We start from the raw sequence: 47,191 nt of genomic DNA, 5'->3' as shown, positions 1-47,191 counted from the left end.
TATGATGTCGGGAACATCGTAGACCATGTGATCACGACATTCGGACATCCTGTCCAGCACCTGCCGCAGGCAATTGGAACCACTTCGGGCTGAACGCGGCAAAGATGCTGAATATTGATATCTGCTAGAAAGCTAGTTATGTTATTGATTATCAATGACTGGCTAAGTCTGTTTATTCGATTTAACGAGCAGTGCCTGACCTTTAAGAAAGGTCAAAGTCGTGGCGCTTCGCCCACACCAGAGCCAAGGGGCAAAGCGCTTGCGCCCCTTGGCAATCCCTCAGCGCCCCGGCGAAATTTAAAAAGCCAAATTTCCAACGGGGGAAATTGCTGTCTGCAAATTTGGCTACTTAAATGTGAATTCTGATGTTCACTGATGTGGAGGTTTATTTAATTTAAAAGCTTTTATTGGTAATTCTAATGCTGAGAGTTTGCGCTTTTATAACCCAGTGTAGATACAGCTGAGGCCATCGAAAACAGGGACGTTTTCGTTGAGCCCACAAGGCCAATTATGTTCCAGACATAATTTGGCATTCCCTCCGTCCTTGGAGGTCAGACGTTTTCGTTGATCCCACAGGGACCCTTTCTTTTATAAAGAGTTGCGGCGAGCCTCAGCCGCGCCTGCACATAAGGTCGTTCATTCACATCTGACCCATAGGGATATGGGAAATGTCGTTATGATGTCGGGAACATCGTAGACCATGTGATCACGACATTCGGACATCCTGTCCAGCACCTGCCGCAGGCAATTGGAACCACTTCGGGCTGAACGCGGCAAAGATGCTGAGTATTGATATCTGCTAGAAAGCTAGTTATGTTATTGATTATCAATGACTGGCTAAGTCTGTTCAACAAGGGTTTTCAAGTCGGACAAATTACAGCTGGCTGTTGTTCGTACCTCACATATTTTAGCCAACTGCAATTTGCCGCTTATAACGGCCTTATATTTTTTGGAAGTTTATGCATAAAACTCTAGTTTTATTAATGCTATTCACGGCTAATAGCTTTGCATTTGAAAATAACTTATCAATGCTTAATGGTAAGTGGGATTGTTCGCCTGAAGCAAATGGTGAGCTGAAACTAGTTAATATAGTGGAATATAGAACTCAAGATATGAGTTTTATTCACCATGGTAAAGTCACATTTGTCCAGAAAGATGGCGTAGAGTCGATCCTAGAATCAGAAACAATCGGCACATTTAAGTTTGAATCCATTATGGTTGAAGAGCAGATTGATACGATTGAAATCGTAATAGTTAAAGATGAAACTGGCTTCCTTACTGGTGCGGAAGAAAGCCTAAGAAAAGCAATATTAGCTGAATCAGCACCATTGATTACTAAGTCTCTAAATGAGAAAAACTGGGTACGAATCAACAGTACAACAAATGAAATTACCCACTGTAAAAAAATATAACAAACTGCTGAATTCAGCCTCACCAAGGCTGTCATGCCATTTGCTGTGCAAATCGCCCGCCAGCGCATGGTTCACTTATTATTGCGGCGTTATGCCGAAGAGAATCTAATTAGATGCCTGAACCAGATCCATCGAGAATCATGACATTTGCAACACCGAAAGATCTCGGCGAGTGGCTAAAGGTGAATCACGCAACTGAAAGTGAGTTGTGGGTAAAAATATTTAAGATAAATACTGGGATTCAAAGTGTCACTTGGAATGATGTAGTGATAGAAATTTTGTGCTGGGGTTGGATTGACGGTGTGAAAAAGTCAATTGATGATCAAGCCTATCTTCAACGCATAACTCCCAGAACAGCACGAAGCAACTGGTCTAAAAGAAACACAGAGCATGTTGATCGTTTGATTAACGAAGACCGAATGAAGGTATCTGGGCTTGTGCATGTTCGTGCAGCGAAAGCAGACGGTCGTTGGGAAAACGCCTATGTGGTAAGCGAAATGGAAGTGCCCGCAGATTTCATAGCTGCACTAGAAAATCAGCCGATCGTAAAACAGTTTTTTGAAACTCTTAATAAATCGAGCCGTTATGTTATCGCTTACGGCTTAATTAGTGCAAAGAAACCCGAAACTAGACAAAGACGATTTACAAAATACATGTCAATGCTTGCTCATGAGGAAAAACCTAAATAAGTGGCATTTGGCATAACAAGTCACTCAAAAGGACAAATAACAGTTGGTTTTTGCTCCTTCGTCGCTTGTTTTAGCCAACAATTTGTTGCCCATTATTAGGGCGTTATCGAGCATATGCTTGTCATACTTATCCTCATAAAAACCTCTGAACTGGAATCTAAGCACTTGTTGATAACCTGTCTAACCAAGCTCGACACGCAGACTGGCAAATCTACTCCATTCCTATGCCCAAATGTTTAAGCTTGCTCAAGTAGCTCCTCAACGCCAGTAATGCCAAAGTATTGCACTGAGTGTTTGATGGCGACCTTTTTCGCGATGAGATCACCGTCTTTATAGATCTTAACGACCTTTTTGCCGCCTCTATCGTTGGTGCTGTATTCGTATTCATCGTTAAGGCGAAGTTCGTCGAACTGAGATTTCATGATTAGATGCATAGTCACTCCTATCTCTAAAAGCTTATTGATTAGGTTAGATGGAAGATTAGCCTATTAATTAGACTCAGCGAGCTATCCAATAGTTGCGCATATTATTCAATATAGACAATTTTTTTCAGTGTTGTCATTGGATTTATGACATCAAAGCGGTTTATCAATCGATCTAAAAACCGCTGCAGACTTATCAAGATTGGCGATGAGATCGCTTATATTGCTTTAGAGACTATATTTTACGACCACGGCCATTTCAGCCATCAGTTTCAGTACTCATTTAGTAAGAGTTGTTTTTCTTTTGGCAACAGCAGTGTGCTAATTAACCTATTGGAATGGTTCACTTAATGAGAGAGCAAATCCAGTAACGCTCGGCCTTTAATGCAAATGATTGAACATATTTGAATACCTGCATGAAACTTTAGTTGTAAAAATGTAGTTTTATGGTTAAGAATTTGTCCCTTAGTTGTTTTTTTTGGCTTAGAATAACTGTTGATAAGAAAAAATAATTAATACCTTTTTTCGATTTGGACCGTATTGGTGTTAGAGCGTTAAGGACATAAAAAGGGCGGAATGGATGAAACTACCTAAGCTAGCGCTATTATGCGCATTAATCCCCAGCTTTTTTGCCTATTCAGGCCAGGAGTATTATGAGGCCCGTAGCGACGCAATGGGCGGCGCTGGTGTTGCCTCGTCTAATAATGAGGGTGCTGCTTTTGTTAACCCTGCACTGCTCGGTTTAAATGCACACAAAGATAATTCAGCTGTTTTATTGATGCCGGTGCTCGGTGTTGATATGGCCGACAGCGACAATATGATTGATAAATTCGACTCGCTCATCGATTCATATGATGGCTTAGCCACAGCAATCGGCGCAGGTAACAGTGTCGATATTGATGTTTACCGAGATGATTTGGTCCTCGATTTAGAATCGCTTAAAGGCACATCAGCCTATGCCAGTGCCGGCCTTGGTTTTAGCGTGGCAATTCCGCATCAAAGAATGCCGATGGCTATATTTTACAAAAGTTACGTGAACGCCGTGGGTGTCGCTAACATTGCCCAATCTGATATCGATGCACTTACAGACTTAGATGTAAATAATCCGCCGGCAGTGACCGACTTAGCCTCAAGTGGCCAAGTGATTGGAGGGGCTGTTTCTGATTTAGGAATAGCGTTAAGTTTCCCGCTTTCGATCGTTAATATGCCTATCTCGGTCGGTATATCGCCTAAGTTCCAACGCATCGATACCTACAACTATGTTGCGAGCGCGAATAATTTTGACGCCAGTGACTTTGATGATGTTGAATATCGTAATGATGAAACCAGTTTTAACCTTGATGTCGGTATCGCTATTGAGCCCATCAATGGCTTGGTGTTTGGTTTGTCAGGTCGAAACCTTATTAGCCAAGATGTCGATACCATTGAAGTTGAAGGGCAAAAGTTTACCTATCGTATTGAGCCGTTGGTGACTGCAGGTGTTGCCTATGACTGGAGTATCTTAACGGTGACTACCGATGTTGATCTCATTGAAAACAAGAAGTTTAAAGAGCTTGATGGCACGCAGTATTGGCGCCTCGGTGGTGAAGTGCGAGCATTTGACTGGATGTCATTGCGTGTTGGCTACCGCCATGACATGAAAGATTCAACGGCTAACATCTATTCGATTGGGTCTGGCTTTACCTTTGGTGAGTCATTTTTCTTAGACTTTACTGGGATGATTGGCAGCGACGAAGCAATCGGTGGCGTACTGCAAACCTCATATCATTTCTAAACATGGTTTGATTGGCGTTAGGTTAACTGAGCTCGATAACCGACTTAATCGTTAAGATAACTGCACTGAAACTACATAAAACCAGAGTGAAAACTCTGGTTTTTTGTTTGAACTCAAATGATCTTAAGATGCTGAATCCTGCATTTTGAAGTCGTTTTGGCATAAAGAGTACTCTGTATTGAATTCGCAATTAGACATTACCAGCCTGATTAGCTAGCCGCTTAACCTGCATCGATAATCCATTTAATCTAGTCCCCTCTATTAGGTCAGTAAAACTAAGCGTTTGCAGCAAGGTGTTGGTAGGTTTTGAAAACGAAGATAAAACCTGGATCACAAAATGTATCTTTAAGGTTGGCTTTATATTCCATAGGTAATGCATTTGACTTACAATTAAACTGTTAGCAACAAAAAATAAACAATAATAACAATAATATAAGAGCTTTGTCGATTAAGGCCGCACTGGTGTTAAAGCGTGAAGCTCATTAAAAGGTTGAATGAATGAAACTACATAAATTGGCGCTATTATGCACATTAGTCCCCAGCTTTTTTGCCTATTCAGGCCAAGAATATTATGAGGCCCGTAGCGACGCAATGGGAGGCGCTGGTGTTGCTTCGTCTAATAACGAAGGAGCGGCATTCGTCAACCCGGCTCTGCTAGGTCTCAATGCCCATAAAGATAATTCAGCTGTTTTATTGATGCCGGTGCTCGGTGTTGATATGGCTGACAGCGACAATATGATTGATAAATTCGATTCGCTCATTGATTCATATGATGGCTTAGCTGCTGCAATCGACGCGGGTAACAGTACTGATATTGATGTTTACCGAGATGATTTGATCCTCGACTTAGAATCGCTTAAAGCTACGTCTGCGTACGCCAGTGCCGGTCTTGGTTTTAGTGTGGCGATCCCGTACCAAAGAATGCCTATGGCCATTTTCTATAAAAGTTACGTTAACGCCGTTGGTATCGCCAATATAACCCAATCAGATATCGATACATTGGCTAATTTGGATATTAATAACCCACCAGCAGTAAGCGATTTAGCCTCAAGTGGCCAAATTATTGGTGGTGCAGTGTCTGATTTAGGCATAGCGTTTAGTCTCCCACTCTCTGTGGTTAATATTCCAATCTCTATTGGTATCTCGCCTAAATTCCAGCGTATCGATACATACAACTATATTGCCAGTGCAAATAATTTTGACGCCAGTGATTTTGACGACGCTAAATACCGTAATGATAAAACAAATTTTAATATCGATGTCGGTGTGGCAATAGAGCCTATTGATGGCTTGGTGTTTGGTTTGTCAGGTCGGAACCTGATTAGTCAAGATCTTGAAACGGTTGAAGTGCAGGGTGAAAGCTATACCTACAGCGTTGAACCGTTAGTGACCGCGGGTGTTGCCTATGACTGGCGAATGCTCACGGTGACGACTGATGTTGATTTGATTGAAAACAAGAAGTTTAAAGAGCTTGATGGCACGCAGTATTGGCGCCTAGGTGGTGAAGTGCGGGCATTTGATTGGATGTCGTTGCGTGTTGGCTACCGCCATGACATGAAAGATTCAACGGCTAACATCTATTCGATTGGGTCTGGCTTTACCTTTGGTGAGTCATTTTTCTTAGACTTTACTGGGATGTTTGGCAGTGACGAAGCAATCGGTGGCGTAGTGCAAACCTCATATCATTTCTAAACATGGTCTGATTTGCGTTAGGTTAACTGAGTTCGATAACCGACTTAATCGTTAAGATAACTGCACTGAAACTACATAAAACCAGAGTGAAAACTCTGGTTTTTTGTTTATCGACCCTGCCGACCAATCTGCCAGCAACAACATAGCCCAGTATTACTGCGGGCAATAGTATTATCGATGCCCACAAATGCTCCAGTTTCAACAGCCCTGCAAACCCTAAAATAATCAATGCAATCATTGAACTGAATATAAAGAAGGCTGACAAAGCAGCTCTAAATTGGCCAGCATCTTTACCCGCGAGCAATATCGCCAGCGGTGGTCCACCTATGGCGGCAATGTTGCCAAAAATGCCAGAGAGGACCCCTGCAATAAACAGACTTAAACGGTTAACCGGAATATTAAACTTCAGCAGGCTAAAGCCCACGGCGAGTGCCACGACAAAGGCTATTGCCAGGCCGAGAATAGGCTGAGGGGCTATAAAGATAAGCGTAGCCCCTAAGATACCGCCCGGAATACGTCCCAGTAGCGCATATTGCAACCCATTGAACTCAAGCTGACCACGCTCTCTAAAAAGCGTTAAAACGGCTGTAGAGAACCCCATCATAATGACTGATGCTGGCACTAGGGAGGGCTCGATAATATATAATAGCGGGCTAGCGATGATCGCTAAACCAAAGCCAATTAGACTCTGAGTGAGTGCACCACAAAATATAATGATTGAGGCGAGAATGAGCGTGCTTGGGTCTAACATTTTACTACCTAGTGCTAATGATGGTTATTTTTCCCGAGCTAAAGCAAACAAGGACCACTATAGCGGTCCTTGTTTACATATACTTAGCCTGTCTACTCGAGCTCTTCCCACTCAATGCCCATCTCATCCATCAAGCGTTTAACTTCCGCTGGCATGCTATCAGGCTTATCTTTTGAAAGATCACCGTCATTTGGCAGCGGTTGTCCTGTGTAAGCGTGTAGAAACGCCTCACAGAGTAATTCGCTATTGGTGGCATGACGTAAGTTATTCACTTGGCGGCGTGTACGCTCATCGGTAAGCACCTTGAGTACTTTCAAAGGAATAGAAACAGTAATTTTTTTTACTTGCTCATTCTTTTTTCCGTGTTCAGCATATGGGCTGATATAATCGCCGTTCCACTCAGTCATTGACTCACCTGTAATTTTTAAATGCGGGGCAGATTTTAACCCGTTATACAGCACAGTCAAATTATTGCCTCTATTTTATGACAAATGCAAATAGATTTCTAAATGTTCGGACGTCTAAACGGCCAAAAGTGATTGACTAGGGTGAATTGCTTAGGTACATTTAGACGTCCAGACATCCTAAATAAGAAAAACAAGCAAGAGGAGTAGTACATGACCGAGCGTAAACTAGCCACTGTAGCGGTGCGCCAAGGCATTGAGTCCGATACCCAGCACGGTGCGGTTGTACCTCCGATCTATCTTTCTACAAATTATTCTTTTGATGGTCACAAAAATCCAAGAGATTTCGATTATAGCCGCTCAGGCAACCCCACTCGTTCAATCTTAGGCTCAGCTATTGCTGAGCTAGAAAAAGGCTGCACTGGGATAGTGACTTGTACTGGAATGGCTGCAATAACTTTAGTGACGAGTTTACTGGGTCCCGATGACCTGTTGGTGGTACCTCATGATTGTTATGGCGGTAGTTATCGTTTATTTGTCAATCTGGCGAAAAAAGGTCAATTCAAACTTGAGGTAGTCGATCAAACCGATACCGCAGCATTGGCGATAGCCATTGCTAGAAAGCCTAAAATGGTGTGGTTAGAAACGCCGTCAAACCCATTGTTAAGGGTTGTGGATATTGAAGCGATAAGTGCAGCCAGCCACGAAGTGGGTGCGCTTGTTGTCGCTGATAACACTTTCCTATCGCCAATGTTGCAACAACCTTTACTGCTTGGCGCCGATATCGTGATCCATTCGACCACAAAATATATCAATGGCCACAGTGATGTTGTCGGTGGTGCTGTGGTGGCGAAAGAGGCTGAACTGGGCGAGCTGTTGCATTGGTGGTCAAATACCTTAGGTCTGACGGGCGGTGCATTCGATAGTTATCTTACATTGCGCGGAATTCGAACACTTGCGGTGAGAATTCGCCAACATCAGGCGAATGCGCAGCGGATCCTTGATACTCTTAGCCGTCATAGCGCGGTTGATAAAATTTATTACCCAGGGCTTAAAGATCACCCCGGTCATAAAATTGCAGTCAAGCAGCAAAAAGGCTTTGGGGCGATGCTCAGCTTTGAATTAAAAGGTGGTGAAGAGCAATTAGTCGCTTTCTTAAAAAATCTTAATTATTTCTCTGTTGCAGAAAGCCTCGGAGGGGTAGAAAGTCTAGTGGCTGTGCCTGCAACCATGACGCATCGAGCGATGGATCCTCAGGCACGTGCTCAAGCAGGGATTAAAGACACCCTTATTCGTCTTTCTGTTGGTATTGAAGATGCTGATGATCTTGTTGCCGACATAGAAGCTGCGCTCAATGCAGCTGTCGCTTGTTAATTAAAGGGGTTTAAGATGGCACGTTGTCACTTACATAAATTTGGTGGCTCCAGTTTAGCTGACGCAGACTGCTATCGTCGCGTTGCACATATTCTCCTGACTCATGGTCACAGTGACGATCTTGTGGTGGTTTCTGCGGCAGGAAAAAGCACAAACTTTTTATATCGATTGCTGGAACTGAGCACCACTAAACAGTTGTGGCAAGAAGAGTTACAAACGCTGATTAGTTTTCAGCAAAGACTGATAGAGCAGTTACTGTCGAATGAGCAAGCTCGTTCGCTAAGAGAGCGCCTTTCAAACGATAAAGCGCAACTGATCAGCTTGTTATCATTAGTACCTATCAACGATTACCAAAGCAGCCAGGTGGTTAGTTTTGGCGAGCGTTGGTCATCTCGTTTACTGGCAGCTTTATTGCGAGAGTCAGGTGTGGCAGCGTCTGATGTCGATGCGCGTACCCTGCTGATTGCCGATGAAGGCGCAGTGCCGCAGATCCGCTTGCAAGACTCTCGTCAAAGAGTACAAGCCCTCATTGAAGCCCATCCCAATGAACGGCTCATTATCACCGGCTTTATCTGCGCCAATGACAAGGGTGACACTTTATTATTGGGCCGTAATGGCTCCGACTTTAGCGCCACGCTAATCGCCAGCTTAGCGGATATTGAGCGGGTAACGATTTGGACTGATGTTGAAGGTGTATTTAACGCCGATCCTAATAAAATAAATGATGCCAAACTATTGAGTAGCTTATCGTTAGACGAGGCTAACCGGCTGGCACATTTAGGCTCGCCGGTATTGCACAACCGTACCCTACAGCCGCTGTTTGATACTGAAGTCAGCCTTGCTGTGCGCTCAAGTTATGCATCACATACTGACTTTACCTTAATCGCCCCTAAAAGCTCTTCTGCTAGCGCGCCCGTGGTGACTAATCTCAACAGCGTGTCACTGTTTAATATTCAGTTGGACGGGGCTTTCTCTGCATTGCTCAATTTGTTAACTGATTCGGGATTATACCCTCTAGCGCATTGGTCCCTTGGAAAAAAGCGGGTTGAACTCACCGTTACTGTTGAAAATCAAAAGCAAGTACAAGCGCTGCTCGATGCTAATGGCGAAGCGTTAGGTATTACCGATATTCAAATTAGAGACGATTATGGTCTTGTTGCGTTAGTCAGTGCCGATGCCGATCTTTATCGCCGCGGTTTTGCCAGGTTACTCAGCCGTAATGCCCGTCCGCTGTTTAATGACGGTATGAGCTTGGTGACGTTAGTGCCGCAATCGCAAGTCAACTTATTAACTCAAAAAGTACATCGTCGCTGTGCAGGCCCACGCAAGCGCATTGGCGTATTGCTCTTGGGTGTAGGCAACATTGGTGAAGCTTGGATAGAGCTATTTAACGGCGCCAGAGCGGCTTTAAATAAAGAGCTTGAGGCCAGTGTCGATCTTGTCGGACTCGTTAGCTCTCGCAAAGCGTTAATTAGCGATAGGGGGATTGCACTGGATTCTTGGAAGGCGGTATTTGAGCGAGATGCATCGCCTTGGCAGTATGGTCACTTGTTTGATGAGCTACAAGAGCTTGAGTGTGATGAAGTTGTCGCGCTTGATATTAGTGCCAGTGCAGATCTAACTTTGCAATACCCAGAATTTTTTGCCCGCGGTATTCATGTTGTGAGTGCCAATAAGCTTGCAGGCTCTGGGCCACTGCCTTTTTATCGTGAGTTAAAGCTACAGCTGGGTAATCGTCGCTTGTTTTGGCGTTATAATGCCAGTTGTGGAGCAGGTCTGCCGGTACAGCACGCCATCAATGATCTGCATAACAGCGGTGACAGTATTGAAGCCGTTGGCGGCATTTTTTCAGGTACCTTATGTTGGTTATTTGAAAACTATGATGCAGCTAGACCCTTTTCAGAGCTAGTGGTTGAAGCGCGAGGGCTAGGGATCACAGAGCCAGATCCCCGTGATGATCTATCGGGTCGAGATATGCAGCGTAAATTGCTCATTTTGGCCCGTGAGATTGGCTTAGAGATCGAACTTGACGACATCGAGCTCAAGTCATTGGTGCCTAAGCATCTTGCTGAGCTGCCGTTAGCGCAATTTTTATCGCGTATCGATGAGCTAGATGAAGATATGTTGCAGCAGTATTTAGCCGCAGTCGAGCAAGATAAAGTGCTTAGATACGTCGCTGCGCTAGATAGAGTCGACGGCAAATTAAAGGCCGAAGTGAGTCTGCAATGGGTTGATAACAATCATCCTTATGCCAACTTAACCCCTGGCGATAATGTGTTTGTTATTCGCAGCAAGTTCTACCAAGACAATCCACTGATCATTCGTGGACCAGGAGCTGGAAGACAGGTGACGGCCGCCGCGGTGCAATCTGATCTTGCTCATATCTGCCGAGACCTACTACAGGAGTAGGCGGTAAAGTTGCTTAAAACAGCTTAAATAATAGATGCATGTCAGTTACGCTGGCATGCATTTTTTTGATCTAAGGCCTAGGCATTCGGTTTATATCGATACATTTTACTGTCTCAAGAAAAAAACTCACTTGCCTGCTTTTTACACTTGACTTCAATCTCAGTTTCTCTAGTATATGGACATATAGACGTCCAAACGTCTATATCGAAAATTGTGAGACTAACGAGTTGAAGTAGAGGAAATAGAAATGGGCTTTCATCATGCACAACATGCGACATCATTGAACCAGAGCTTATCTGAGCTTAAAGATGATATTAACGTTTCTTTTGAATTCTTTCCGCCTTCAACTCCTGAGATGGAAAAACTGTTGTGGAACTCTATTCGCCGCCTTGAGCCACTGAACCCTAAATTTGTGTCTGTTACTTACGGTGCAAACTCGGGAGTTCGAGATCGTACCCATGGGGTGATTGAACGGATTCAAAAAGAGACGGATTTGCTGGCTGCGCCGCACTTAACGTTGGTTGATGCCAGTGATGAAGAGCTAAAAGAGCTGGCTAAACACTATTGGAATAGCGGCATTCGTGACATCGTTGCACTGCGCGGCGATCTGCCAGAGGGCAGCGCGAAGCCTACGCGTTTCGCTAATGATCTCGTGCGTCTTTTACGCTCTGTGGCAGACTTTGATATTTCTGTTGCGGCTTACCCAGAAGTGCACCCTGATGCTACTAATGCTCAGGCGGATCTCATCCACCTTAAAAAGAAGATCGACGCCGGTGCTAACCGTGCCATCACTCAGTTCTTCTTTGATGTTGAATCCTATCTGCGTTTCCGTGACCGCTGCGCTGCGGCAGGAATCGATGCTGAGATTGTTCCAGGTATCCTACCAGTGACTAACTTTAACCAAACCAAGCGTTTTGCGGCCATGACCAACGTATCCATTCCAAGTTGGTTACACCGCCAATTTGAAGGCCTAGAAGATGATGCGACAACACGTCAGATGGTCGGGGCTAACGTGGCGATCGATATGGTAAAAGTACTGTCGCGTGAAGGGGTTAAAGATTTCCATTTCTATACGCTAAACCGTGCAGAGCTGACCTATGCGATTTGCCACACTTTAGGTGTTCGCCCTGGTAAGTAATCAGCTGTAGATCAAGCGCTAACGTTGCAGATATTGGACATGGTTAAAGTCTTATCGAGGGAAGGGGTTAAAGATTTCCATTTCTATACGCTAAACCGTGCCGAACTGACCTATGCGATTTGCCACACTTTAGGGGTTCGTCCAAGTAAGTAAGTCACAAGTAATGAGCCAACGTTTCGAATATCGGACATGGTTAAAGTCTTATCTCGGGAAGGGGTTAAAGATTTTCATTTCTATACGCTAAACCGTGCCGAACTGACTTATGCGATTTGCCATACATTGGGTGTTCGACCTGGTAAGTAAGTTGTAGATCAAGCGCTAACGTTGCAGATATCGGACATGGTTAAAGTCTTATCGAGGGAAGGGGTTAAAGATTTTCATTTCTATACGCTAAACCGTGCCGAACTTGCCTATGCGATTTGCCACACTTTAGGCGTTCGTCCAAGTAAGTAATCAGCTGTAGATCTAGCGCTAACGTTGCAGATATTGGATATGGTTAAAGTTTTATCTCGTGAAGGGGTTAAAGATTTCCATTTCTATACGCTAAACCGCGCCGAACTGACCTATGCCATTTGCCACACCTTAGGGGTTCGTCCTGGTAAGTAATCACTTTTAGTTTAGCGTGAATAAACCAATAGCCTACTAGCTAGTCTATTGGTTTTTTGGTAAATGGGCTTCGTTAATACGAGCCCTTTTTGTTACATTAATAGTTCGCTGAGATAAAAGGGGATTTTATGACACAAACACATAGCGCTAGCTGTCATTGTGGTGCGGTTAGGCTATCTCTTAATCTACCTGATGGCGTTACCGATCTGCGCCGCTGTGATTGCTCTATGTGCCGGCGCCGCGGCACTATAGTGACCTCTGCCGATCTTAAAGGTCTAGAAGTAGTTGCGGGTAAAGATAAATTATCGTTCTATCAATTCAATACTCTGACGGCTAAGCACTATTTTTGCAGTATCTGCGGAATATATACTCATCATCAAAGGCGCTCTAATCCGAACCAATTTGGCGTGAATGTTGGCTGTATCGAAGGCGTTAACCCCTATGAATTAACCCAGGTTACTATGGTCGACGGGGTAAACCATCCAGCGGACCGATGAGGAAAACATAATATGATGAAAGCCGATCCTTCCATTTGTCCGCGGTGCCAGTCTCAAAATGGCTGTTCAGTATTGCAGGGTAAGAGCATTGAGCAGTGTTGGTGTAGTACCCAAGCATTCCCATCGAAGACGGTACTTGCTAGTGCCATGGGTACTGAGCGAGTAAATCAGTTATTGGATGCTAAGTCTTGTTTGTGTCAGGCATGTATCAAAGCCTTGAAGCTGGAAGAGGAAAATCGACAGTATAAGAGGGTTGATTAAAGCGGGTTACAGCTTGGTATAACAGGATGTTGCTACAAATAATTTACTGAAAATTAGATAACAAAAAAGGAGCCATGGGCTCCTTTTTATGTCTGGAACATTTATGTCAATTTTCCACGGATGGATAAAAATTGACTTTATGTCTGGAACATTTATGTCAATTTACCACGGATGGATAAAAATTGACGTTATGCCCACAACAGTTATGTCAATTTCTAATTCATAGAAACTGACATCATTCCGTTATCTTTTGCGAAATTACTCGCCTGCTGGACCTTTACGGTGCGGCTTTCTGTCGCCGGCAGGTTTGCGAGGACGACGTGCAGGACGGCTATCGCCACCTGAAGTGTTCTCAAACGTCTCGCCTGCAGCTTCGCGAATATTCAATGGACGGCCACATACACGTACTTTTCTAAGGTGCTCAAGTACATCTTTTGGCATTCCGTCAGGAAGATCAATGGCAGTGACGTGGTCAAACAATTGGATTTGACCAATGTAACGGCTGTCGATGTTTGCTTCGTTAGCGACTGCACCAACAATGTTACCAACACCAACACCATTCTCACGACCTACATCGATGATATAGCGACACATCTTAACATCTGGATTGTCCTTCAATGAATCAGCTAAACCGATACTTGACGGTGTAGGACGAGATTCACGACGTGGACGGTCACCACGCTCACGAGGAGCACGGTCATTACGATCACGAGAGTTACGGTCATTACGATCACGAGAGTTACGGTCATCGCGGCTATCGCGCTGACGCTCATGAATTGATGGTAACTGAAGTGGACGATCTTTCTGTACTTGCTGCAGAAGTGCTGCTGCAAGAATGTCAGTATCGACCTCTAGCTCTTGACATAGTTTTGCTACAGCACCTTTCATGAAGTCTAAAGAGTCTTTAGCTATCACTTCAGAAATTTGCTCACCTAAGCGAGAAAGACGACGCTCGGTCACTGTCTCTGGGCTAGGTACATCCATTGGCGAGATACGGCTGTTCGTTGCACGTTCGATAGTGCGCAACATACGCATCTCTCTGTGTGTAACGAAAAGAATCGCCATACCAGTACGACCAGCACGACCAGTACGGCCGATACGGTGAACATAAGCTTCAGTATCATATGGGATATCGTAGTTTACTACGTGTCCAATACGCTCAACGTCAAGACCACGAGCCGCAACGTCAGTGGCGATGATGATATCTAACTTGCCACGCTTAAGCTGATCAACAGCACGTTCACGTGCTTGTTGGTTCATATCACCATGTAGAGGTGATGAAGCATAACCGCGGGCTTCTAACTTTTCAGCTAGCTCAACACAGCTGTTACGAGTACGAACGAAGATGATAATACCTTCGGTCTTCTCAACTTCTAGAACACGTACTAGTGCTTCTAGTTTGTTGTGCTGTGACACTTGCACAAAACGCTGCTCAATTGTTTCAACAGTAGTGGTTGTTGTTGCAATTTTAACGTGTACAGGGTCAGTCAAATATTTGTTAGCAACACGCTTAATTTGCTCAGGCATAGTTGCCGAGAATAGCGCTAGTTGGCGTTGCTTAGGAGTATGCTCTAGGATCCATTCGATATCATCGATGAAGCCCATTTTTAGCATCTCATCGGCTTCATCAAGCACCATCGCTTTAAGCGAATCTAGCTTAAGAGTGCCACGACGCATGTGGTCCATAACACGGCCAGGAGTACCGACAATGATTTGTGGTCCACGACGTAGTGCTGTTAATTGCTGTTGTATGCTTTGTCCGCCGTAAATAGGCAGAACGTGCAAACCAGGGGTGAATTTTGCGTAACTTGCGAAAGCTTCAGCAACTTGAACGGCAAGTTCACGTGTTGGTGCAAGTACCAAAATTTGTGGAGCATGAATCTTTGGGTCAACGTTGTTTAGTAGAGGCAGCGCGAATGCACCTGTTTTACCCGTACCTGTTTGAGCTTGACCTAAAATATCTTTACCCGCCATGAGAGGATCGATACTCGCAGCTTGGATTGGTGTTGGTTTTTCGTAACCGAGCTCGTCAAGAGCACGCAACAAAGGCTCGGATAGACCGAGTTCGCGGAAAGTTTTTTCATTGGATGACATGGGTTGTAGCCTTGTGGAATAGCAAGCGCAATAATTACGCTTGGGTTTATAGACAGAAAATCAACCCCGTGTCGACTTCCCGCACCGAAACATTTATCAGTAAGCCGATTATTATAGCAGGGTGCAATTGGTATTACCATTTAATGCTGCTATTTTTCTTAATAACTAAGCAATATGTAGGCCAATTAGTAGTTTAGCTAGGAGTAAAAACAAATAAAAATGGCTTTTAAGGGCTATATTGAAGCAGAAAACTATCAATTATCAGTAGTTGGTAAGCAGATTCGGCCACAACAGCAACAAAACTAATATCTATTTTATCTGTTGTATCACTGGGTTGATGATAATCTTTATGTGTTGGCACTCCAAAGTAAAGCCAAGGGATCCCCGCCTTGTGCATAGGGTAATGATCTGACGCCCTCAAAAAATCAACGCTGATGACACTGCCATCGAATGCTCTAGGGTGTCGGGTTTTAACGCAAAGTTGGTTTGACTGCGTCATAGATTGTTGCATCAGTTCATATGAGTCAAAGCGCCTTGCTCCTTCAATATAGATAGCCTTGCGTCTATCGGGACGACCTATCATATCCAAATTAATCACCAGCTCTATTTGAGATGTCTGCGGCAGAATGTTCTTTTTTGCAAACGTATCGACGAGGGCATAACCGCCATGCAAGCCTGGTTCTTCTGCATCAGTGGCCACAAAGAGTAGGTTGACATCAGTTGCTTGAGTGGCTGCGTGCTGAGCTATTTGCAGTAAACCTGATACCCCAGAGGCGTTATCATCAGCGCCATAATAAATACGTGACCCTTTGCTGCCGAGGTGGTCATAATGGGCCAGCACAACCCGCCATTGGCTTGTCGGTTTATGGGCTAATACGACTCCAGCAATATTTATCCCCAGTTGGTCAGAAAACGATGCTGAATAACTGAATGGATGCTGGTAGTCGCCTTGCCACGGCTCAAGACCTATCTGCTGAAAGCGACTGATTAGATAGTGTCTGGTTAAGGCTGCTCCCTCGGATCCTGTATCTCGTCCAGTAAATTCATCAGAGGCAAGTTGGCTAATATCAGCACTGATCTGTGTTTGCTCAGCCCAAGTAGAGCGTGGCTGTTTATTACAGTGAGGAGCACTGCTACAAGCAATAAGACTTGCGCAAACAACCGCCAATAATAAGCCCCGCATGCAACTCCCTATGCTTGTCTTTAGATTATGCCAGCAAAAACAACTGGCTCATTACCTTTAACCCTACATAGATAGTTTTGCTATAGCGACTGTTTTTACTCACTTGGTTGCTCATTTGGTAAGCGTGTAGGCGATGGTGGTTTTAACTTGTATTCGCTAGTTCCCGAAAATAAACGCTGTTTTACACCAACATTGACCAGCGAGTGCATCTCAAGGTTACCCACGGGTAACAGGGCTATGGATCCATCGGCCAATGCGATAGTACTGCTTTGCTGATCACTGTTGATCACTCGGGCTTTGGTTGATCTACATTGACCAAATAATGGGTCTACCACGGCCATAATGAGCAGGCCTAGTGTAAACACTAGGCCTGTGGTTAATAAAATATTACTACTGGGCATTTAAGCTAATCGGTCTCTTTTATTTTGCTAACAGCGGCTTTAAGAAGCGTGCGGTATGAGATTGAGTATTTTCAGCAACCTGCTCAGGAGTGCCTGCAACCAAGATTGTTCCACCACCAGAGCCCCCTTCAGGACCGAGATCGATGATCCAATCAGCAGTCTTAATCACATCCAAATTATGCTCAATGACCACAATCGTATTGCCATGGGATTTAAGGCGGTGCAATACATCAAGTAAGAGCTGGATGTCTGCAAAGTGCAAACCCGTGGTAGGTTCGTCCAATATGTACAGCGTCTTACCTGTGTCACGTTTAGACAGCTCTTTCGCTAGCTTTACCCGCTGGGCTTCGCCGCCAGAAAGCGTGGTCGCGCTTTGCCCTAAACGGATATAGGACAAGCCAACATCCATGAGTGTCTGTAACTTACGCGCCACCGCCGGGATCGCATCGAAGAAGGGTCTTGCTTCCTCTACCGTCATCTGCAGCACTTCGTGGATGTTTTTACCTTTAAAGCGTACGTCTAACGTTTCACGGTTATAGCGTTGCGCCTTACAGTCATCACAGGGCACATAAACATCGGGTAAAAAGTGCATCTCCACTTTAATCAGTCCATCACCTTGGCATGCTTCACAACGTCCGCCTTTGACGTTAAATGAGAACCGCCCTGGTAGATAACCGCGAGTACGTGATTCCTGGGTTGCAGCAAACAGTTCACGAATTGGGGTGAAAATCCCGGTATAGGTCGCGGGGTTAGAGCGCGGTGTACGGCCAATTGGACTCTGATCAATATCGACTACTTTATCGCAATGATCCATACCGACAATACTCTTGTAGGGTGACGGCTCATCGACGGTTGCACCGTTTAACTCGATATGGGCGATTTTATAAAAGGTGTCGTTGATTAGGGTCGATTTACCTGAGCCGGAAACTCCGGTAATACAAGTGAACAGTCCGACAGGGATCTGTAAATCTACATCTTGTAAGTTATTACCTGAGGCGCCAAACAGCTCGATTACTTGCTCAGGATTAAATTCGGTTCGTTCCGTTGAAATGTGGATCTGTTTTTCACCGGATAAGTATTGGCCAGTAATAGACTCTTTACACGCCAATAAATCTTCAACAGTGCCTTCGCCAATGACTTGGCCACCGTGCACACCAGCACCGGGGCCAATATCTATCACGTGATCAGCCATGCGGATAGCATCTTCGTCATGCTCAACCACAATCACGGTATTACCGAGATCGCGCAGGTGAATAAGGGTTTGCAACAAACGCTCATTATCACGCTGATGTAAGCCAATAGAGGGCTCATCTAATACGTACATCACGCCCACAAGTCCGGCGCCAATTTGGCTTGCTAGACGAATTCGCTGGGCTTCGCCGCCCGAAAGGGTATCAGCAGAGCGAGATAAGCTAAGGTAATTTAGACCGACATTCACCAGGAAGCCTAAACGATCGCGCACCTCTTTTAAGATCTTATCGGCTATTTGCGCACGCTGGCCTGTTAACTCGAGCTTGTCAAAATAGTCCATGGCTTCACCAATAGACCAATGCGTTAACACGGGCAGGTTTAGATCATCAATGAAAACGTTACGTGCTTCTTCACGCAAGCGTGAGCCACCACAGCTTTTGCAAGATTGAGTATTAACAAACTTGTGGAGCTCATCGCGTACCGCATTAGATTCTGTTTCGCGGTAACGTCTATCCATGTTATTTAAAATCCCCTCGAAAGGGTGATTTCTGACGACGACATCGCCGCGGTCATTAATGTATTTGAACGCAATGCTTTGGGTGCCTGAGCCATAAAGGACCAATTTTATAACATCATCCGTTAGCTGCTCGAAGGGTTTTTCGATATCAAACTTGTAGTGATCTGCTAACGAGGTGAGCATTTGGAAGTAATAGAAGTTACGTCTATCCCAGCCTCGAATGGCACCACCTGCCAGCGACAACTCGGTATTAGTTATCACTCTTTCTGGATCGAAATACTGCTGAACGCCAAGACCATCACAAGTTTGGCAAGCCCCTGCGGGATTGTTGAACGAGAAGATGCGCGGCTCAAGCTCGGCCATAGAGTAGCCACATACCGGGCAGGCAAAGTTAGCCGAAAAGACATGCACTTCTGCTTTAGCGTTACCTTCAACTGGATCCATACTGGTGATTTTGGCAATGCCACCGGATAGCTCGAGTGCGGTTTCGAATGACTCAGCTAAACGCTGCTTAATATCATCACGGACCTTAAAGCGATCCACTACCACTTCGATAGTGTGTTTTACGTGTAGGTCGAGCTCTGGTGGATCGGTTAAATCCCACACTTCACCGTCAATGCGAGCACGGATATAACCCTGCGCCGACAGGCTCTCGAGTAGCTTTACGTGTTCACCTTTACGAGCGTTAACCACTGGCGCAAGTAGCATCAGGCGGCTGCCTTCGGGCATCTCAAGTACTTTGTCGACCATTTGGCTGACGGTTTGCGCTGCCAACGGTTCGCCATGGGTAGGGCAGCGCGGTTCGCCGACTCGGGCAAAAAGCAGTCTTAGGTAATCATATATTTCGGTAATGGTACCCACGGTTGAACGTGGGTTGTGAGAGGTCGATTTTTGCTCGATAGAAATAGCGGGGCTTAAGCCTTCGATGTGATCAACATCGGGCTTTTCCATCAAACTTAAAAACTGACGTGCGTAGGCCGACAATGACTCTACATAGCGTCGTTGCCCCTCTGCATACAAGGTATCGAATGCCAAAGAGGATTTACCTGAACCCGATAGCCCGGTGATAACAATTAGTTTATTACGGGGAATGGTTAGGTTGATGTTTTTAAGATTGTGGGTTCGAGCGCCACGTACTTCAATATATTCCATCTAGCGTTCAGATCTCAAAGCCGAAAAAAGTGGTTAAGTATCTCACAAATTTGTCTATGGCAATAGACAAAGTAAGTGATCAATTGTAGGGGGGAATAACGAGTTTGCTACGTTTATAAGGAAAACCAAGCGAGCATGGGACTTCGCTGGAAACATCCCAAAAGGTGGTATCACTATACATCTTTTACTTTTCCTTTTGGGCTAATGAAAAACTTCGTGGTAGACTGCGCGACTTATTTAGAGTTCACTGATCAGGGCGGGGGCAATGGCCAATAACGGACTTTCAAAAACTGAGAAAAAGGTCGCGTTTTCTTTAGCCAGTGTATTTGGCTTGCGCATGATGGGTCTATTTATGATCATGCCCGTCTTCGCACTTTATGGGCAACATCTAGAAGGCTTCTCACCATTATGGGTGGGTATTGCTATTGGTGCCTATGGCTTAACGCAAGCAATTCTGCAAATCCCTATGGGGATCTTATCTGACAAATATGGTCGTAAACCTATCATTTTGATTGGCTTACTGATCTTCGCTCTCGGTAGTCTTGTTGCCGCTAATGCTGACACCATTTATGGCGTAGTGGCTGGGCGTGCCATACAAGGTATGGGCGCGATTGCCGCCGCCGTACTGGCATTAGCCGCTGATTTAACCCGTGATGAACAACGTACTAAAGTGATGGCCATTATCGGCATGTGTATTGGATTTTCCTTTGCACTGTCACTCTTAGTGGGTCCCATCGTTGCCCAGCACGTAGGCCTATCAGGTCTGTTCTTTATGACCGCTGGCTTAGCTGTTTTAGGCATGCTAATCGTCCAGCTATTAGTGCCAACCCCTATTTCACAAGCACCAAAAGGTGACACCGTCGCTGCACCTGAAAAGCTGCGTCGCATGCTGGTTGATCCGCAACTGTTTAGACTGGATGCGGGCATCTTTATTCTGCACCTAGTGCTAACAGCGGTGTTTGTCGCGCTTCCATTAGACTTAGTCGATGCAGGATTAGTCAAAGAGGAGCATTGGATGCTGTATTTCCCAGCATTTATGATCGCTTTCTTCTTAATGGTGCCGCTGATTATCATTGGCGTTAAGCGCAACAATACTAAAGCGATGTTTCAAGTTGCACTATTGATCATGATGGTCGCACTGGGTTCGATGGCACTATTTGCCGACAACCTGACGGTATTGGCTATTGCAGTGGTGTTGTTCTTTACCGGTTTTAATTACCTTGAAGCTTCTCTACCGAGCCTGATTGCTAAGTTTTGTCCGGTAGGTGATAAAGGCTCAGCCATGGGCGTATATTCTACCAGTCAGTTTTTAGGCGCATTTTGCGGTGGCTTATTAGGCGGCGGCGCCTATCAGCTCGTTGGCGCGGAAGGGGTGTTTGCGGTTGCGTTAGGTTTAATGGGCATTTGGTTTTTACTCACTTTTGGTATGCAAAATCCAGTGCTTTTGAAGAGTTATACACTAGAGGCCGATGTCAGTGATAGACAGGGCGCAAAAGTAATGGCAACAGAGCTGTCAGCGTTAACTGGCGTCGCTGAAGCCATAGTGGTACTCGAAGAGAAAGTGGCTTATTTAAAAGTAGATGACCATTTCGATTTGAGAGAAGCCAGAGCTGTGTTAGGCTCTGTCAATTAGTGAAAAATTTATAAATATTGCAGGAGATTTCAATGGCCAGTCGTGGTGTCAATAAAGTAATTTTGGTAGGTAATTTAGGACAAGATCCTGAAGTTCGTTACATGCCGAACGGCAATGCCGTAGCCAACATTACCGTGGCGACAAGTGAATCTTGGAAAGATCAAAGTGGTCAAAAGCAAGAGCGCACAGAATGGCACCGCGTAGTGATGTTTGGCAAATTGGCCGAAATCACAGGTGAATACCTGCGTAAAGGTTCTCAAGTTTACCTTGAAGGAAAACTACAGACACGTAAGTGGAAAGACCAAAGCGGTCAAGATCGTTACAGCACTGAAGTTGTTGTCGATCAAGGCGGTCAAATGCAAATGTTAGGTGGTCGTGGTCAAGGTCAAGGTCAAGCTCCTGGTGCACCAGCACAAGGCGGATACCAGCAACCACAACAGCAGCAAGCGCCGCAACAGGGTGGTTATGCACCTAAGCCACAGCAAGCAGCTCCTCAGCAAGGTGGTTATGCACCTAAGCCACAGCAAGCAGCTCCTCAGCAAGGCGGTTACCAGCAACCACAACAGTCAGCTCCACAGCAAGCGGCTCCTGCTCAAGGTGGTTATGCACCTAAGCCTCAGGCTGCACCTCAGCAGCGTCCTGCTCCGCAGCCACAGCAGAATGTGACTCCAGATTTGGATGACGGTTGGGATGACGATATCCCGTTCTAGGAAACGTATAATGTAAAACTGTAAATTTAAAGCTCAAACCATATATGAACCCAGCATAAAAGCTGGGTTTTTTATCAGGATTTTATCTTAAAGGTGAAGGCTGCAACTTAGTTTAAATGAGTTAAGCTAATAAGTACGTTGGGTCGATCCGGCGTGTGGTTGAGAAAGCGCGTTAACTTATAATGCTTAACGTAAAAGCCGAGCAACAATGTTCGGCTTTTTCATATGGGCTCTACGGCAGTGGTCGTTACTGTTGTAGTTATTGCAGTCGTTACCATGGCTCGATATGGTATTTATCTAAAATGGCTTGATATTGACCTGATTGCTTGATGTTTTCTATCCCTTCAGCAAACTTATCCTGATAGTTATTTTCGAGGTCTTTATGGCTAAACCCCACGTAGAGAGGAGTGGAGATCCCTTCGCTTCCGGCAAACTTAATATCCTCAGAGTAGCCAAATGCCTTTGCGGTGTGTGCTATCACATACCTATTTCCCAGTAACACATCGACTCGATCTTTTCTAAGCAGGTTTAAGTTGGTCTTTAAGGGGGTTTCACCGGAGGCTCGATAACTAGAAGTGCTTTGTTTTAGATATTGATTAATCTTGTCGCCATAGTCATAACCTAAAATACTGGCAAGCGCCTTACCCTTAAGATCGGTAAATGCTGAGTATTGCCAGTCATTGGAGCTATGCACGTAAAAGTCATTGCTGTACTGGCCTAGCGCTATATTAGATGTTTGCAATTTAAAGCGTTCAATATGTTCAGCTGAGACTGCCAGCACCGCATGAATTCGGTCTCTCTGCGCCAGCCTTAGGGCTCTTTGAAAGGGAATGGTTTCAAACTTAGCGCTAACGCCGACGGTTAAAAATGCCTGTTGAGTCAGTTCAACTAAATAACCTGAATCGTCAGCACAGATGTAGGGGCACCAGATATCAGATGCAATAACTATCTGCTCAGCTTGGGCCGAAAAACTTAAGCTCAGAAGGAATAATAATTTCAGCTTCAAAATAGTATCTGTAGCGCTTTTGGATGATGAATGACCCCGCAGTCTAACAAAGAAAAGCTGCAGACGCTGGTAAATTCACTGTGCATAACTCGTGTCAGGCTACCTGTTTAGCTTGGGATTAAATAAAGAGTTTCACTCAGAGGTGGAATGTAGAGACAGGTTTTTAGCCTGACATCATTCTGTCATGTTGTCAGAACACTATGTAGTTTCGAATTAATGCAAATATACAATTTTAACGTGCCATTCAAGATGTTGATATAAAGATGGTTTTTTGTTATCCACCCTATTGTTCGAATTTATTCGTAGATAAAAACTTGAATAACGACGGCTTTGAACTAAATTCGATAATAGCAGCGAAATAGCTGAATTATGTTTCAATCAGTTCATGCTAATTCCACATATTCTGCTACTGAAATATAGCAATAAACTGCCAAGATATGGCTGAAATCTCAATGTGAGCCATTGAGTAAACCGAAGTAAATGACAGTAACATTTACTTTATAAGTTTTGGGTATGTGTTGATTTAAGGGCATTGGCATATATGTATAATTCGTCAAAAAAACCTGTTTGGTACGGTGAGCTGGTAACGTCTCGTGGTAATACGGTGATCATTTATGATAAACAATTCCCTGAGGCATCTGCAGGTAGAGTTTACTTTTATAATACGACTCGTGACGCCATTATTGAGTATGCGGAAGGGATTGTTAAGCCCAATTTACATGAGTTATCAGGTGCAGCATTAGCGACTGCAGAGGCAAATTTTGGCGCTGCTTGGAATGTTGCTCGAGATGTATTTATGGAGCAGCATTCTGGCTGGGTAGAAGCCAATAATCCCAAAGCTAGTGTGGTTAAAAGAGCTAAACCTGAACCCATTATTGAGCCTGAAGCTGAAGCTGAATCCGAAGCTGAGTCTGAGTTAGAAGCCGAGTCGACTGATGAAGTTGATTTTGACCGAGGTTGGTCAAATGACGATTTTGATGACTAGGCGTCGCGATCAAATTGATAACGGCTGATATGGTGATAAATTTCACCAGGTCGAATTAATCCATCACCGGCAATTTTGGCTTGGTTAGGCGCATCGGGTACTTGTTGAGGTTCGATACACAGCCCTTGATATTGCGCTAACGGCTGTTGATTTTTCCCTATAGTACCCTGTAAACAGTTAGCTCCGTACACCTGAACACTGGGTTGATTGGTATAGAGGGTCATGCCACGGCCACTTACCGTAGAGCTTAAACGACCGAATCTTTGTAGTTGCGGCTCAGTTTTGGGTAACAGGTAACAATGATCTATCCCTGATGTGGCTGTAAACTCTTCTGCGCCTATAAACGACTGTAAGGGTTTGGCTTGTTGCAGATCGAGCGCAGTATTACGGCTGTCGCATATTTGTGTGGGTACACCTACGTCATTCATCGCTAGGTATTGAGTAGCATCAACTTGTAGGGCGTGTTGCAAGCTACTGCTGCTGCCATCCAAATTAAAGTAACTATGCTGCGTAAGGCTTATTGGGCAGGTTTTATCGGTACTGGCAAGCATCTCTACGTAGAGGTTATTGCCCACCAGACGATAATCTAACTGGACAGTGCACTTGCCGGGAAAGCCCATATCACCATCGGCACTGACTAAGCTTAAGCGAACTCCATCAGGCAGCTGACCTAAATGCCAGTGCTTGCGACTGAAACCCTCTTTGCCACCATGTAGACAATTGCTGTCCTGATTGATATCGAGCTGGTATCGCTGACCATCAGCGGAGAATTGTCCGTTGGCAATGCGATTGGCATAGCGGCCAGCAATTGCGCCTAAATGTGCATCTTGCGCTAAATAGTCACTGACACTGTCACAACCTAAAACGATATTGCCACGCTCGCCATCTCGGTCTGGGGTCCACAGCGAGCGGATGATACCGCCTAAACTCAGAACCTCTAACGCTATGGTGCCGTTATCTATTCGAACCCGTTCAATTTGGCCACCACGGGGATCGATCCAAGGGTCTAGAGGGCGAAAACGTACCATGATAGTTTATCCTTGTTAAAAGATTACAATGTTCTATTTTGTGACTAACATTTTGATTTGGCAAGATGAATACGTATTCTAATCCGTGTTCCGTTAGTGCTTAGTTATCCAGTCGTTTGGCGCCATCAGAGGCGGAGCATAGATAGATAGCGGCTTCTATGCCGGTTTTTTCTAAATACTTATTTTCAACAGCGGCCACAACTGCATCAGTTAGCTCATGATCAACGAGGGCGACGACACAACCACCAAAGCCCCCCCCCGTCATCCGTACACCGCCTTTTTCGCCAATGACCTTGGATATGATCTCTACCAGAAAATCGATTTCAGGCACGGTGATCTCAAAATCATCACGCATAGAGATGTGTGACTCGGCCATCAATGTACTTAGCTGGGGTATATTGCCAGATTCCAGCGCCCATGCGGCATTTTGAGTTCGGCGATTCTCGGTGATAACATGTCTTGCACGTCGATAACAAACATCGCTAAGCTCATTTTTTGCCGCTTCAAGCGCTGTGAGTTCAAGGTGACGCAGCGAATCTAATTTGAAGTGTTGTGCGACTTGTTCACACTGTTCGCGGCGCAGGTTGTACTCAGACTCAACCAAACCACGCTTAACATTAGAGTTAATAATAATCAGGCTTAAATTATCGGGAATGCTTACTGCTTCACTATCGAGATCGAGGCAGTCGATTAACAATGCATGATCTTGCTGACCTAGCGCACTTATCATCTGATCCATAATGCCGCAGGCGCAACCGACGTAGTGATTTTCGCCCCGCTGTGCCAGCTGGGCGATAGCCAGAGGCGACAGTCTAATCTGGTTCGCGTCATTAACTGCAGTACCAAAAGCGACCTCTAACGCGGCAGAAGAGGAGAGGCCTGCACCGAGAGGAACATTACTGACAATGGCCAAATCGAGCCCTTTAGGAGCCAAGCCTGATATCGCCATAGCGGCACTAAAACCTTTAAGGTAATCAGCCCATTCTATTGATTGTGGCGTATCGCCCTCTTCACCGAAGGTCCACTCTTTCATCTCACCGGGAAAGGCATCTGAGACTGCGCGGAATTTGTTATCCTCACGACGCTTTATGGCAATAATGGTGTGAAAGTTAATCGCCGCTGGCAGCACAAAACCGTCATTGTAGTCGGTATGCTCACCAATTAAATTGACTCGTCCTGGAGCCGCATAGAGCGCATCAGCTAGAGTGCCGAAAGTTTGTACAAAAAGCTTATTGGCTCGTTGAGCTGGATTGGACATGGTTTACTGTTCCGAAAGTTGGCTATCACTATCTAGATGGCGGCGTACAGTCGCTTGCTAATCAAAGTGTATACATCGATTACTGGGTTACTCTGCCGCTGAGTTGTAATATTCACGTTACTAACTTTGCATTCACTTCATTAACTTTATATCACGACAGTACCTCATGTGTAACTGAGTTTTTCTATTGATTTTCATAGTGAACCTCTGACTGAGCCCGCAGCAGGCTTGCTGCTTGCTCTGGGGTTAGGTCTCGCTGAGTTTCTGCCAGCATCTCATAACCTACCATGAATTTCTTTACATCGGCACTGCGTAGCAGTGGGGGATATACATGTCCATGCAACTGCCACTCTGGATGAGCTTGCTTGTCAAACGGTGCGCCATGCCAGCCCATAGAGTAGGGGAAGCTGGTGTTAAACAGATTGTCGTAGCGTGTCATCAGTGACTTCATAATGGTCGCTAATGAAACTTGCTGGCTTGCAGTTAGTTTGTCTAAATGGGAGACCGTAAAGCGCGGTAAAATGAGGGTTTCAAATGGCCAAGCTGCCCACCAAGGCACGACCACTAGCCAGTCTTCATTGCTGACGACGACTCGCTCTGCGTTAGCGATCTCTTTTCTGGCATAGTCCAGCAGCATCTGCCGTTGGTGACTTTGATAATAGGCTAATTGAGTACGGGTCTCGGTGACGGCCTCATTAGGCAATTCGCTTACCGCCCATATTTGGCCATGGGGGTGTGGGTTTGAACAACCCATGGCAGCGCCCTTATTTTCAAAAACTTGCACCCAAGGATAGTGTGCTCCGAGCTCGCGGACTTCTTTTGCAAGACACTCAAATACCGCGGTGAGTTGGGCAACAGAAAGCTTAGGTAGCGTATGACTATGATCGGCAGAGAAGCAGATAACCCGACTGGTACCCGTGACGGATTGTAACCTAAAGAGTGGATCATCTTGCTGCGCGGCGGGTGTATCAGCCGTGAGCGCAGCAAAATCGTTGGTGAAGACAAATGGTAAGCTATATTGAGGATTTTTTTCGCCACTAATTCTACTGTTTCCAGGGCAAAGATAGCACTCTGGATCGTATTTTTGGGCGCTGGTAACCGTCGTTGACTCCCTTTGTCCCTGCCAGGGACGCTTTGCTCGATGTGGCGAAACCAATAACCACTGTTCGGTTAATGGATTAAAACGTCTGTGGGGGTGGTCGTCACGATCAAACATCTAAAGAGTCCTTCATAATATGCATTTAACAGGGGCTGTGATGCACAGCCCCTGAGATTGTTTGCTGTTAGCTAGCGGTGAGCGGAGTGATGTCTTGTTGTGGTGAGAATACAAACCGACTCAAGAACAGCGTGACTAAAATGGTTGCCGCGAGTGTGATAGCCATCATGTGGATAAAGTGCAGCGGGCTCCAAACAAAGGTAAACACCGCATAAACCAACACACCAAATACTAAGCCGACTTTAATCGCCTTGGCACTGACATTCTTAAACACTAGCGCGCAGATAAATGCCGCCAGCACCGGCATGGAGTAGAGTCCATTTAACTTTTGCAGCAAAGAGATAATACTCTTGGATTCGGCAAATACGGGCACCAGCAGTAACGCAATGACGGTGAACACTAATGCCACTCGAGTACCGATTTTTCTGACATCGGCCTTCGGGTTTATGTAGTTCTGATGAATATCGCAGGTATAGAGGGCTGCGGCTGAGTTTAAGCAAGAGTTGAACGAGCTCAATACCGCGCCCGCCATGACTGCGGCAAAGGCTCCTGACATCCAGCTCGGCAAAATATCACCGACCAATCGACCGTAAGCTACATCGCCCACATCGCCGTAGAGTTTGTAAGCCACAATGCCGGGTAACACCACGATAATAGGAATGATCAGTTTCATTACCACTGCTGCATAGAGGCCTTTTTGCGCTTCTTCAACAGACTTTGCTGCCAATGCGCGCTGGGTGATCACCATGTTGGTGCCCCAGTAGAAAATTTGAATAAACACCATGCCAGTCAGCAAGGTATGCCAAGGAATATCGGATTGGTCGTCACCTATCAAGGTTAATCGTTCAAGCGGTACCCCAGAGAGATCCCAGTTGACGGCATTGAGCGCCAAATATGACACCAAAATGCCCATCAGCAATAGGCCAATACCGTTAAGGCTGTCTGAAATGGCAATGGCTCTTAATCCACCAAAAATGGCATAGATGGCGCCGACAACGGCAAAGATCACCGCCAAGGCAATGACAGATATAGACAGGCCAAACATGGATTTCATAAATAGCGAACCTGTGTAGAGCACTACAGGCAGCAAGATGAAGGCATAGCCGAGCATAAACAGCACCGACACCATGGCACGAATGCCTTTGTCGTTATATTTGCGCTCAAGTAATTCGGTGGTGGTGGTGCAATTGTACTTGTAGTAAATCGGAATAAGCCACTTTGCGAGAATGATTAGTCCCACTGCCGCGGCGATCTCCCACCAGGCTACTAACAGTGCTTGCGCGCCGTTCATGCCCACTATCTGTTCGGCGCTGATGTTGGTCATCATTAGCGATCCCGCCACCACGACCCAGCTTAAGCCGCCACCGGCAAGAAAGTAGTCTTTGCTGTCGCTAGTGTCGCGCACTATTTTGCGGCACTTAAGGTAGGTAATAAATCCGACTAATGACGTTAAGCCAAAAAATATGACTAATTGAATAACTTGTTCCATGTCTATCCTTTATTATTAATATTTCACCCTAGGCCATATTAATCACTGACTTTAGATGCGGTTACTTACCAGTACTTAAGAATTGATCATTAAGGTTTAGTTCTTGCTTGTTGTTGAATATCACTGCTGGCTGCCACAGGTTCGATACTAAAATTGAACTGCATCGGCTGGGCTTTAATACGATAAGGCTGGTGTACTTGTCTGCCCCATGACGTGTCACCGCCAACGCCCATCTGTTTGTAGTCGATGTTCCAAGTGACAAATTCTCGGATAGGGATCTCGGCGCCGTGGTTAGCCGTTACTGGCACCAGACCCGATGCTGAGCCAGAGGCGTCGCCTTGTCTAAAGTCGATATCTGCTTGGGCAAAAGGCCAAAGACTGGTTTGCAGTGTGTCATTTAAGTCATCCGCTTGCTTCGATGGTCCTGCCTTTGCTAGCAAGCCATTGCCATGGGCATCAGTGACCGCCACAAAGCGAACGTCGCTGCGTTGGCCTGTTTCTTGTGGTCGAGAGTAGCGATGAAAAGCCTTATCAATAGGCAGTGCAAACCAGCTAATTGGATTGCCTGATTTCCTATCGGCATAGGTCTCCTCTGGTCCACGACCGAAGTAGTGCATAAAGCGCTGACTAAAAGGCAGTTGTGTCTGAAAACCAAAGCGTGGTAGGTCGGCTAACTCAATATCGCCCGGCGTGAACTGGCTTTGTACTAGTAGTTGCCCGTGAGTACTTATTTGGTAGCGGGTACTCAGAGTAAAGTTGAGTGTTGGATGCTGCTGCAGCACTTCGATGTTATAAGGGCTAGTGCGTTTAATCGATAGCAGCGTGAGCTGCTTTGCAGCGTCTTGCCATGCGCCAGCCCACTCAGGCATTTGGTTGCCTAAGTCGTTGTCAGTCGGCGCGCGCCAAAAGTTAACCACTAACGGCGCCGTTAGCTGCGATTGGCCATCTTGCTTTATGTCACTGAGCCAGCCGGTTTGTTTAGAGATTAAATAGCGGGTTGCATCATCGCCCAATTGCCAAAAATCATCATGCTCAGTAATAGCCTTAGCTAAGGTCGTTTTCTGAGTGGCGGCTTGCTGCAGGGGGAATTGAGCAAAAGCGATGCGGTGATCGGTGTCGAGCATAGGTTGTGGCTTATCGACCAGCACCTCTAACAGTAAAAGGTACTCATGCTGCTTACTAAAAAGTGAGCGTTCAATTGGCAGTGTTATCGGCGTAGACTGGCCCGCTTTAATCGTCGGCATCTCAATCACGCCGTGGCTAAATTCACTGCCATCTTGCTCTATGGTCCACTTTAAACGCAGCCCTTGAGTATCAATAAAGTCATAGCGGTTTTCGAACTCAAAACTAACCGAATTTGTTGCTGGGACAAATTGATTGAAACGCAGAGGTTGGTAGACCTTTTTGACCTCACTTAGGTGTGGATGTGGGTTGCGGTCAGGATCGACCAGTCCATTATTTAAGAAGTTACCATCGGTAGGCATATCAGGATGATAGTCTTTACCGTAGGCCCAGTATCGCTGGCCATTTTCATTGATAAATGCCAAAGATTGATCTACCCAATCCCAAATAAAACCGCCTTGTAGCTGTGGGTAGCGCTCAATAACGTCCCAGTAATCCTGTAGGTTACCAACGGAGTTACCCATAGCGTGGGCATACTCAATCATGATCAGCGGGCGATCATTTTGCTCTTTGGCATATTTTTCAATACGTTCAATTGACGGGTACATAGGCGCCACAATGTCAGTGTAGGCATGTTGCCCGGCGGGTTCATACTGCACTGGGCGGCTTGGATCGCGCTGTTTTAGCCAATCGTATAGTGCTTCAAATAGCGTGCCTTCCCCCGCTTCGTTGCCCAAGGACCAGATGATAATCGAGGGGTGGTTTTTATCACGCTCGACCATGCGTTCAACGCGGGCTTTATGGGCCGGTAGCCAGCTCATGGTATTACCGAGCTGGGTGCTTTCATCAATGGCCAGTGGATGAGATTCGATATTGGCTTCATCGATGACATAGAGGCCATACTTGTCGGTTAAGCTTAACCAATAGGGGTCGTTGGGGTAGTGGGCTGAGCGCACCGCATTGATATTGTTTTGCTTCATTAAGCGAACATCAGTTTCCATGCTAGCGCGACTCACCACATGGCCATGCTCTGGGTCAGTTTCATGTCTATCGACACCGCGGATGGTGATGGCTTTATTGTTTACTAATAGCTGACCCGCTTTTATCTCGACCCGGCGAAGACCTATTTTTTGGCTACTGGCTTGTAGCAGCATACCGTCGGTATTTTTAAGACTAATAAGCAGTTGGTAAAGCGCTGGGGTTTCTGCGCTCCAAAGAGTCGGTTGTTGCAGTGAAAAATTGATGACTTCGTTATGACTGACATTAAACGCTGAGACGGCTTGTTGGCCCTGTTTTATGCTGATCCCCTGAGGAGAAATGAGTTGATAGTGCAGACTCAGCTGCTGCGCTTTTATGGCCTGTTTTGCATGATTATTAAGTTTTATCTTAATCCCCATGTTGGCTTTGGATAGGTCGGGGCTGAGTGTATAGCCCGCATCAATATCGGCTATACGCTGTTTCTCGGTGGCATACAGATAGACATCGCGTTCAATGCCGCTGACTCGCAACATATCTTGGCTTTCGAGGTAGCTGGCATCGCTCCAGCGGATGATTTGCAACGCGATGAGGTTGTCTGTTTGATTGAGGTAGGGGGTGATATCAAATTCAGCTGGGGTTTTAGCGCCTTGGCTATAACCGACTTCAACACCATTAATATGAGCACTCAATGCCGAGCGCGCAGCACCGATATGCAAGAATACCTGTTTGTTTTGCCAAGCTTTAGGCAGCTCAAATTGACGTCGGTAGCTGCCGGTAGGGTTATGCTCTTCAGGCGCATCTGGCCAGCTGGTGGTAAATGGATAGCGCTCATCTAGGTAGATGGCGTGACCAAAACCTTGGGTTTCCCAATTTCCAGGTACCAGAATGCTTTGCCAATCATCTAGGTTAGCGTCTTTTTGCGCAAAATCAGCGGGGGTAGCAAAAGGATTCTTGGCGTAATGAAATTGCCAGCGACCATTAAGATCAATGAAGTTACTACTGGCTTGGTAATCATCATTAAGCGCTTTTGACACTGATGAGTAACCAAAAAAGCTGGCGTGGGGCGCTTGCTTATTTTGTTCGAAAATAAGGTGGTCTTGCCATCGCTCAGCCTGAGCATATGAGAATTGACTCATCAGGCTCAGCAAGATGATCCCGCTCAGTTTGCGATAAAGGCGTGGAGCGCGTAGCTGGCAGCTTAAGGCTTTAAACGGTCGATTATCTTTTTTTATTAGCATCGTATGTTATTTGGCATTATTTTTATTGTGCCAAACAACATACTCGATACTGGGAATAATGTATACAATCAGCTGAGTTGTTTACTTAATCAGCCTGTAAAGGTTAGCTATCATTGCGAGGGTGATTAACCGCTTCTGGGTGGTCAGGCACGGTGCCTTTAGGGCTGAGTAGCTCTTTAACGACGTGATCAACAAAACCCGCACCAGCTGCTTCGTAAAGGTTATAAACACTGTGCACACCTGATTCACTTAAGGCATCAGCATCTTCTTTATACTGTACGATGGCGCTTAGTTTACCTTGGTAATCTAAACGTTTTAGCTGCTCAACAGCAAATAGATTACCAACGTGATGTGGCATCGCCAAAAGTACCAGTTCTAGATTGGGGGCTTTATCCAGTTTTTCCCAAAAGTCGGTATCAGAGGCATCACCTTGAACCACGTTGCGACCCTGCTGGTTGTGGTAATCAACCAGCTCTTGCTTGTGTTCAACGCCTAGGATCTCACCTTCATACTGTACTCTAAGCTCGTCATAAGCCCCCGAACCAATGCGGCCCATACCTAAAATAAGAAACCTGGGATTACCCACATGAATAGGACGATCTTCTGGATGCAGTGGGTGTTTCTCTAACCGCTGTAATCGACTTTGGTATTTTTGATAAAGGCGATTAGAGGCGCTGTTCAGCGGCGCCGAAAACAGAAAGCTAAAGCTTAATGCGACGGCTAAAATCACCATCCATTGCGGCGGTAACCAGCCATTCGAGGTGGCTACAGCGGCAACAATTAAACCAAACTCACTGTAATTACCGAGGCTGAAAGAGGTCAGTAGTGAGGTACGGGAGCGCAGTTTGAAGTGCGTTAATAGATAGAGGAAGAGGACGATTTTAATCGGTACCACCAACACCAATATAGCGGCTAAGCCGATATCGGAGAAGGTGGGTAAACCATTGAGGCCAACGGTTAAGAAGAACGCGACTAAGAAAAGTTCCTTAAAGTAAAATAGTGATTTTGCCAGCTCTGATGATTTGGGGTGCCCCGCCAATAGAATGCCGATGACGAGCGCACCGAGATCAGGCTTGAGACCGACGACCTCAAATAACCAAGCGCCCATGACTAGCGCCATGACTAAACCGAAAAGGACCAGCAGTTCGCCGTGACCGACGCGGTCGAACGCCTTGTAAATAAGCGGTTTTGCTAACGGCAGTAACAACAAGCCTAGTGCCCAGTATGAGGGGATGTCGCCTTTGGAAATCGTCAAGAATGCCACGGCAAAGATATCCTGCATAATCAAGATACCAATCGCCACTCGGCCATAAAGGGATTGCATATCACCTTTATCTTCCAAGATTTTTACCGCGAAAATGGTGCTGGAGAAACTTAAGGCAAACGCCAATAGTCCCAGTTGGTTGAGTTCAAGTCCTGTTAATTGCTCTAAACCGAGTAAGCCTAACAGCTTTAACAGTGGGATGAAAAACACCATTGAGCCGAGCAGATGCAGACTGGAACCAGCCCAAACCTCGACTTTAAATAGGCTGCGAATATCCAGCTTAAGACCAATGGCAAACAGCAGTAAGGTAACGCCCAAGTTAGCAAATTGCTGCAGCATGGGTAGACTGGATTCTTCAATCCCAAACAGAAACAACACAAATCCCGCAACCAGGTAGCCAATCAATGGGGGCAGTCCCACACGGCTAACTAGCATGCCGCAGGCTAAGGTAATAATGAGTATCGCGGGTTCCATGGTGCTCCTTATAAAAGATATTATTACAGAGCATTGTACAAGAAGTTTATGAAGTTTAAGTGAAACTTAGCAATTATATTATCGCTTGTTATAGAGGCAGATCTAATGTTGTTCTACTGCTAAAGGTTGGGGATTCGTGGGCCAATGTATAAATTGTGCATATAAAAAAGCCCCTGCCAAATGCCTAAATGAAAGGGCATTTCAGTGCAGAGGCTTAAAGCTGTGCAGGTGACTAAATCACCAGCGCATCACAAACACATTACAACGGGTCACGACTACTTCACTAGATGGTCAAGGTGCTCTGCAAACGCCTTAGGGCGCATAAAACCTGTGACTCGTAAGTCATCTCTTACGGCGCCAGTGTCATCAAACATCAGTAGCGTTGGCAAGCCTAAAACATCGTAATACTCTAGCAGAGCAATATCGATATCATCACTTTTAGTGACGTCAGCTTGCAGCAGTATCATCTTGTCCATACGCTCCATGACTGCAGCATCTTTAAAGGTAATTGCCTCAAACTCTTTACAGGCAACACACCAGTCGGCGTAGAGATCTAACATCACTGTTTTGCCTTGTGCCGTCGCCGCTGCAATTTCGCTGTCGAGATCTTCAAGCGACTTAATGCGCTTAAATTCATGAGCTTGCTCCGCATTGCTCAGGCTAGCGTTAGAGGTAAAGCCAAAATGATTCATAACGGCTTGCATGCCATAGGAGACACTCCCGAGGAAAACAAGCAACAGCAGTACTGCTCGAGTGGTTTGTTTCCAGTTAAACTCCGTCAGCCTATTTTGATGCATTAGGTAGCCGACGAAAACAACGCCCCAAAGTGACCATAAGACATCGGAGATCACGCCTGGCCAAATTCGCCCTAGCATGACAATCGATACTGCGATGAGTAGGAAGCCAAAAATGGTCTTGATGATATCCATCCAGCTACCTGCTCTTGGTAGGAACTTGCCGCCAGAGGTACCAACAATCAGCAGCGGTATGCCCATACCCATACTGAGTACATAGAGCGCTAAGAAGCCTTGTAGCAGATCGCCTGTTTGTGCCACATAAATAAGTGCACCAGACAGCGGCGCCGTGGTGCAAGGCGAGGCGACGAGTCCTGAGATCACACCCATCAAGAACACACCAATGACGTTGCCGCTTTTTTGGCTGTTCGACATTGAGTTCATCTTCTCTTGCCACTTAGAGGGCAGCTTAAGCTCGTACAAGCCAAACATTGATAAGCTTAAAACGAAGAACAGTATCGCCAGTACGATCAGTACCGCAGGGTGTTGTAGCGCGGCTTGATACTTCATGCCGGCAGAGGCAACAACAAGTCCTACGAGTGAGTAGGTGATTGCCATCCCTTGGACGTAGACCATAGACAAGCCAAAGGCTTTGGCCGTAGAGAGCTTCTCTCCTTGACCGACAATAATGCCTGACAATATTGGGTACATCGGGAACACACACGGCGTTAATGCCAGTCCAATACCTAAACCAAAGAAGATCACCAGGGTCCAAATCAGGCTGTCGCCAGCGAGCATTTTACTTAAGCTATCCTGCTGGGTAATAGGTGCAACGTCAGCATCGCTAACAGCAGTGACATCACTACTGCCTGGTAGGTTAAGTATGCCATCATTGGCGCTAACATCAGTTAGTACAGCGGTGCGCTTGGTCGGTGGGAAGCAAAGCTTACCTTCGGCACAGCCCATAAAGGTGACGTTAAGCTTATCGCCTGCGGCCGCTTCTTTTATCGCAACAGGTATCTCAATATAAGAGTAATAAACTTCCTGCTCGCCAAAATACTCATCGTTATGAGACTTGCCTTTAGGCAGCGCAATCTCGCCTAATACCGCACCGTCGGCTTCAAATTTCAGTTTGTCGCGGTACATGTAGTAACCGTCGGCAATGACCCAGCTGATTTTGACCTTATCGCCTTGCTGCTCGAAGTCGAAAACAAATGCTTGATCGACGGGCATCAGTTCAGGTTCGCCCTTTAAAAAGGAGAATTTATTGTTATCGAAAATGCTTTCAGCGTGTGCTAATGGACTAAGCAGTAGCAGGGAGGCTAAAAACAGAGTAATCATTTTTTTCATGGCTGTGTGGTTTCTTTTATCCAATCAAAATAGGCTGGCAATCCCTGAGTCACAGGCATTGCTATTAGCTCGGGAACATCAAAGGGATGCAGTTTCAATACTGCAGCCTCAATCGCTGCATAGTGTTTAGCGAGGCATTTAATCTGCAAACAGAACTCTTTTTCTTCACAAATCTCACCTTGCCACTCATATACGGATGTCACCGGTGATGAGATCTGTACGCATGCAGCAAGTTTGGCCTTTACTAACGTGTGTGCTAAAAATTTAGCCAACGCTTCGTCAGGGCAGGTGGTCATTACCAGTAAAAATTCATTGTCCATTTAACATTGTCTTTCCTGCTGATGGCTAACTCAATTGAAACTCACAGATTAAAGCTGCTTTAAGCCAATTGAATTAAGCTTGTGGCTATGATTGTCGCTAACGCTACTTTACGTGTTTTGCCTAATGCATGCATTAGGGCATTGCGAAAATAGTGATACCAGTAGTTTTTGCTTACAAATGCTTTGGCATTTCAGCTGAAACAATGGCGATTTTAATGTCTATACACTTGAAAGTAGACCGACTAACCCCAATTTAGTTTTCATCACCACCAAAAAATGTGAGGCCAGCGTGTTTTTTATTTTGTTATTAATTTTTGTTGTCGTTCCTGTGATTGAGCTATCTGTACTGATCAGAGTCGGCGAAGCCCTCGGCAGCTGGACCACAGTGGCGTTGGTTATTTTTACCGCTGTTGTTGGGGTATCGTTAGTACGCAGCCAAGGTATTAGTACCTTGATGCAAGTACAACAAAAGATGGCTCGTGGCGAAGCGCCAGGGCAGGAGATTGTTGAAGGGATGATGTTAGCAGCAGCGGGGCTACTGTTACTTATTCCCGGTTTTGTAACGGACTTTCTTGGTTTGATTTTGTTAACACCATTCACTCGCATTCCCGTCGCGGGTTATTTCTACAAGCGGATGCAACTTAAAGTCAAAGCCAATGGCGGCTTTCAGGGAGGCTTTGGCCCTGGCATGGGCGGGCAAGGCAATCCATTTGGTCAGCAAGGTGGCCAGTCACCTTTTGATGACGGCAACACTTTTGATGGTGATTTTGAACGTAAAGCAGACCCAAGTGATAAACGCCCTGAAACGCATCAAGTTGAGGGTACGCTTGATGAGGGTGACAAGGCTAAAGATGACAAGGCTAAAGATGACAAAGCAGAGCCTAAAGCCTAATTTTAATGAGTGGCTTGTTTCGGATTGCGTGGATAAAAGAAGTCGGGTTTGCGTTCCACATGGTTAAATTTGCGGGTGTTTTTATAGGGCAGCTTCATAAATCCTGACACCCCTTTGCCTTGTATTTTATCGACATGGCTTAAGATGCGGTCTAAACAGCCGCGAAATGCTGCTTGTTTTCTCGGATTCAGTAAGCGCAAGTAGCTGTGGATCTTCATGTGCTTAGGCAGTGCTTCGAAGATGATGCAGCCGGTATGATGAATCTGGTTAATGATGGCCAGCTCGGTCATGATCTCTCTGGGAAGTTCTAAGTTTTCTTCAGGATCGCGGCCATCTTCAAAGTAAGAGTGTAATCTTGAACGATCTTCCAAAGAGGGCACATCACCCACTTCAAAAGGCAACTGTTGTCCGCTAGCAATAATAAACGGTTGCTGACTGTCCTCTCGTTCGATATGCAGTGTATCTCTGGCGTTAAAGAAGCAGGCTTTAAATACCCCGATACGGTGGATCCCGCAGGCAAGCGTGACCATGTTATTGACTGAAATTGTTAAGGCCTTTTTTTGACTCTCATTATATAGCGCCAGATTAGAATCAATAAACACCCCAGTTTCTCGCCAATGAATCGCTAATCCGCCGACGATGTCATATTGCGCTATGCGGCCCACCGCCGCGATAAAGCCTTTTTCGGTATCGCCCATACCCGCCATAAAGTTACGGTAGTACTTCTCTAATTGCAGGTCATCCATCTTGGCAATGGGGTCATCGCTATTGTGCTCTTGGAGAAAGGCTTTACGTGAACTATAGGTCACTGTTTCAACCTCTTTCTTGCTCGCCAATACCCAGACCGGAATATCGGCGATCAGCGGTCCGCTATTGATTTCAGGCAGGTGCATTCTGTGGCTGTGGGCCATGCTTTTAACAAAGTAATCACCCGCACGCTGTCGCTGAGTGGGGTCTTCACTCAACATACCGTCTAAGGTTTTGGCAAGTTCAACCGGTAAGCCAATGCTGGTGGCGGGGATAACTCTACTGCCAAAGCGACTGGCTTGGCCTGAGGCCAATGCGTAGAGCGTTGCAGCTACGCCTTGCTCGTCAAATCGTGGGCTCGACAATGCGCCATTGAGTTGCTCTTCACCGATAAAATACACATCCCCCATGCGGGCATTAGTCTGTTGCTGATCGCTCGACATTAAATCCATCACATTGCCGTTAACTGGGTTACCGTCATTGTCGCGTTGGGCAAATACCGCAGAGCCCCAATCGATTAAAGACAGGTGCTGGGTTTTGACATCATAAACAAGGTTTGATGGTTTTATATCGCCATGGATAAGGGGGCGACCATTATGCAAGTACTTGAGGATTGCAGCCAACTGGCGGGCAATGTTCATCACCATTGCCACTGGCAGAGCGCCAATACGCAGGCAAAGCTGCTCCAAGTCCTCTCCCGGTGCTCTGGCCATCACCAAGATACCTTGCTTACCCACATGCTGATATTTAATCGCCGGAGGCACATTGGGATGGATGACTTGAGAGAGCATAAACGCTTCCTCTTCCAGCCTATCTTGCACATGCTGTGGCAGTGTTAAACGAGAGAACTTAAAAACATGAGCCTCTCCTTGAGCATTCACTCCAGCAAATACAAAACCATAAGCGCCTTTACCCACCAGTTCGAACTGTTTGTAGCCGAGCTTGTTGAGTTGTTGCTTACAGAGTCTCATCCAAGCACGGCGTCTACGGGCATCATTTGCTGCCATTAGGTAGATCGATTGCTCTTCAGAGATATAAAAGTGCTGTAGTTCCGGCGTCTGCAAGTATCACTCCTTGGTATTAATGCTCCTTATTAAATCAACATTAGCGCTGATAGTCCAAGCTCATTGGATCTGTTAATAAAAATTGCAGTTTAAAAGGGGGAAGTCAGTCACACCTATCGAACTATTTTGGAACAGATATTGATGCATATCAACTCTGTAACAATAAGAGAAAGGTAATCTTGGAGTCAGTACTAATATATATCCAAACCACTTCTCGACATGCTCAATCCGTATCTTGAGGATGCTTGGGTATAGAAGATATAAACTTAAATAAGTCAGTGCGGTCTGCACAAGGTGATGATATGACAGGGTTAGATAAGTCGCGGTTGATCGAGTTGCTCGAGTATCCTAGGCAGCGTATTTTACAGTCAATGGAGCTGAATCAATGTCCACATGCCGGTTTTTTTAACCATACCGACATGCAGTGCATCAATTGTCATCAGGGGATGGAATGCACCTGGATGAATCATAACGATGAAACCATTGCAGTGGATCAAAAAACCGCAGAAGAGTTAAAACAACAGCTGTTAGTTGCTGTCGACTTTATCGATTCGAGCTTAAGTCCACACCACTTGTCTCGCCGTCATTGTGAATGTGAAAACTGTACCTGGCTTAAAAAGGTGCAAAAAGCGCTCAATATCTCAGCTGGATAATATCCCATAGCTTGTTTTTCCTTTTGCTAATGGAGTGTGTTGGCTTTAGAGTATCGCTATCAATACGGTATACCAAAGTTGATGCTAGCTAAGCGGTGGTTTTTTCGCTGTTTCTAGCACTATATTTAAGCTTCTGGATATGCCTTATCTAATACTTTAGGACCTTCGCTATGCAACCAAGCTTTTGGCACGACAAATGGGATGCCCAACAGATAGGCTTTCACCTCAGCGCTGTTAACCCGCTATTAGTTCAGTATTGGCCGCAGTTACAACTCGCAGCCGACCGCAAAGTATTTGTTCCTCTGTGTGGTAAATCTTTAGACATGTGTTTTTTAGCAGAGCAAGGTCACGATGTGGTCGCATGTGAGCTAAATGACTTAGCGGTGTCTCAGTTTTATCAAGATAATAACCTCGTTTATACCGTCGACAAGGTAGGCGAGCATCAGCGTTACCAAACCGAGCAGATCACGATTTATCAAGGCGATATTTTTACCTTGACCCGTCTAGACATGGAAAACGTCAGTGCATTTTATGATAGAGCCGCGCTAATCGCTTGGCCTGAAGCGATGCGAGTTAACTATGCCAAGCAACTTGCGAATTTGATCCCAGTTGGCAGTGTTGGTCTGTTAATTACCTTAGATTACCCACAAGCAGAGTTAAATGGTCCACCCTTTGCGATATCAGATGACTGGGTTATGGCTAACATGGGTGATAATTTTGAGATTGAGCGTTTAGCCGCTAATGATGCGTTAGCTGATAATCCTAGCTTCGTTAAAAAACAGGTGTCGTCGTTAACTGAGTCGGTATATAAGTTAACCAGAAGAGGTTAGGGCTGGAAAGCAGGAATAGCAGGAAAAGACGGTAGAAGGGTCGTCGTTGATTATCTTTATCTCCTTTACCGTAAGCGCAGCGTTCCGTGAGTGAACATGTGAACGTTCTATCATCAGTAGCGTTCGCTTTGGCACTTCTCGTTTCTGCTGTTTCCGGCCGTTAATCGACCTTATTTTAGGCATTAAAAAAGCGACCATAAGGTCGCTTTTTTGCTTTCAATCGTTAGCGAGTCTATAGACTCAAACGATTAGAAGTTGTAACGCATACCGATAGTGAATACGCTGTCATCTTCTAGATCTTTTTTATTGCTAGCGATTGTGTAGTCGCCTTTGTACATAGCATAGTGGCCATATACCATAGTAGATTTAGAGATCTTATAATCAGCACCAATAGTGATGTTTTGAACATTTACGTCGCTAACTGTAGCTAACAATGCATTTGTCTCATTTACGTCAGTGTCTGAGTCATTAGGGTTTTTATATGCGAAAGAGTTACCAAAGTACTTGCTGCTTAGACCTGACTCATCAACGCCATACTGAACCTTCAAATTAACACCGTTTAGGTTGTAAACTGCGTTTACGAAGTAAGTGTTACCTTCTAGGTTGTCATATTTATTACTTTCAGTGTTTTGAAATAGACCACCGATTTTAAAGTCACCGAATTTAACTTGAGCTACAGCACGGTATGCATCGATACTGCCAATGCCTTTGTTGTAAGCACCCGCTACATAGTAGTTTTGTGCTTTAAGCTTCTTGTCACCAAGAGTTGCACTCAATGCATACTGAGAATCTGAATCAGTACCAGCACCTTGGTTGTTGTCAGTCATTAAGTAAGTTGCGTTTAATGTAACTAGATCAGCAATCTTTGGAGAGTAGTACCAGATACCATCAGCTGCACGAGTTTGGCCAGCAACTAGACGGTCGATATCGGCGTTAGTGTTACCGAATGCATCAATACCACCTTCTGCTTGCTTGAATACTGTGTCGTTACGGCCTACAAGTACAGTACCTAGGTTTGCTGATTTAAGACCTAGGAAAGTGTTACGAGATTTAAATGTATCACTGTTACCAGAAGTGTTTTCTACTTGAAATTCCATCTGGTAGATAACATCGATGTTGCTAGTAAGGCTTTCGCTACCCTTAACACCAATGTGAGAGAAGTTGTTTTCTAGATAAGTACCGCTTTCACCAACTGTAGCACCGTTAGTGCCACCTTGAAGTGTGGTGCTAGTATCTGAATTAGTGACAGATAGGTCTAAACGGCCGTAAAAGCTTGGGCTTTCGGCTAGCGCGCCGAAAGAAGCTAGCGTTAAAACTGATGCTACTGATGCAGAGATAAGTGTCTTTTTCATTTCTTTTGCTCCCAGAACCTGAGTTCTTATACGTTTCTTATGGTTTCTTACATAAACTTTTGTTTTTGTTACAAGCATCCGAGCTCATAGCAATTGTGGGAGCAAATATTACAGTTTTATGGCTGGGAAATTGTGGGCTAGATCAAGTTTTTAGTTTTCCACCATAGAATTACGGCTTTTTTGTGGTGAACAAATTATTGAGGTTATTTAAAGGGACATTTCGACACAATGAACTTTCAATGGGTATCTATAAAGGGGGATTTAGGTGCTTATTGGTTAAAGCAGTTAATGCTTAATTCGCTGTCGTAAGAGTATTTTAGACGGAGATCACTGTTAATGTTAAATTTTAGAAAATGGTTGTGAAGTGGTTATAGCGCTAAAGTTTAGCGAAGTGACTAAAATGTTGCTTTTGTGTTCTTTTTGAGTTGGATTTGTGATCCTTGCGAGCATGAAAAAGCAGCGATAACTGCCTTTGCTAATCACGTTTTTTACAATTAAAAGTCGAAACGCATACCCATGGTGACGATATTGTCACCTAAGTCTTGCTTAACGTTACCTAGCATCATGTCACCATCATATTTAGTGTAGTGCCCATAAATAAGCGTGTTCTTGCTTAGGCGGTAGTCAGCGCCAACACTAAATTGTTGTAGATCGACATTGCTTACCGTTGCCAATGAACCGTCATTGCCTAGTTTAACTTGGGCAATGCCACGGCAAGCGATCACGTTTCGCGGGTGTTTCGCGATATTCATGATGGTGATTTACCTTTGTTAAACACGTGTTTAATCCAAATAAGATAACTGCTCACAGTGATATGGCCAGTTTGTCCTTTTTGGCTAAAGCTGTTCACATCGTTGCTGGTAAAAATTTAGAGTTTTACGCTGATTTGAGATAAAATCGACCATCGCTTGCTATCTATTACCTCTCTCAATTGAGTATTACCTTGAAAAATCAAATGTTGTCAGACGCCTATTTAAATCGTTTTGCTGGAATTGGTCGCTTATACGGCCAACAAGCACTGCAATATTTTTCGCAATCTCACGTGGTTGTTGTAGGAATTGGCGGTGTCGGCACTTGGGTGGCGGAATCTCTTGCTAGGAGTGGTGTTGGCCAGATAACGCTAATTGATCTTGATGATATTTGTGTGACCAATACCAACCGTCAATCACATGCGTTAAAAGAGACGATTGGTGAATCTAAAGTCGAAGTGATGGCACAGCGTTTAAAGCAGATCAATCCAGAGTGTATCGTTAATGAGATCGAAGACTTTATTACGGTCGACAATTTGTCTGCCTATTTTCAAGGTAAGAGGGCCGGCGGCGATCTGGATTACGTCATCGATTGTATCGATGCAGTAAAACCCAAGACAGCATTAATCGCCTGGTGTAAACGGCAAAAGTTACCGATTGTCACTGTCGGTGGAGCGGGTGGACAGACAGATCCTACCCAAGTACAGGTGGCAGATCTTGCTAAAACCTATCAAGATCCTTTGCTTGCTAAGGTGCGTAACTTGCTCAGGCGTGAGTATAATTTTTCAAAAAATGTCGCCCGTCGATTTGGTATCGAAGCGGTGTTCTCAACTGAGCAGCTAGTTTATCCACAAGCCGATGGCTCTGTTTGCAATACTAAGACAACGGCCGAGGGCAGTATGCGTATGGATTGTGCTTCGGGGTTTGGCGCGGTTACCGTGGTGACAGGCACCTTTGGCTTTGTTGCGGTAAGCCGAGTACTGACCAAGTTAGCTGCTAAAGCAAAGCTTACCGAGTCATAGTTTATCGTCGCTCTTGTTGATGTTTAGCAAATGAAAGCTCCCCTCTCTATTTGCCGTCAGTTGTTTTATGACTGACGGTGAACGATTTCTGCACTAAAATTTTGATCCTTGTTTTTTTGACGCGATCTTTGGCATCATTTTTGCTTTTATCTAGCTAATAACAGTTTTCTGACACTGGATTTAGCTATGCAAAAAATGAGTTTCGATGCATTTTCTTTTAAAGGAACATCAATTAAAAAATTGATGTTTAAAGCAATGCTGTGGCTTTCATTAGCATGTGCAGCACTGTTATTTACCCCAGTGACCTTATTAGCATCAATTAACCTTGCTGAATTTTCTGAGCTACACGCCCATTTTATTGGACTAGGTTTGATTATAGGTGCAGCTTATTTATTGACGCAGGTCCTCAATTACTTCCTCGATGAAGCGATTAGCTATTTAAGTGCCAAACGATTAGTTGAAGTGATTGAAGATAAGGTCAAACTACTTGATCCTACCGAGCGTGCTTTGCTTAGAGAGTTCTTTTTACAAGGTGAAACGATTTTGACTCTGCCAGAAGCGGAGCAAGCGGTTAAAAGTTTATCTAGCACGGGTATTTTGGAGCATCTTGGCAACCAAAAGCACTACGCTATCCAAGGTTCAACTGCAGATTTTAAAATATCGATGCGGGCTCGGGAGCATCTGAATCGTCAAGTGTTGCGTTTTCCTAGGGGTGAGCCAAGTCCTGAAGAGATGAAGAATCTGATTAAAGCGCGTCCACAGTTCATCAATAGCTTTGTTACACCGCGCAAACACGCAGCGTAGCTGTTGGTTCGATAAGCGATAAAGGCTGGGAAATGGGCTGAAAGTCGTTGTGTTGTTGTACGATTTTTTCTAAAAACAGCGCAAAAAAATGGGGGCAAATAGCCCCCTGCATTAATAGAACGTTGGAGATTAGTTCTCAGGATCTGCAGATTTGGTATAGAACAACCACATCAGATAAGACATGATGCCGATAGTACTAAAAATAACAATCATTGAAAGCAAGCCGATAGCGTTGCCAAACATCAAATCTAACCAAAATGCCATGTGCGAAATCCTCTTTCTTGTTAGTTCATAACCAAAATACTCCTCTCTTAAGTCGCAGTAATTGATCTTGGTCAAGTTAGAACTCGCTTGTTGTGAATTTGCTGCGCCATTGTTAATAAAGATGCAGTTGATCATGCTTTATACCAATTCCATTAAAGATGTGATCAATTCAGAGCTCTCTCAGGGCTTTCAATTCCAGGCGCATTGTGGAAGAAATGGTTATTCCCTTTTAAGACAATGCAACGCAGCAGTGAACGTCCTGAGAAGCTCACGTTGTGCGGGTTTAAAATCACTTTATACTGCGCATGTGGTTCTCGATATAGAATCACTATTAGCTACAACCCACTTGCTTGCCTAAAGTGATTTTAATTCCCGCTGAATGAGCAACTACTTAATGGAATTGGTATTACTAATTGTCTTGTTGGCTAAAGTAAGTTTTTAACGCTGTTTAGGCTCAATCTACAGCGGGTGAGTTTGAATTTTGTTCGGTTGATAAGAAACTCAAATCAAAGTGCTTGCCATTCCGATATCCGCAGGTATAATTCGATTCACTCTTTAGGGGCAAACATGAACCTACAGAGAATAGCAACAAAGCCTGAGTGGTGGAATTGGTAGACACGTCGGATTCAAAATCCGATTCCGAAAGGAGTGACGGTTCAAGTCCGTCTTCAGGTACCATTTCTCTTTACGAGAAAATATTAAAGCCGACATTAAGTCGGTTTTTTTGTGTTTAAAATTTAGTATAAGCTAGAGCTACGCTGCTTTTGGCTATAGTCAGTGCTTTTGAATTAAGTAGCGTCGACTACGTCCTTCTCCAATCGGGATTAATATCCCTTTTTCAACCAAATCTCCAATATCTCTTGCGGCAGTTGCATCTGTTGTCTTGGTTATTGCTTTATATTTTTTCCGAGAAATACCATCGCTAAAATCTATTGTTTCTAATAGTTTAGTAACCACTTTTCGTTGCCTAGTATTAAATACCGTTAGCTGGTTTTTTTGCCAGAACCGAGTTGTTTGCATGACGCGTTCAAATTCTTTCTTTGCATCAATTGCTGCAATTTCTACCATGGATAAAAACCAGACTATCCATGCAGTTAAATCAAGGTTGTTGGTTGTACTAGCGATATGTTGGTGGCTCTCTAACAGTTGATAGTATTCATTGCGGTGATTTTCAAAAGCTGACGATAAAGAAAATAAACGCAGGTTAGTATGCTCTGCCTCGGCTAAACAGCGTTCTGCAATGATCCGAGATAAACGACCATTACCGTCATCAAACGGGTGAATAGTGACAAACCAGAATTTAGCGATTGCAGCTCTGATAAAAGTTGATTCGTTTGATGAGGTATTGAGCCAGTTAAAAAATAGATCCATCTCTTGCTCTACTTCGCTATTTGCCGCACCTGGCGCTTCAAAATGAACTTGTTGCTTACCGTATCTCCCCGAAATTATCTGCATCGTGTCATCACGATAATCACCGATAGTCATAGGTGTGATTATCGGTGCAACAGGGAAAAGCATTTGATGCCAATGTTTGATGATGCCATGATTGACTTGTTGCTCTGTCGTACGTATTGCAGATAATAAAAGCTCGACCATAGCATCACTTTGCTGGTTAAACTTATTCCCTTTACCAATACCTAATTTATTGACGATGCTAGAGCGAACAGAGTCTCGATCATATAACTCTCCTTCAATTTTGGCGGAGGCTAGTGTTTCATCAAGTAATATCGCAGCTTCCCAATCTAAACGTTGCTCAAGTGATAGGAGCTGACTCAATTGCTTTAATGGCGACACGGCTTGTATGCATGACTCTAGCTTGGGGATAACGGTGGCTTTATCATAAGTAAAGTTAGGCCAGTCTTTCAGTTGCCAAATCCACATAATGCCTCTCTGAGTTGTTTAGGCCTGTTAATCATCTCAAATTATGAGTCGATTAAGGGTGTTAATCAACTCATTTATTCTTTTCTCATAGTAAGAGCAAAGTTTACTGTGACAATTCTTTATGCAAAGAATTTGCAAAGGTGTGTTTTATGATTTTTATC

The 47,191-nt window shown here is 45.0% G+C and carries 39 protein-coding genes, 1 tRNA gene and 3 pseudogenes; 22 read left to right on the top strand and 21 right to left on the bottom strand.

Annotated features, from left to right (window positions below; translation table 11 throughout):
- The first annotated feature begins 959 nt into the window (after positions 1-959).
- The gene (locus L2755_RS16015) at positions 960-1,412 is read left to right on the top strand and encodes a hypothetical protein (RefSeq protein WP_248981683.1); all 453 of its coding nucleotides are present in this window, start codon (positions 960-962) and stop codon (positions 1,410-1,412) included.
- Positions 1,413-1,525: 113 nt separating this feature from the next.
- Complete coding sequence (locus tag L2755_RS16010; RefSeq protein WP_248981682.1) at positions 1,526-2,101, top strand: YdeI/OmpD-associated family protein; 576 nt, start codon at positions 1,526-1,528, stop codon at positions 2,099-2,101.
- Positions 2,102-2,337: 236 nt separating this feature from the next.
- Here the strand turns inward: L2755_RS16010 and L2755_RS16005 are convergent, their stop codons facing one another.
- Complete coding sequence (locus L2755_RS16005; RefSeq protein WP_248981681.1) at positions 2,338-2,535, bottom strand: hypothetical protein; 198 nt, start codon at positions 2,533-2,535, stop codon at positions 2,338-2,340.
- A 568-nt stretch (positions 2,536-3,103) separates the two neighbouring features.
- Between L2755_RS16005 and L2755_RS16000 the strand changes: the two genes are divergently transcribed.
- Entirely contained in the window at positions 3,104-4,297 is a 1,194-nt protein-coding gene (locus L2755_RS16000; RefSeq protein ID WP_248981680.1) for a conjugal transfer protein TraF, read from the top strand.
- Positions 4,298-4,795: 498 nt separating this feature from the next.
- Positions 4,796-5,989, top strand: coding sequence for a conjugal transfer protein TraF (locus L2755_RS15995; RefSeq protein ID WP_248981679.1), 1,194 nt, complete (start codon positions 4,796-4,798; stop codon positions 5,987-5,989).
- 22 nt (positions 5,990-6,011) lie between these two features.
- Here L2755_RS15995 and L2755_RS15990 read toward each other — a convergent pair whose 3' ends face one another.
- Together L2755_RS15990 and metJ are read right to left on the bottom strand one after the other, a co-directional pair.
- Positions 6,012-6,740: a sulfite exporter TauE/SafE family protein gene (locus L2755_RS15990; protein ID WP_248981678.1), complete on the bottom strand. Its 729-nt coding sequence runs from the start codon at positions 6,738-6,740 to the stop codon at positions 6,012-6,014.
- Between the two features lie 92 nt (positions 6,741-6,832).
- Positions 6,833-7,147, bottom strand: coding sequence for a met regulon transcriptional regulator MetJ (metJ, locus tag L2755_RS15985; protein WP_020914530.1), 315 nt, complete (start codon positions 7,145-7,147; stop codon positions 6,833-6,835).
- A 210-nt stretch (positions 7,148-7,357) separates the two neighbouring features.
- Here metJ and metB point away from each other — a divergent pair, with 210 nt between their 5' ends.
- The 9 genes and pseudogenes from metB (at position 7,358) to L2755_RS15940 (ending at position 13,429) form a co-directional block, all read left to right on the top strand.
- A complete protein-coding gene (gene metB / locus L2755_RS15980; protein ID WP_248981677.1) occupies positions 7,358-8,518 on the top strand; it encodes a cystathionine gamma-synthase in 1,161 nt (386 codons plus the stop codon).
- 15 nt (positions 8,519-8,533) lie between these two features.
- Entirely contained in the window at positions 8,534-10,927 is a 2,394-nt protein-coding gene (locus L2755_RS15975) for a bifunctional aspartate kinase/homoserine dehydrogenase II (protein ID WP_248981676.1), read from the top strand.
- Positions 10,928-11,174: 247 nt separating this feature from the next.
- Complete coding sequence (metF, locus tag L2755_RS15970) at positions 11,175-12,065, top strand: methylenetetrahydrofolate reductase (protein ID WP_248981675.1); 891 nt, start codon at positions 11,175-11,177, stop codon at positions 12,063-12,065.
- A gap of 33 nt (positions 12,066-12,098) precedes the next feature.
- Positions 12,099-12,218, top strand: a pseudogene (locus L2755_RS15965) (methylenetetrahydrofolate reductase); the annotation flags it as partial.
- A 36-nt stretch (positions 12,219-12,254) separates the two neighbouring features.
- Complete coding sequence (locus L2755_RS15960) at positions 12,255-12,368, top strand: methylenetetrahydrofolate reductase (RefSeq protein WP_374702359.1); 114 nt, start codon at positions 12,255-12,257, stop codon at positions 12,366-12,368.
- 36 nt (positions 12,369-12,404) lie between these two features.
- Complete coding sequence (locus tag L2755_RS15955; protein WP_428847805.1) at positions 12,405-12,518, top strand: methylenetetrahydrofolate reductase; 114 nt, start codon at positions 12,405-12,407, stop codon at positions 12,516-12,518.
- Between the two features lie 33 nt (positions 12,519-12,551).
- Positions 12,552-12,671, top strand: a pseudogene (locus L2755_RS15950) (methylenetetrahydrofolate reductase); the annotation flags it as partial.
- Positions 12,672-12,799: 128 nt separating this feature from the next.
- Positions 12,800-13,168 carry a GFA family protein gene (locus tag L2755_RS15945; RefSeq protein ID WP_248981674.1) on the top strand — a complete coding sequence of 123 codons (369 nt, stop codon included), beginning with the start codon at positions 12,800-12,802 and terminating at the stop codon, positions 13,166-13,168.
- 12 nt (positions 13,169-13,180) lie between these two features.
- A complete protein-coding gene (locus tag L2755_RS15940; RefSeq protein WP_248981673.1) occupies positions 13,181-13,429 on the top strand; it encodes a cysteine-rich CWC family protein in 249 nt (82 codons plus the stop codon).
- A 258-nt stretch (positions 13,430-13,687) separates the two neighbouring features.
- Here the strand turns inward: L2755_RS15940 and L2755_RS15935 are convergent, their stop codons facing one another.
- The 4 genes from L2755_RS15935 to uvrA all read right to left on the bottom strand — a co-directional run bounded on the left by L2755_RS15935 (position 13,688) and on the right by uvrA (position 19,967).
- Positions 13,688-15,523: a DEAD/DEAH box helicase gene (locus tag L2755_RS15935; protein ID WP_248981672.1), complete on the bottom strand. Its 1,836-nt coding sequence runs from the start codon at positions 15,521-15,523 to the stop codon at positions 13,688-13,690.
- 226 nt (positions 15,524-15,749) lie between these two features.
- Complete coding sequence (locus L2755_RS15930) at positions 15,750-16,706, bottom strand: M28 family peptidase (protein WP_248981671.1); 957 nt, start codon at positions 16,704-16,706, stop codon at positions 15,750-15,752.
- 95 nt (positions 16,707-16,801) lie between these two features.
- Complete coding sequence (locus L2755_RS15925; RefSeq protein ID WP_248981670.1) at positions 16,802-17,107, bottom strand: hypothetical protein; 306 nt, start codon at positions 17,105-17,107, stop codon at positions 16,802-16,804.
- Positions 17,108-17,126: 19 nt separating this feature from the next.
- Positions 17,127-19,967 (bottom strand): excinuclease ABC subunit UvrA, encoded by a 2,841-nt coding sequence (gene uvrA, locus L2755_RS15920; RefSeq protein WP_248981669.1) that lies wholly within the window; start codon positions 19,965-19,967, stop codon positions 17,127-17,129.
- A 265-nt stretch (positions 19,968-20,232) separates the two neighbouring features.
- On the opposite strand from uvrA, the gene L2755_RS15915 reads away from it, so the two are divergent.
- Entirely contained in the window at positions 20,233-21,600 is a 1,368-nt protein-coding gene (locus L2755_RS15915) for an MFS transporter (protein ID WP_248981668.1), read from the top strand.
- Between the two features lie 32 nt (positions 21,601-21,632).
- Entirely contained in the window at positions 21,633-22,310 is a 678-nt protein-coding gene (ssb, locus tag L2755_RS15910; RefSeq protein ID WP_248981667.1) for a single-stranded DNA-binding protein, read from the top strand.
- A gap of 271 nt (positions 22,311-22,581) precedes the next feature.
- On the opposite strand, the gene L2755_RS15905 is transcribed toward ssb, so the two are convergent.
- Positions 22,582-23,316 carry a substrate-binding periplasmic protein gene (locus L2755_RS15905; protein ID WP_248981666.1) on the bottom strand — a complete coding sequence of 245 codons (735 nt, stop codon included), beginning with the start codon at positions 23,314-23,316 and terminating at the stop codon, positions 22,582-22,584.
- A gap of 541 nt (positions 23,317-23,857) precedes the next feature.
- On the opposite strand from L2755_RS15905, the gene L2755_RS15900 reads away from it, so the two are divergent.
- The gene (locus tag L2755_RS15900; protein WP_248981665.1) at positions 23,858-24,301 is read left to right on the top strand and encodes a hypothetical protein; all 444 of its coding nucleotides are present in this window, start codon (positions 23,858-23,860) and stop codon (positions 24,299-24,301) included.
- Here L2755_RS15900 and L2755_RS15895 read toward each other — a convergent pair.
- The 8 genes from L2755_RS15895 to cutA form a co-directional block, all read right to left on the bottom strand.
- A complete protein-coding gene (locus L2755_RS15895; RefSeq protein WP_248981664.1) occupies positions 24,298-25,329 on the bottom strand; it encodes an aldose epimerase family protein in 1,032 nt (343 codons plus the stop codon). The genes L2755_RS15900 and L2755_RS15895 overlap by 4 nt on opposite strands.
- Before the next feature lie 100 nt (positions 25,330-25,429).
- Complete coding sequence (gene galK / locus L2755_RS15890; RefSeq protein ID WP_248981663.1) at positions 25,430-26,587, bottom strand: galactokinase; 1,158 nt, start codon at positions 26,585-26,587, stop codon at positions 25,430-25,432.
- Positions 26,588-26,771: 184 nt separating this feature from the next.
- Positions 26,772-27,803, bottom strand: a complete 1,032-nt coding sequence (locus tag L2755_RS15885; RefSeq protein ID WP_248981662.1) for a UDP-glucose--hexose-1-phosphate uridylyltransferase — start codon at positions 27,801-27,803, stop codon at positions 26,772-26,774.
- A gap of 67 nt (positions 27,804-27,870) precedes the next feature.
- Entirely contained in the window at positions 27,871-29,292 is a 1,422-nt protein-coding gene (locus L2755_RS15880) for a solute:sodium symporter family transporter (protein WP_248981661.1), read from the bottom strand.
- An 89-nt stretch (positions 29,293-29,381) separates the two neighbouring features.
- Positions 29,382-32,630, bottom strand: coding sequence for a glycoside hydrolase family 2 TIM barrel-domain containing protein (locus tag L2755_RS15875; RefSeq protein WP_248981660.1), 3,249 nt, complete (start codon positions 32,628-32,630; stop codon positions 29,382-29,384).
- Between the two features lie 103 nt (positions 32,631-32,733).
- A complete protein-coding gene (locus L2755_RS15870; RefSeq protein WP_248981659.1) occupies positions 32,734-34,368 on the bottom strand; it encodes a cation:proton antiporter family protein in 1,635 nt (544 codons plus the stop codon).
- A gap of 275 nt (positions 34,369-34,643) precedes the next feature.
- A complete protein-coding gene (locus L2755_RS15865) occupies positions 34,644-36,452 on the bottom strand; it encodes a protein-disulfide reductase DsbD (RefSeq protein ID WP_248981658.1) in 1,809 nt (602 codons plus the stop codon).
- Positions 36,449-36,772, bottom strand: a complete 324-nt coding sequence (gene cutA, locus L2755_RS15860; protein ID WP_248981657.1) for a divalent-cation tolerance protein CutA — start codon at positions 36,770-36,772, stop codon at positions 36,449-36,451. The genes L2755_RS15865 and cutA overlap by 4 nt, the downstream gene beginning before the upstream one ends.
- A gap of 289 nt (positions 36,773-37,061) precedes the next feature.
- Between cutA and L2755_RS15855 the strand changes: the two genes are divergently transcribed.
- Positions 37,062-37,664 carry an FxsA family protein gene (locus L2755_RS15855; RefSeq protein ID WP_248981656.1) on the top strand — a complete coding sequence of 201 codons (603 nt, stop codon included), beginning with the start codon at positions 37,062-37,064 and terminating at the stop codon, positions 37,662-37,664.
- 2 nt (positions 37,665-37,666) lie between these two features.
- Here L2755_RS15855 and L2755_RS15850 read toward each other — a convergent pair whose 3' ends face one another.
- Positions 37,667-39,475, bottom strand: a complete 1,809-nt coding sequence (locus tag L2755_RS15850) for a protein kinase domain-containing protein (RefSeq protein WP_248981655.1) — start codon at positions 39,473-39,475, stop codon at positions 37,667-37,669.
- 302 nt (positions 39,476-39,777) lie between these two features.
- Here L2755_RS15850 and L2755_RS15845 point away from each other — a divergent pair, with 302 nt between their 5' ends.
- Positions 39,778-40,128, top strand: coding sequence for a hypothetical protein (locus tag L2755_RS15845; protein WP_248981654.1), 351 nt, complete (start codon positions 39,778-39,780; stop codon positions 40,126-40,128).
- Between the two features lie 170 nt (positions 40,129-40,298).
- Positions 40,299-40,958 (top strand): thiopurine S-methyltransferase, encoded by a 660-nt coding sequence (locus L2755_RS15840; protein WP_248981653.1) that lies wholly within the window; start codon positions 40,299-40,301, stop codon positions 40,956-40,958.
- A gap of 248 nt (positions 40,959-41,206) precedes the next feature.
- On the opposite strand, the gene L2755_RS15835 is transcribed toward L2755_RS15840, so the two are convergent.
- Positions 41,207-42,310: a porin gene (locus tag L2755_RS15835; RefSeq protein ID WP_248981652.1), complete on the bottom strand. Its 1,104-nt coding sequence runs from the start codon at positions 42,308-42,310 to the stop codon at positions 41,207-41,209.
- 494 nt (positions 42,311-42,804) lie between these two features.
- Positions 42,805-42,984 (bottom strand): annotated as a pseudogene (locus tag L2755_RS15830) (porin); the annotation flags it as partial.
- 281 nt (positions 42,985-43,265) lie between these two features.
- Here L2755_RS15830 and tcdA point away from each other — a divergent pair.
- Both tcdA and L2755_RS15820 read left to right on the top strand, forming a co-directional pair.
- Complete coding sequence (gene tcdA, locus L2755_RS15825) at positions 43,266-44,081, top strand: tRNA cyclic N6-threonylcarbamoyladenosine(37) synthase TcdA (RefSeq protein WP_428847806.1); 816 nt, start codon at positions 43,266-43,268, stop codon at positions 44,079-44,081.
- A gap of 186 nt (positions 44,082-44,267) precedes the next feature.
- The gene (locus L2755_RS15820) at positions 44,268-44,885 is read left to right on the top strand and encodes a superinfection exclusion B family protein (RefSeq protein ID WP_248981650.1); all 618 of its coding nucleotides are present in this window, start codon (positions 44,268-44,270) and stop codon (positions 44,883-44,885) included.
- Positions 44,886-45,014: 129 nt separating this feature from the next.
- Here the strand turns inward: L2755_RS15820 and L2755_RS15815 are convergent, their stop codons facing one another.
- Positions 45,015-45,149, bottom strand: coding sequence for a DUF3149 domain-containing protein (locus L2755_RS15815; RefSeq protein WP_248981649.1), 135 nt, complete (start codon positions 45,147-45,149; stop codon positions 45,015-45,017).
- A gap of 593 nt (positions 45,150-45,742) precedes the next feature.
- Here L2755_RS15815 and L2755_RS15810 point away from each other — a divergent pair.
- A tRNA-Leu gene (locus L2755_RS15810) sits at positions 45,743-45,827 on the top strand.
- A gap of 96 nt (positions 45,828-45,923) precedes the next feature.
- On the opposite strand, the gene L2755_RS15805 is transcribed toward L2755_RS15810, so the two are convergent.
- Positions 45,924-47,030, bottom strand: coding sequence for a DUF4172 domain-containing protein (locus L2755_RS15805; protein WP_248981648.1), 1,107 nt, complete (start codon positions 47,028-47,030; stop codon positions 45,924-45,926).
- Positions 47,031-47,191 lie beyond the last annotated feature (161 nt).

It is taken from the genome of Shewanella abyssi (assembly GCF_023284025.1).
Classification (GTDB): domain Bacteria; phylum Pseudomonadota; class Gammaproteobacteria; order Enterobacterales; family Shewanellaceae; genus Shewanella; species Shewanella abyssi.
Note: the sequence above shows the minus strand (reverse complement) of the source record. Positions and strands in the feature narration are given on the sequence as shown.

Bases quoted from the DNA above. Each gene is read 5' to 3' on its own strand.
- L2755_RS16015 (WP_248981683.1), top strand. From the start codon at position 960: ATGCATAAAACTCTAGTTTTATTAATGCTATTCACGGCTAATAGCTTT.
- L2755_RS16010 (WP_248981682.1), top strand. From the start codon at position 1,526: ATGCCTGAACCAGATCCATCGAGAATCATGACATTTGCAACACCGAAA.
- L2755_RS16005 (WP_248981681.1), bottom strand. From the start codon at position 2,535: ATGCATCTAATCATGAAATCTCAGTTCGACGAACTTCGCCTTAACGAT.
- L2755_RS16000 (WP_248981680.1), top strand. From the start codon at position 3,104: ATGAAACTACCTAAGCTAGCGCTATTATGCGCATTAATCCCCAGCTTT.
- L2755_RS15995 (WP_248981679.1), top strand. From the start codon at position 4,796: ATGAAACTACATAAATTGGCGCTATTATGCACATTAGTCCCCAGCTTT.
- L2755_RS15990 (WP_248981678.1), bottom strand. From the start codon at position 6,740: ATGTTAGACCCAAGCACGCTCATTCTCGCCTCAATCATTATATTTTGT.
- metJ (WP_020914530.1), bottom strand. From the start codon at position 7,147: ATGACTGAGTGGAACGGCGATTATATCAGCCCATATGCTGAACACGGA.
- metB (WP_248981677.1), top strand. From the start codon at position 7,358: ATGACCGAGCGTAAACTAGCCACTGTAGCGGTGCGCCAAGGCATTGAG.
- L2755_RS15975 (WP_248981676.1), top strand. From the start codon at position 8,534: ATGGCACGTTGTCACTTACATAAATTTGGTGGCTCCAGTTTAGCTGAC.
- metF (WP_248981675.1), top strand. From the start codon at position 11,175: ATGGGCTTTCATCATGCACAACATGCGACATCATTGAACCAGAGCTTA.
- L2755_RS15960 (WP_374702359.1), top strand. From the start codon at position 12,255: ATGGTTAAAGTCTTATCTCGGGAAGGGGTTAAAGATTTTCATTTCTAT.
- L2755_RS15955 (WP_428847805.1), top strand. From the start codon at position 12,405: ATGGTTAAAGTCTTATCGAGGGAAGGGGTTAAAGATTTTCATTTCTAT.
- L2755_RS15945 (WP_248981674.1), top strand. From the start codon at position 12,800: ATGACACAAACACATAGCGCTAGCTGTCATTGTGGTGCGGTTAGGCTA.
- L2755_RS15940 (WP_248981673.1), top strand. From the start codon at position 13,181: ATGATGAAAGCCGATCCTTCCATTTGTCCGCGGTGCCAGTCTCAAAAT.
- L2755_RS15935 (WP_248981672.1), bottom strand. From the start codon at position 15,523: ATGTCATCCAATGAAAAAACTTTCCGCGAACTCGGTCTATCCGAGCCT.
- L2755_RS15930 (WP_248981671.1), bottom strand. From the start codon at position 16,706: ATGCGGGGCTTATTATTGGCGGTTGTTTGCGCAAGTCTTATTGCTTGT.
- L2755_RS15925 (WP_248981670.1), bottom strand. From the start codon at position 17,107: ATGCCCAGTAGTAATATTTTATTAACCACAGGCCTAGTGTTTACACTA.
- uvrA (WP_248981669.1), bottom strand. From the start codon at position 19,967: ATGGAATATATTGAAGTACGTGGCGCTCGAACCCACAATCTTAAAAAC.
- L2755_RS15915 (WP_248981668.1), top strand. From the start codon at position 20,233: ATGGCCAATAACGGACTTTCAAAAACTGAGAAAAAGGTCGCGTTTTCT.
- ssb (WP_248981667.1), top strand. From the start codon at position 21,633: ATGGCCAGTCGTGGTGTCAATAAAGTAATTTTGGTAGGTAATTTAGGA.
- L2755_RS15900 (WP_248981665.1), top strand. From the start codon at position 23,858: ATGTATAATTCGTCAAAAAAACCTGTTTGGTACGGTGAGCTGGTAACG.
- L2755_RS15895 (WP_248981664.1), bottom strand. From the start codon at position 25,329: ATGGTACGTTTTCGCCCTCTAGACCCTTGGATCGATCCCCGTGGTGGC.
- galK (WP_248981663.1), bottom strand. From the start codon at position 26,587: ATGTCCAATCCAGCTCAACGAGCCAATAAGCTTTTTGTACAAACTTTC.
- L2755_RS15885 (WP_248981662.1), bottom strand. From the start codon at position 27,803: ATGTTTGATCGTGACGACCACCCCCACAGACGTTTTAATCCATTAACC.
- L2755_RS15880 (WP_248981661.1), bottom strand. From the start codon at position 29,292: ATGGAACAAGTTATTCAATTAGTCATATTTTTTGGCTTAACGTCATTA.
- L2755_RS15875 (WP_248981660.1), bottom strand. From the start codon at position 32,630: ATGCTAATAAAAAAAGATAATCGACCGTTTAAAGCCTTAAGCTGCCAG.
- L2755_RS15870 (WP_248981659.1), bottom strand. From the start codon at position 34,368: ATGGAACCCGCGATACTCATTATTACCTTAGCCTGCGGCATGCTAGTT.
- L2755_RS15865 (WP_248981658.1), bottom strand. From the start codon at position 36,452: ATGAAAAAAATGATTACTCTGTTTTTAGCCTCCCTGCTACTGCTTAGT.
- cutA (WP_248981657.1), bottom strand. From the start codon at position 36,772: ATGGACAATGAATTTTTACTGGTAATGACCACCTGCCCTGACGAAGCG.
- L2755_RS15845 (WP_248981654.1), top strand. From the start codon at position 39,778: ATGACAGGGTTAGATAAGTCGCGGTTGATCGAGTTGCTCGAGTATCCT.
- L2755_RS15840 (WP_248981653.1), top strand. From the start codon at position 40,299: ATGCAACCAAGCTTTTGGCACGACAAATGGGATGCCCAACAGATAGGC.
- L2755_RS15835 (WP_248981652.1), bottom strand. From the start codon at position 42,310: ATGAAAAAGACACTTATCTCTGCATCAGTAGCATCAGTTTTAACGCTA.
- tcdA (WP_428847806.1), top strand. From the start codon at position 43,266: ATGTTGTCAGACGCCTATTTAAATCGTTTTGCTGGAATTGGTCGCTTA.
- L2755_RS15820 (WP_248981650.1), top strand. From the start codon at position 44,268: ATGCAAAAAATGAGTTTCGATGCATTTTCTTTTAAAGGAACATCAATT.
- L2755_RS15815 (WP_248981649.1), bottom strand. From the start codon at position 45,149: ATGGCATTTTGGTTAGATTTGATGTTTGGCAACGCTATCGGCTTGCTT.
- L2755_RS15805 (WP_248981648.1), bottom strand. From the start codon at position 47,030: ATGTGGATTTGGCAACTGAAAGACTGGCCTAACTTTACTTATGATAAA.